The organism is Deinococcus sp. HSC-46F16 (assembly GCF_024171495.1).
In the GTDB taxonomy this organism is placed as follows: domain Bacteria; phylum Deinococcota; class Deinococci; order Deinococcales; family Deinococcaceae; genus Deinococcus.
The window spans coordinates 54135-109314 of record NZ_JALJZW010000006.1; the positions used below are offsets into that span (position 1 = coordinate 54135).

General features: G+C 71.1%; 53 protein-coding genes, 1 tRNA gene and 2 pseudogenes. 37 read left to right on the top strand and 19 right to left on the bottom strand.

The window, feature by feature from the left end:
• Positions 1 to 102 precede the first annotated feature (102 nt).
• The 4 genes from L1280_RS12670 to L1280_RS12685 all read left to right on the top strand — a co-directional run bounded on the left by L1280_RS12670 (position 103) and on the right by L1280_RS12685 (position 3802).
• Positions 103 to 1473 (top strand): HAMP domain-containing sensor histidine kinase, encoded by a 1371-nt coding sequence (locus L1280_RS12670; RefSeq protein WP_253582655.1) that lies wholly within the window; start codon positions 103 to 105, stop codon positions 1471 to 1473.
• Complete coding sequence (locus L1280_RS12675; protein WP_253582656.1) at positions 1470 to 2267, top strand: NTP transferase domain-containing protein; 798 nt, start codon at positions 1470 to 1472, stop codon at positions 2265 to 2267. The genes L1280_RS12670 and L1280_RS12675 overlap by 4 nt, the downstream gene beginning before the upstream one ends.
• Before the next feature lie 104 nt (positions 2268 to 2371).
• Complete coding sequence (locus L1280_RS12680) at positions 2372 to 2608, top strand: ferredoxin (RefSeq protein WP_104991670.1); 237 nt, start codon at positions 2372 to 2374, stop codon at positions 2606 to 2608.
• Between the two features lie 261 nt (positions 2609 to 2869).
• Complete coding sequence (locus L1280_RS12685; RefSeq protein ID WP_253582657.1) at positions 2870 to 3802, top strand: magnesium transporter CorA family protein; 933 nt, start codon at positions 2870 to 2872, stop codon at positions 3800 to 3802.
• A gap of 19 nt (positions 3803 to 3821) precedes the next feature.
• Here the strand turns inward: L1280_RS12685 and L1280_RS12690 are convergent, their stop codons facing one another.
• On the bottom strand, positions 3822 to 4007 hold the full coding sequence (locus tag L1280_RS12690) for a hypothetical protein (protein ID WP_253582658.1): 186 nt from the start codon (positions 4005 to 4007) through the stop codon (positions 3822 to 3824).
• A 29-nt stretch (positions 4008 to 4036) separates the two neighbouring features.
• Between L1280_RS12690 and L1280_RS12695 the strand changes: the two genes are divergently transcribed.
• On the top strand, positions 4037 to 4723 hold the full coding sequence (locus L1280_RS12695) for a hypothetical protein (RefSeq protein WP_253582659.1): 687 nt from the start codon (positions 4037 to 4039) through the stop codon (positions 4721 to 4723).
• Between the two features lie 70 nt (positions 4724 to 4793).
• Complete coding sequence (gene rdgB / locus L1280_RS12700) at positions 4794 to 5393, top strand: RdgB/HAM1 family non-canonical purine NTP pyrophosphatase (RefSeq protein ID WP_253582779.1); 600 nt, start codon at positions 4794 to 4796, stop codon at positions 5391 to 5393.
• A gap of 76 nt (positions 5394 to 5469) precedes the next feature.
• Here the strand turns inward: rdgB and L1280_RS12705 are convergent, their stop codons facing one another.
• Positions 5470 to 5907, bottom strand: coding sequence for a SufE family protein (locus L1280_RS12705; protein ID WP_253582660.1), 438 nt, complete (start codon positions 5905 to 5907; stop codon positions 5470 to 5472).
• Between the two features lie 108 nt (positions 5908 to 6015).
• On the opposite strand from L1280_RS12705, the gene L1280_RS12710 reads away from it, so the two are divergent.
• From L1280_RS12710 to L1280_RS12725, 4 genes are all read left to right on the top strand, one after another.
• A complete protein-coding gene (locus L1280_RS12710) occupies positions 6016 to 6876 on the top strand; it encodes a sulfurtransferase (protein ID WP_253582661.1) in 861 nt (286 codons plus the stop codon).
• A gap of 165 nt (positions 6877 to 7041) precedes the next feature.
• Positions 7042 to 7458: a hypothetical protein gene (locus L1280_RS12715; RefSeq protein WP_253582662.1), complete on the top strand. Its 417-nt coding sequence runs from the start codon at positions 7042 to 7044 to the stop codon at positions 7456 to 7458.
• A gap of 8 nt (positions 7459 to 7466) precedes the next feature.
• A complete protein-coding gene (locus tag L1280_RS12720; protein WP_256488323.1) occupies positions 7467 to 7967 on the top strand; it encodes a GNAT family N-acetyltransferase in 501 nt (166 codons plus the stop codon).
• On the top strand, positions 7964 to 8212 hold the full coding sequence (locus tag L1280_RS12725) for a hypothetical protein (protein ID WP_253582664.1): 249 nt from the start codon (positions 7964 to 7966) through the stop codon (positions 8210 to 8212). The genes L1280_RS12720 and L1280_RS12725 overlap by 4 nt, the downstream gene beginning before the upstream one ends.
• Before the next feature lie 10 nt (positions 8213 to 8222).
• Here the strand turns inward: L1280_RS12725 and L1280_RS12730 are convergent, their stop codons facing one another.
• Together L1280_RS12730 and L1280_RS12735 are read right to left on the bottom strand one after the other, a co-directional pair.
• The gene (locus L1280_RS12730; RefSeq protein WP_253582665.1) at positions 8223 to 8927 is read right to left on the bottom strand and encodes an IclR family transcriptional regulator C-terminal domain-containing protein; all 705 of its coding nucleotides are present in this window, start codon (positions 8925 to 8927) and stop codon (positions 8223 to 8225) included.
• A 49-nt stretch (positions 8928 to 8976) separates the two neighbouring features.
• The gene (locus tag L1280_RS12735) at positions 8977 to 9669 is read right to left on the bottom strand and encodes a hypothetical protein (protein ID WP_253582666.1); all 693 of its coding nucleotides are present in this window, start codon (positions 9667 to 9669) and stop codon (positions 8977 to 8979) included.
• A 30-nt stretch (positions 9670 to 9699) separates the two neighbouring features.
• Here L1280_RS12735 and L1280_RS12740 point away from each other — a divergent pair.
• Positions 9700 to 10761, top strand: a pseudogene (locus L1280_RS12740) (MFS transporter); the annotation flags it as partial.
• A gap of 338 nt (positions 10762 to 11099) precedes the next feature.
• On the opposite strand, the gene L1280_RS12745 reads toward L1280_RS12740, so the two are convergent.
• The 3 genes from L1280_RS12745 to L1280_RS12755 all read right to left on the bottom strand — a co-directional run bounded on the left by L1280_RS12745 (position 11100) and on the right by L1280_RS12755 (position 13506).
• Entirely contained in the window at positions 11100 to 12137 is a 1038-nt protein-coding gene (locus L1280_RS12745) for a sugar phosphate nucleotidyltransferase (protein ID WP_253582667.1), read from the bottom strand.
• A gap of 96 nt (positions 12138 to 12233) precedes the next feature.
• A complete protein-coding gene (locus L1280_RS12750; RefSeq protein WP_253582668.1) occupies positions 12234 to 12410 on the bottom strand; it encodes a hypothetical protein in 177 nt (58 codons plus the stop codon).
• A gap of 184 nt (positions 12411 to 12594) precedes the next feature.
• Positions 12595 to 13506 carry an alpha/beta fold hydrolase gene (locus L1280_RS12755; protein WP_253582669.1) on the bottom strand — a complete coding sequence of 304 codons (912 nt, stop codon included), beginning with the start codon at positions 13504 to 13506 and terminating at the stop codon, positions 12595 to 12597.
• A gap of 108 nt (positions 13507 to 13614) precedes the next feature.
• Here L1280_RS12755 and L1280_RS12760 point away from each other — a divergent pair, with 108 nt between their 5' ends.
• Both L1280_RS12760 and L1280_RS12765 read left to right on the top strand, forming a co-directional pair.
• The gene (locus L1280_RS12760) at positions 13615 to 13926 is read left to right on the top strand and encodes a hypothetical protein (protein ID WP_253582670.1); all 312 of its coding nucleotides are present in this window, start codon (positions 13615 to 13617) and stop codon (positions 13924 to 13926) included.
• Between the two features lie 167 nt (positions 13927 to 14093).
• Positions 14094 to 14762, top strand: coding sequence for a response regulator transcription factor (locus L1280_RS12765; RefSeq protein ID WP_104991656.1), 669 nt, complete (start codon positions 14094 to 14096; stop codon positions 14760 to 14762).
• 47 nt (positions 14763 to 14809) lie between these two features.
• Here the strand turns inward: L1280_RS12765 and L1280_RS12770 are convergent, their stop codons facing one another.
• Positions 14810 to 15493 (bottom strand): dienelactone hydrolase family protein, encoded by a 684-nt coding sequence (locus L1280_RS12770; RefSeq protein ID WP_253582671.1) that lies wholly within the window; start codon positions 15491 to 15493, stop codon positions 14810 to 14812.
• Positions 15494 to 15542: 49 nt separating this feature from the next.
• Here L1280_RS12770 and L1280_RS12775 point away from each other — a divergent pair, with 49 nt between their 5' ends.
• The gene (locus L1280_RS12775) at positions 15543 to 16454 is read left to right on the top strand and encodes a P1 family peptidase (RefSeq protein ID WP_253582672.1); all 912 of its coding nucleotides are present in this window, start codon (positions 15543 to 15545) and stop codon (positions 16452 to 16454) included.
• Here the strand turns inward: L1280_RS12775 and L1280_RS12780 are convergent.
• Entirely contained in the window at positions 16438 to 17172 is a 735-nt protein-coding gene (locus L1280_RS12780; protein ID WP_253582673.1) for a GNAT family N-acetyltransferase, read from the bottom strand. The genes L1280_RS12775 and L1280_RS12780 overlap by 17 nt on opposite strands.
• A 118-nt stretch (positions 17173 to 17290) precedes the next feature.
• On the opposite strand from L1280_RS12780, the gene L1280_RS12785 reads away from it, so the two are divergent.
• The 8 genes and pseudogenes from L1280_RS12785 (at position 17291) to L1280_RS12820 (ending at position 24574) form a co-directional block, all read left to right on the top strand.
• Positions 17291 to 17977, top strand: coding sequence for a DUF1990 family protein (locus L1280_RS12785; protein ID WP_253582674.1), 687 nt, complete (start codon positions 17291 to 17293; stop codon positions 17975 to 17977).
• 48 nt (positions 17978 to 18025) lie between these two features.
• A pseudogene (gene cobA, locus L1280_RS12790) lies at positions 18026 to 19587 on the top strand (uroporphyrinogen-III C-methyltransferase).
• Positions 19588 to 19717: 130 nt separating this feature from the next.
• On the top strand, positions 19718 to 20830 hold the full coding sequence (locus L1280_RS12795) for an HD domain-containing phosphohydrolase (RefSeq protein ID WP_253582675.1): 1113 nt from the start codon (positions 19718 to 19720) through the stop codon (positions 20828 to 20830).
• A gap of 97 nt (positions 20831 to 20927) precedes the next feature.
• Entirely contained in the window at positions 20928 to 21500 is a 573-nt protein-coding gene (locus tag L1280_RS12800) for an NAD(P)-dependent oxidoreductase (protein ID WP_253582676.1), read from the top strand.
• Entirely contained in the window at positions 21497 to 22603 is a 1107-nt protein-coding gene (hemA, locus tag L1280_RS12805) for a glutamyl-tRNA reductase (protein ID WP_253582677.1), read from the top strand. Before L1280_RS12800 ends, hemA begins: the two co-directional genes overlap by 4 nt.
• 65 nt (positions 22604 to 22668) lie before the next feature.
• Positions 22669 to 23559, top strand: coding sequence for a folate-binding protein YgfZ (locus L1280_RS12810; RefSeq protein WP_253582678.1), 891 nt, complete (start codon positions 22669 to 22671; stop codon positions 23557 to 23559).
• Complete coding sequence (locus L1280_RS12815) at positions 23552 to 23995, top strand: hypothetical protein (RefSeq protein WP_253582679.1); 444 nt, start codon at positions 23552 to 23554, stop codon at positions 23993 to 23995. Before L1280_RS12810 ends, L1280_RS12815 begins: the two co-directional genes overlap by 8 nt.
• A 51-nt stretch (positions 23996 to 24046) precedes the next feature.
• Entirely contained in the window at positions 24047 to 24574 is a 528-nt protein-coding gene (locus tag L1280_RS12820; RefSeq protein ID WP_253582680.1) for a GNAT family N-acetyltransferase, read from the top strand.
• Between the two features lie 51 nt (positions 24575 to 24625).
• Here the strand turns inward: L1280_RS12820 and L1280_RS12825 are convergent, their stop codons facing one another.
• From L1280_RS12825 to L1280_RS12835, 3 genes are all read right to left on the bottom strand, one after another.
• The gene (locus tag L1280_RS12825; protein WP_253582681.1) at positions 24626 to 25648 is read right to left on the bottom strand and encodes an ABC transporter permease; all 1023 of its coding nucleotides are present in this window, start codon (positions 25646 to 25648) and stop codon (positions 24626 to 24628) included.
• A complete protein-coding gene (locus L1280_RS12830; RefSeq protein ID WP_253582682.1) occupies positions 25648 to 26670 on the bottom strand; it encodes an ABC transporter permease in 1023 nt (340 codons plus the stop codon). The genes L1280_RS12825 and L1280_RS12830 overlap by 1 nt, the downstream gene beginning before the upstream one ends.
• 211 nt (positions 26671 to 26881) lie before the next feature.
• A complete protein-coding gene (locus tag L1280_RS12835) occupies positions 26882 to 28615 on the bottom strand; it encodes an ABC transporter substrate-binding protein (RefSeq protein WP_253582683.1) in 1734 nt (577 codons plus the stop codon).
• A 166-nt stretch (positions 28616 to 28781) separates the two neighbouring features.
• Between L1280_RS12835 and L1280_RS12840 the strand changes: the two genes are divergently transcribed.
• The 10 genes from L1280_RS12840 to L1280_RS12885 all read left to right on the top strand — a co-directional run bounded on the left by L1280_RS12840 (position 28782) and on the right by L1280_RS12885 (position 41780).
• Positions 28782 to 29801 (top strand): D-alanine--D-alanine ligase family protein, encoded by a 1020-nt coding sequence (locus L1280_RS12840; protein ID WP_253582684.1) that lies wholly within the window; start codon positions 28782 to 28784, stop codon positions 29799 to 29801.
• Between the two features lie 114 nt (positions 29802 to 29915).
• Positions 29916 to 30908, top strand: coding sequence for an extracellular solute-binding protein (locus tag L1280_RS12845; protein ID WP_253582685.1), 993 nt, complete (start codon positions 29916 to 29918; stop codon positions 30906 to 30908).
• Positions 30909 to 31001: 93 nt separating this feature from the next.
• Positions 31002 to 31490 carry a hypothetical protein gene (locus L1280_RS12850; RefSeq protein WP_253582686.1) on the top strand — a complete coding sequence of 163 codons (489 nt, stop codon included), beginning with the start codon at positions 31002 to 31004 and terminating at the stop codon, positions 31488 to 31490.
• A gap of 416 nt (positions 31491 to 31906) precedes the next feature.
• Positions 31907 to 33463: an iron ABC transporter permease gene (locus L1280_RS12855; RefSeq protein ID WP_253582687.1), complete on the top strand. Its 1557-nt coding sequence runs from the start codon at positions 31907 to 31909 to the stop codon at positions 33461 to 33463.
• Positions 33460 to 34593, top strand: a complete 1134-nt coding sequence (locus tag L1280_RS12860) for an ABC transporter ATP-binding protein (RefSeq protein WP_253582688.1) — start codon at positions 33460 to 33462, stop codon at positions 34591 to 34593. Before L1280_RS12855 ends, L1280_RS12860 begins: the two co-directional genes overlap by 4 nt.
• Before the next feature lie 77 nt (positions 34594 to 34670).
• Entirely contained in the window at positions 34671 to 35294 is a 624-nt protein-coding gene (locus L1280_RS12865; protein ID WP_253582689.1) for a TetR/AcrR family transcriptional regulator, read from the top strand.
• Between the two features lie 86 nt (positions 35295 to 35380).
• Positions 35381 to 36613: an efflux RND transporter periplasmic adaptor subunit gene (locus tag L1280_RS12870; RefSeq protein ID WP_253582690.1), complete on the top strand. Its 1233-nt coding sequence runs from the start codon at positions 35381 to 35383 to the stop codon at positions 36611 to 36613.
• Positions 36610 to 40029: an efflux RND transporter permease subunit gene (locus L1280_RS12875; protein ID WP_253582691.1), complete on the top strand. Its 3420-nt coding sequence runs from the start codon at positions 36610 to 36612 to the stop codon at positions 40027 to 40029. Before L1280_RS12870 ends, L1280_RS12875 begins: the two co-directional genes overlap by 4 nt.
• Positions 40030 to 40206: 177 nt before the next feature.
• A complete protein-coding gene (locus L1280_RS12880) occupies positions 40207 to 41070 on the top strand; it encodes a neutral zinc metallopeptidase (protein WP_253582692.1) in 864 nt (287 codons plus the stop codon).
• 8 nt (positions 41071 to 41078) lie between these two features.
• Entirely contained in the window at positions 41079 to 41780 is a 702-nt protein-coding gene (locus L1280_RS12885; protein ID WP_253582693.1) for a M48 family metallopeptidase, read from the top strand.
• Between the two features lie 52 nt (positions 41781 to 41832).
• Here the strand turns inward: L1280_RS12885 and L1280_RS12890 are convergent, their stop codons facing one another.
• On the bottom strand, positions 41833 to 42045 hold the full coding sequence (locus L1280_RS12890; protein WP_253582694.1) for a hypothetical protein: 213 nt from the start codon (positions 42043 to 42045) through the stop codon (positions 41833 to 41835).
• Positions 42046 to 42193: 148 nt separating this feature from the next.
• Between L1280_RS12890 and L1280_RS12895 the strand changes: the two genes are divergently transcribed.
• The 3 genes from L1280_RS12895 to rpoZ all read left to right on the top strand — a co-directional run bounded on the left by L1280_RS12895 (position 42194) and on the right by rpoZ (position 44488).
• Positions 42194 to 43888 carry a dynamin family protein gene (locus L1280_RS12895; protein WP_253582695.1) on the top strand — a complete coding sequence of 565 codons (1695 nt, stop codon included), beginning with the start codon at positions 42194 to 42196 and terminating at the stop codon, positions 43886 to 43888.
• A 59-nt stretch (positions 43889 to 43947) separates the two neighbouring features.
• Positions 43948 to 44022: transfer RNA gene (locus tag L1280_RS12900), tRNA-Thr, on the top strand.
• Between the two features lie 166 nt (positions 44023 to 44188).
• Positions 44189 to 44488 (top strand): DNA-directed RNA polymerase subunit omega, encoded by a 300-nt coding sequence (gene rpoZ / locus L1280_RS12905; RefSeq protein WP_104991610.1) that lies wholly within the window; start codon positions 44189 to 44191, stop codon positions 44486 to 44488.
• A 54-nt stretch (positions 44489 to 44542) separates the two neighbouring features.
• On the opposite strand, the gene L1280_RS12910 is transcribed toward rpoZ, so the two are convergent.
• Positions 44543 to 46336 carry an N-acetylmuramoyl-L-alanine amidase gene (locus tag L1280_RS12910; protein WP_253582696.1) on the bottom strand — a complete coding sequence of 598 codons (1794 nt, stop codon included), beginning with the start codon at positions 46334 to 46336 and terminating at the stop codon, positions 44543 to 44545.
• Positions 46337 to 46469: 133 nt separating this feature from the next.
• Here L1280_RS12910 and dnaE point away from each other — a divergent pair, with 133 nt between their 5' ends.
• Together dnaE and L1280_RS12920 are read left to right on the top strand one after the other, a co-directional pair.
• Entirely contained in the window at positions 46470 to 50450 is a 3981-nt protein-coding gene (dnaE, locus tag L1280_RS12915) for a DNA polymerase III subunit alpha (protein WP_253582697.1), read from the top strand.
• Positions 50451 to 50513: 63 nt separating this feature from the next.
• Positions 50514 to 51446, top strand: coding sequence for a hypothetical protein (locus tag L1280_RS12920; RefSeq protein WP_253582698.1), 933 nt, complete (start codon positions 50514 to 50516; stop codon positions 51444 to 51446).
• Positions 51447 to 51507: 61 nt separating this feature from the next.
• Here L1280_RS12920 and L1280_RS12925 read toward each other — a convergent pair whose 3' ends face one another.
• The 5 genes from L1280_RS12925 to L1280_RS12945 are packed head-to-tail and all read right to left on the bottom strand — an operon-like array spanning position 51508 to position 55156.
• A complete protein-coding gene (locus tag L1280_RS12925; protein ID WP_253582699.1) occupies positions 51508 to 52587 on the bottom strand; it encodes a PilT/PilU family type 4a pilus ATPase in 1080 nt (359 codons plus the stop codon).
• 49 nt (positions 52588 to 52636) lie between these two features.
• The gene (locus L1280_RS12930) at positions 52637 to 53101 is read right to left on the bottom strand and encodes a DUF488 family protein (protein WP_253582700.1); all 465 of its coding nucleotides are present in this window, start codon (positions 53099 to 53101) and stop codon (positions 52637 to 52639) included.
• Complete coding sequence (locus L1280_RS12935) at positions 53098 to 53682, bottom strand: DinB family protein (protein WP_253582701.1); 585 nt, start codon at positions 53680 to 53682, stop codon at positions 53098 to 53100. The genes L1280_RS12930 and L1280_RS12935 overlap by 4 nt, the downstream gene beginning before the upstream one ends.
• 4 nt (positions 53683 to 53686) lie before the next feature.
• The gene (locus tag L1280_RS12940; RefSeq protein WP_253582702.1) at positions 53687 to 54268 is read right to left on the bottom strand and encodes a 5-formyltetrahydrofolate cyclo-ligase; all 582 of its coding nucleotides are present in this window, start codon (positions 54266 to 54268) and stop codon (positions 53687 to 53689) included.
• Positions 54269 to 54277: 9 nt separating this feature from the next.
• A complete protein-coding gene (locus L1280_RS12945) occupies positions 54278 to 55156 on the bottom strand; it encodes an acyltransferase (protein WP_253582703.1) in 879 nt (292 codons plus the stop codon).
• Between the last annotated feature and the right edge of the window lie 24 nt (positions 55157 to 55180).

The following is a 55180-nucleotide window of genomic DNA, read 5'->3' on the forward strand; positions in this document are numbered from 1 at the left end:
CTCTCGCGGAGGTTTTGATCTCGCCTACCAGATTGCGGTGATGCCTGGGAATCGTCCGAGCGAAGTGAGAAGCACTCCCGTATTACCCCTCCGGGCCTGCCCATGCGCCTGACCCTCCGCGCCCGCCTCGCGCTCACCGCTGGGCTGGCGACCGCGCTCGCCGCCGTGCTGGTGGCGGTGGGCCTCTTTTTCGCGGTGAACCGGCTGCTGTGGATCTCGCAGGTGGAGGCCCTCCAGAGTGCGGCGAGCGCCGTGCAGGTGCGGGTGGAACGGGCGCTGGAGGAGTCGGCGCGGTCATTCGGGGTGGGCGTGCTGTCGGCGGGGGGGCTGGAGCGGCTCGCGGATTCGGACGCGCAGACCCGCTTTCTGGAACTCCGGCTGAGCGGTCCCGGCGGGCAGGCGCAGACGCCGCGTTTTCCCGCCGAGCTGGACACGGCCCTCCCACCGGACGTGTACACGTTGGACGGCCGCTTGCTGGCGGTGCGGTCCCTGCGCGGTGGGGCCACGCTGGCCGTGCTGTCGGACGCGCCCGTGCTCACTGAGGCGCGGCAGGCCTTCGCGAGGGCGCTGGCGTGGTTGCTGCCGCTGGTGCTCGCGCTGGCGGCGGGGCTGGGGTACGCGGTGGCCGGGCGGCTACTGGCCCCGGTGCGGCGGCTGGAGGGAGCGGCGCGGCGCATCGGGGCGGGGGGCGACCTGCGCTCGCCGCTGCCCGGCGCGGGCGAGGGCGACGAACTCGCGCGGCTGGCCCGCACGCTGGAGGGGGCCTTTGGGCGGGTGGCCGACGCCCGCGACCGCGAGCAGGACTTCGTGCGGGCCGCCGCCCACGACCTGCGCTCGCCGCTGGCCGCCCTGACCGCGCGGGTGGACGCCACCCTCGCCCACGACCGCGAGCCGGAGCGCTACCGGGCCGAGCTGCGCGAACTGGGCACCGACCTCACCCGGCTCTCGACCCTCACCAACCACCTCCTCCTGCTCGCCCGCGACCCGGCGGCCCTCTCGCGGGCGGCGGTGCCCCTGCGCGACCTTGCGGCGGAGGCGGTGGACCGTGCCCGCGAACTGGCCCCGGAGGCCGATGTGGACCTGATCGCGCCGCAGGCCCTGACCACGCACGGCGACCGGGTGCTGCTGGGGCAGGCGGTGTGGAACCTCACCGCGAACGCGCTGCTGCACGCGCCGGGTGCAGCGGTGACTGTCACGGTGCGCCCGGACGGGGCAGGTGGGGCCGAAGTGGAAGTCCGCGACGACGGCCCCGGCGTGGACGCGGCGACCCTGGCCCGGCTGGGCGAGGCCTTCTACCGTCCCGACGCCAGCCGCACCGCCGGGGGGCACGGGCTGGGGCTGGCGCTGGCCCGCCGCGCGGCGGAGGTGCATGGGGGCGAGCTGCGGCTCTCGGGTGCCCCCGGTGGGGGGTTCACGGCCACGCTGCACCTTCCGGCCCGCGCGGGGGGCGGGGTGGTACGCTCTCGCGCATGAGTCATGAGCAGGCTGCCCCCGCCCCGCAGTGGAGCGCCGTCGTGCTGGGCGGCGGTGACCCCGGCGACCCCTTCGCGGCGGCGCATGGGGTCAGCGTCAAGGGGCTGATTCCGGTGGCGGGCGAGCCGATGGCGCTGCACGTGCTGCGGGCACTGCGCGGCAGCGGGCGGGTGGGCCGGGTGGCCTACGTCGGTCCGACCACGCCCGAGATGGACGCCCTCATTGACGAGCGCGTCACCGACCACGGCACCCTGCTGAGCAATCTGGAGGCGGGTGTGGAGGCCCTGAGCGCCCGTGGCCTGGCCCCCGGCGAGCGCGTGATCGTGGCGACGGCGGATATCCCGCTGGTGACCGCCGCGCAACTTGCGGACGTGCTGGACACCGCGCCCGGCGACGCGGCCCTCGTCTACCCGGTTGTTCGGCGCACAGATTGCGAGGCGGCTTTCCCCGGTGTGCAGCGCACCTACGCCCGGCTGCGCGAGGGAAGCTTTACCGGGGGGAACGTCTTCCTGCTCGACCCCCGGCTGGTGGGCGAGTTCCTGCCCCGGCTGCGGGAGGTGCTGGGCGCCCGCAAGGCTCCCCTGCGCCTCGCCGCACTGATCGGCCCCGGCGTGCTGCTGGGGCTGCTGACCCGCCGCCTCACCGTGCCTGCGCTGGAGGGGAAGGTCAGCGCCATCCTGGGCGTCCAGGCCCGTGCCCTGATCACCGGGCACGCCGCCATCGGCACCGACGTGGACAAGGACGCGGACCTCGATCTGGCCGAGCGGCACCTGGGGGCAATCGGGCAATCCTGACGGAGACAGTCGGGTTTTTTGGCGTGCAGCTCGGGAAATTCTGAGGGGGAACTGTGGGTGTTCCCGCCTTGCGGCCCCCCGGAGGGGTGTGCATACTGTCCCGCATGCCTCACGTGATTGTCAGCCCCTGCATCGGCGTCAAGGACCAGGCCTGCACCGAGGTCTGCCCGGTGGAGTGCATCTACGACGGCGGCGACCAGTTCCTCATTCACCCCGACGAGTGCATCGACTGCGGCGCCTGTGTCCCTGCCTGCCCGGTCAGCGCCATCTTCCCGGAAGAGGACGTGCCCGCCGGGGAAACCGAGTTCATCGTCAAAAACCGCGTCTTCTTCGGCCTGTAAGCCTTCCCGACCCTCGCCAGCCCCGGTCCCGCGCCGGGGCTTTTTGCGGGCCGCGCCGCGCTGCTAGCATGTCGCCCGGTGTCCGCGCCCCGGCGCTCCCGCAGAGGAGGTGATGACGTGACTCCCGACTCCCCGACCGACCACGAGCCGCCCAGTCTCAAGCTGGCCGGTCTCGGCGGTCTTCCGCTTCGGCCTCACGTATCCCATCCCTGGAGGACGCGCCATGTTCTACCCCTCCCCTAACAGTCACGGCGGGCCTGCATGCTGACCTACTACCGCAGCATCGGCGGCAAGCTCCAGCTCGCGGACGGCTACGTCGACGGCGGCTGGATTCACGTCGTCGCGCCCACCGCCGAGGAACTCGCCCGCGTCAGCCGCGAGACGGGCCTCGACCTCGACTACCTGAATTACCCCCTCGACCCCGACGAGCGCTCGCGCTTCGAGCGCGAGGATGGCCAACTCCTGATCATCATGCAGACGAGCTACCGGCTGGGCGAGGACAGCGACATCCCCTACGACACCGTGCCGCTGGGCATCCTGCACACCGACCACTGCCTCGTGACCGTGTGCGCGACCGAGAATCCGGTGGTCAACGACGTGGTGAATGGGCTGGTGCGGCGGGTCAGCACCGCCAAGAAGAATCGCCTGACCCTGCAACTCTTCCTGCGCAATGCCCAGCGGTTCCTGATCGACGTGCGCCAGATCAACAAGCGGGTGGACGCCATCGAGGACCGCATGGAGACGGCCACCCGCAACAAGGAACTGATGGACCTGCTGAAGCTCGAAAAGAGCCTCGTGTACTTCATTACCGGCCTCAAGGCGAACGAGGCGATGATGGAGCGGGTCAAGCGCGACCGCATCTTCGAGATGTACGAGGAAGATTCCGAGCTGCTCGACGACGTGCTGATCGAGAACCTCCAGGCCATCGAGATGGCGTCCATCGCCAGCAACATCCTGACGAGCATGGCGGGCGCCTTCGCCTCCGTCATCAGCAACAACGTGCAGGAGGTCGTGAAGGTGCTCACCGTGACGACCATTCTGGTGGCGATTCCCACCCTGGTGACCAGCATCTTCGGAATGAACGTGCCGTTGCCCTTTCAGGAGAACCCGGAGGCGCTGTGGATCGTGCTGGGCATCGCCACGGCGCTCGCCGGGACGCTGGCCTTCCTGTTCTACCGCTGGCGGGTGTTTTGAGACTGGGAGCCAGATGGAGTTACAGGATTCGGCCCAGCCAATAAATGAGACCCATCGTCAGCAACAGCCCGAGGACACTGACCGTGACCATGATCTGACCGATCTCCCGCTCACCTCGGCTGGTTGGTCGTCCGGACGACACCCACAGGGCAGCGCCTATGGTCAGGAGAAGCAGCAGGGTGACCAACGCAACAGCGATGCCCATAAGTCATCCACGCCCACACGGACGTTCCTATGACTGACCCCCGCTCCGGCACCCGCTTTGCCGTCTACCTCTGTCCCCCGGCGGGCAGCCCGCTGTATGAGGCGGGCAGCGACCTGCTGGGCTACGACGTGCGGGCGGAGGAGACGCGGCCCCTGCCGGACTTCCTGCGCCCGGAAGATCAGGCGGACGCCGGACCCTACGGCTTTCACCTCACGCTGGTGGAGGGCTTTTTCACTGACCCCGCCCTTTGGCCGGACATAGAGGCCGAGGTGCGGGTGGGCGTGGCCTGCCTTTCGCCCGGCGCGGTGCTGACCCTGACGGGCGGGCGGGTGGAGGTCTGGGACGGCGGGGAAACGTGGGTGCATCGGCTGGAAGCGAACGCGCCCCTGCTGGTGCTGCACACGCTCTTGCTGGCGCGGCTCGCCCGCTTCGTGACAGCTTCTCCGTTCGCGGGCAAGGTCACGCCCGCCTCGCCCGCCTTCGAGCAGGCGCGGATGGCGCTGCTGCACACCCCGCGCGGACTGGACTCCTGGCAGCCGCACTTCACGCTGGTGCAGCCCTACGGGGGTGACGACCCGGCGGGATTGCGGGCACGGCTGGAGGCATTGACCGCGCCCCACCACGCCCAGACTTTCCGCTCGGTGGCCCTGTTTGAAAAGCGGGAGGGCGAGGAGCGGTGGCGGGTACGGGCCGAGATACCGCTGGGCGGCGATTGACGCTCTGCTGGCCTCTCCCGTCGTCTACACTCGGCGGGTGACGAGTGACGCGGCTGGGAACGGGAACGGAATGCGGGTGGTCGTGGCGACCGGGAACGCGGGAAAGGTGCGCGAGATCGGCGCGGCCTTATCTGGCCTGGGATGGACCTTGGAGGGCCTCGGCGGGCTGCCTCTGCCCGAGGAGACGGGCGCGACCTACGAGGAAAACGCGGCCCTGAAAGCCTGCGCCGCCTCAATGACCACCCGCCTCCCCGCCCTGGCCGACGACTCGGGGCTGGAGGTCGAAGCGCTGAACGGGCAGCCTGGCGTCTACAGCGCCCGCTTCGGAAACAGAAACAGCGACCTGGAGCGCAACCTCTACCTGCTGGAGCAACTGCGCCGCGCCCCCACCCGCCGGGCGAAGTTCGTCTCGGTGATCGTCCTGGCCTATCCCGACGGCCACGTCGAGAGCTACCGGGGCGAGCTGCCCGGCACCCTGTTGGAAGGTCCGCGCGGCGAGAACGGCTTCGGCTACGACCCTCTCTTCGTCCCCGACGGCGGAACCCGCACCCTGGCCGAGATGACCCTGGAGGAAAAGCAGGCGATCAGCCACCGGGGCCGGGCGCTCGCGGCCCTGCGGGAAGCGCACCGCAACGGGCCGCCGCCGCGCGAGGTGAAGGGGGCGGAATAGGGCGGACGGACGAAAAAGGAAGGTGGGCGACTGGAATTCCGTCGCCCACCTTCCTCTACACGCCACAAGCCACGCGCTATGCGCCTTCCCGCACCTCGTTCTTCAGCCGCATCAGAATCGCGCCCATGCCGCGCAGGCGCATCGGTGTGATGAGTTCGGTCAGGCCCATGTCCATGTAGAACTGGTCCGGAATATTCAGGATCGTCTCGGGCTTCTCGCCCTGAAGCGCCTCGTGCAGGATGCCCGCGTAGCCGCGCACGGTGGGGGCTTCCTCCGGCACCTTGAAGTACATGTTCACGCCGCCGTCCTCGTCACGCTCGGTCACCAGGAAAAAGGGGCTGGCGCACTCGGGCACCGGTTGGAGGAACTCGGGGTGCTCGACGTACTTCTCGGGCAGGGGCGGGAGCTTCTTGCTGTATTCCAGCAGGGCCTGGAGGCGCAGCGGCTTGGGCGCGGACTTGAACAGGCTCACGATCTGCTGGAGCTTTTCGGGAAGGGGGGCCGCGTCGGTCATGCGGCCACTGTACCCCCCCCGCCGGGCGCGGTATGGTGAAGGTCACCCAGTTGACCCTTTTGGTCAACTATGGCCGGAGTCGCTTACACTCACCCCTGGAGGTCAACGATGGACTATGCAAAAGACGTGCTGGTGAGCACCGAGTGGGTTGCCGAGCACCTGAACACCCCCGGTATCCGCCTCGTGGAAGTGGACGAGGACATCCTGCTGTACGAGACCGGGCATATTCCCGGCGCCGTGAAGATCGACTGGCAGGGCGACTTCTGGCATCCCCAGGAGCGTGAGTTTATCAGCGCCGAGGAGCTGTCGGCGTTGTTGGGTCGGCTCGGCATCCAGCCCGGCGACCAGATCGTCCTGTACGGCGACAAGAGCAACTGGTGGGCGGCCTACGCCTACTGGTTCCTGAGCTACAACGGCGTCCAGAACCTCAAGTTGATGAACGGCGGGCGCCAGAAGTGGGTCGCGGAAGGCCGCGAGCTGACGACCGACGTGTCCTCCTTCGAGCCGACCAAGTACCCTGCCCTGCGCCGCGACGAGAGCCTGCGGGCCTACCGCGACGAAGTCAAGGCCCACATCGAAGCCGTCCGCGCGGGCCAGGGCGCGATGGTGGATGTTCGCAGCCCCGACGAGTTCTCGGGCAAGGTCACCCACATGCCCAACTATCCGCAAGAAGGCGTGCTGCGCGGCGGCCACATCCCCGGCGCCCGCAACATCCCCTGGGCGCGGGCCACGAACGAGGACGGCACCTTCAAGAGCGCGGACGAGCTGCGGGCGCTGTACGAGGGCGAGGGCGTGACTCCCGACAAGGACGTGATCGCCTACTGCCGCATCGCGGAGCGAAGCAGCCACTCGTGGTTCGTGCTGCGCGAGCTGTTGGGCTACCCCAAGGTTCGCAACTACGACGGCTCGTGGACCGAGTGGGGCAACGCGGTGGGCCTGCCCATCGAGAAGACGTACTCGGAGGCGTAACCGCGCCCCCAGGTCGCCCCCGTCAGGTGAGTCGCGGCAATGCTCCACGGCTCGCCTGATCTGCGTTTTGCCCCCGCAGCATGAAGCTTCGGTGGCCCCGTCGCCGCGCCTTTCCCCTCCGGTCAGGGGAAGCGCGGACCGGGGCCAGCCCGCTAGGGTGGGGGCATGACGTTCCTGCTGTTCCTGCTCGTGGCCGTCGCCGTGGCCGCCCTGCTGCTGGCCCGGCGCTCCCGCTCTTCGGCCGCGCCCCGGCCTCCCGGCACGGCGGGCCTCGACGAGGAAGTCGCCGTCCGCCCCGAGGTGGACCCCGCCGCCGTCGCCGCCGCCCGCGCCCGCATCTCCGCCGACGTGCCCGACGAGGTGCTCTCCGACGCGCTGCTCGACGCCACCCCCAAACAGCTCGCCTCCATGCTTGCCGCCGTTCCCGCCGAGGTGATGGCGGGGGCGGTGGGGCGTCCGACCGGGGCGGGGGCGGGGACCGCGCAGCCCCAGCAGGCCAGCCGTGAGGACCTCGCCAGCCTGAAGAAGGTTAGCGAGTCGGTGGACGACCTCGAAATCTGGAGCTTCGGAGACAAGAACTGACGGTCACCCTGCGCTCCCTGCGCCCCGGTGACGAGGAAGCCGCCGTGCGCTGGGCCGCCGACGCCGAGTTCTGCCGGGCGGCGGGTTGGACGGTGGGGCTGGCCGGGCGGGTGGTGCGGCGGCACTGGCAGGGCATCATCGCGGGAACGGGACCGGATTTCCGGCGCTGGGGCGTGGAGTACGGCGGACGGCTCGTCGGCTATGTAGACCTCGCGGATCTGAGCGACACGTCGGGTGAGTTCGGCATTGCCATCGGGGAGCGGGAACTGTGGGGTCAAGGTGTAGGGACGCGAGCGGGTCAGCTCCTGCTCGCGCACGCCTTCGGTGACCTCGGCTTGCAGACCGTGACCGCCGAGGTCCACCGCCCCAACCTGCCCTCGCACGCGCTGATGCGGCGGCTGGGCTTTTCCGAAGTGGGGGAGGGCGGGCCGGACGGGTACCGGGGTGAGCGGGTGCCGACGGTGTGGTACGCGCTGGAGCGGGAAAACTGGGCTAGTCTCCGCCCATGACGAGCGAGGTCCGGCGTCCCCTGCTGAACATTCCCGGCGACGAAGCCGGGCGCGGCGTGCGGGTGGACCTCATGACCGACGGGCAGGTGCGGGTGCGCGTCCTGCCCTCCGGCCCCGACCTGTGGGCCGAGACGCTGGAGGAGGCCGCCGCCCTCGCGGGGATGCTGTCCGGCGTGAGCCCGGCCGCACTGGAGCAACTGAGCTGGGAACTGGACCTGATGGCCCTGCGCGGTGGGGACGGTTAGTCCAACCTCTCTACCCCAGTCCCTCGGCCTCGCGCACGATGCCCAGCACGCGCTCGCGGATGGACCTTTCCTCCCGCAGGTAACGCTGGGCGCTCATCTGCACGCCGATGGCGGCGACCACTTGCCCGCCGTGGTGGTAGGGCACGCCCAGGGTGCATTGCCCCGGAATCCATTCCTCGATGGAGTAGGCGTAGCCCCGGCGCCGCACCCGGCCGAGTTCGGTGCGCCACTCGTCGGGGGTGGTGATGCTGCTCTGGGTGCAGGCGGCGAACTCGCGCGGCTGCACGTCGCCGTAGGCATACAGGATCTTGCCGCTCGCGGTGGCGGTCGCTGGGAGATAGATGTCGAGCGGCAGGTCGATGTCGGCGTCGGGGTGGCGCTCACGGATGGCGCACACGACCTCCTCGCCCTCCAGGATGCACAGGAAGGCCACCGCCCGCACCTCCAGCGCCAGCCGGGTGATCAGCGCCCGCGCGTCTGGAAACCAGGGCAGCGCCGAGGTGAGGTGGGCGCCCATCTCCGCGATGTGCCACGACAGACGGTAGCGCCCCGCCGGGGTGCGGCGCAGGAACCCGGCCCCGGTCAGCCCGGCGAGGTAAGCGTGCGCCGTGGCCCGCGGCACGCCGAGGTGCGCCGCGAGCGCCCGCACCCCCCACTCGGGCTGCTCGGCGCTGAAGGCCCCCAGGATGCTGGCCGCTTTCTGAAGGGAGAGCACCCGTCCAGCTTACAGGGACGTGAGGCGTTCCGTCACGCTTGGACCCGGTTCAGCCCGGCGGCCCCAGCAGTTCCTCGCGGTCGCCGGGGTTGAGGGGCAACAGGGCCGTCTGGATCAGGTAGGGGCGCCGTCCCGCCTGCTCGGTCCCCCACCCGCTCAGTTCCTCGCGCAGGCTGTCCAGCAGACCCTGGACCCGCCGGGCCGTCGCCTCGTCCAGCCAGAGGACGCCCATGTAATCGCCGCCGACGGTGTGCTGACGCAATTGCGCGAGGGTCTGGCCCTCGGGCAGAAGGATTTCCGAATGCACCTCGCCCCGCTGGTCGCGGTAGAGGAGACGGGTCCCCAGTTCCAGCTCCGCCAGTCGCCGCGCCCCGGCCCGTGCCCGCAGCCGGTCGAAGGGCCGCCCGTGCCGCGCGATCTGCGCTTCGAGGTCCGCGAAGGGCGTGAGGTGAAAGGGAAGCCAGAATCCGGCGGGCGCCCGGTAGAGCCGGATGGGCCGCCCACCGCGCCGTTCCTGGCCCACTTCCGTCAGCAGCCCCGCCGTCACGAGTTGCCGTACCCGGTAGAGCATCCGCTCCACGCTGACGCCCGCCTCCCGCGCGGCGGCGGCGGCCCCCAGCGTCCGTCCCAGGAAGGGTTCGAGGTGCCGCAGGGCGGCGGGGTCGCTGAGGAGCCGCGCCTGCTCCGGCGTGGCGACCTTGAACCACTCGCCCCCGAAGGAACCCAAAATGGTCTGCGGCATCTTCGGCAGGGTACGCCGGACGCTGGAGCCATGACGACTGTGCCTGCTTCTGCTGCGCTGCCCCACTCCTTCTGGCGGTACTGGACCGGGTTGACCGGGGCCGCGCTGGGGGACTCGGCGGTGTCGGTGGCGCTGCCCTTTCTGGCCCTGGGGGCCGGGGAGGGGGCCGGAGCGGTCGGGCTGGTCGTGCTGTTCGGGAGCCTGCCGCGCTTCCTCGCGCCGCTGCTGGGTGGGCTGGCCGACCGCCTGCCGCCGCGCAGGGTGCTGGCCCTGAGCGCGGGGCTGCGGGCGCTGGCGGTGGGGGTGGCCGGGGCCTGGGCGCTGAGCGGCACGCTGCCGCTGGCGGGGCTGGCCGCGCTTGCCTTTCTAAACGGGCTGCTCTCGACGCTGGCGTATGCGACCGGGGCCGCGCTGGTGCCGCGCCTGGTTCCGGCCGGGCTGCTGGCCCGCGCCAACAGCCTGAACAGCGGAGCACTGATGGGGGCGCCGCTGGTGGGCTACGGGGTGGGCGGCGTCCTCGTGCATCTGGTTGGGGCAGGGGGCACGCTGCTGGTGGGCACTCCGCTGATTCTGGGGCTGGCCGCCGCTGCGCTCGCCCTGCCCTGGCTGCCGGGCGCGGCGGGCGGTCGGGTCCAGCCCGTACGGGACGCGCTGGAGGGCCTGGGGGTCATTCGCCGCTCACCGCTGCTGCTGGCCCTGCTGAGCATGAGTTTCGCCCTAAACGTCGCCCTGAACGTGATGAACGTCCGCGCCCCCGTCCACCTGGGCACCTTCGGGCGTGGTGCCCCCGACTACGCCGTCTTCGAGGCGCTGATCTCGGGCGGGGTCCTCGTCGGCATCGCGCTGGTGACGCCGCTGGCCGCCCGCCGCAGCCTCGACACGCTGATCGGCGCGGGCCGCTGGGTGCTGGTGCTGGGCACGCTGGGCTTCGCCTTCACAGGGGTGCCCGTGTGGTGGGCCTCGGCTGCCGTCTTCGGGCTGGGGCTGGGCCTGCTGGAGGTGGCGGCCACGACCCGCTCGCAACAGCTCGTGGGGGCGGAGGTCCGGGGGCGGGTGGTCGGGGCCTTGATGGGCGTGAACGCGGTCGGCTTGACACTGGGTGCGGCGCTCGCGGCCCGGCCCCTGCCCACCCCGGCCCTGATGCTGGGATTGGTCGCCCTGCTCGCGGGGCTGGCCCTGGTCTGGCCGCTGGCGCGTCGGGCGCAGGAGGGCTGGAAGCTTAATCAGCCGTCCTCGTCCTCCGGCTCGCGTTCTTCCGGGGGCTGGAAGCGGGCGTGGTCCTCGGTGGGGGTGAGGTTCCCGCGCTCGGCCTCGGCGGGGCCGGTGTCCACCCCGCTGATGACGACCTCGCCCTGGGGCTCAGGCGGGGCGGAACCGGTCGGCCGGGCAGGGGGGCGGGTCATGCCCCAGGGTACGACAGCCCTGAGTGCCTACACCCGCAGCACGCTGTGGTCCCCCAGCGCGAGCTGCACCCCGTCCCCGGTGGGGGCGGTCACGGTGGCCCGGCGGCCGATCACCGCGTGCGAGAGCGGCCGCGAGGGGTGTAGCACCCGCGCCCCCTCGTCGATCAGGGAGTCGCGCAGTGTCGCGCCCTCCAGCACCGCGTCCGGCCCCACGCTGACGTTCGGCCCCAGCACGCAGCCGCGCACCCGGGCGCCGGGGCCGATCCACACCGGCCCCGTGACGTGCGAGCCGTGGACCTCGGCGCCCGCCTCGACCACCACTGTGCCCGAGAGGGTGCTGCCCTCCACCTCGCCGTCCACACGGGGCGAGAGGCCCGCGAGGACATGCGCCCCCGCCGTCAGCAGGTCATGGGGCGTGCCCGCGTCGGCCCAGTAGCCCCCCAGCGGTACGGCCCGCACCCGCCCGCCCCCCGCCACCACCCGCGCCAGCGCCTGCGGAAACTCGATCTCGCCGCGCTCGCTGGCCGGGAGCCGCGCGACCTCGTCCAGCACGTGGGGCTGAAAGGCAAAGACCCCGCAGGCCGCCAGGTCGCTCAGCGGTTCGGCGGGCTTCTCGTGCAGCCCGGTGAGCCAGCCTTCCCGCACCGTCGCCACCCCGTAGGCGCGGGGGTCGGGCACCTGTTTGACGGCGAGCACCGCGTCGGCCCCGTCGAGCGCCGAGAGCAGCGGCGCGAGCGGGTCGGCGAAGAGGTTGTCTCCCAGGTACACCACGCCCGCCTCGCCCCCGAAAAAGTCACGGGCGGCGAGCGCCGCGTGCCCGGTGCCGCGCGGCTCATGCTGGTGCAGAAAGGTCAGCGGGCCTTCCTGGCGGGTGGCCTCGCGCAGCTCGGGCTCGTGGGCGGGGCTGGTCACCACCGCGATCTCGCCCACCCCCGCCGCCCGCAGCGCCCGCACCCCCCGCGCCAGCAGGGACACCCCCGCGATGGGCAGCGCAGGCTTGGGCCGCCCCGCACTCAGGGGCAGCAAGCGGCGACCGCGCCCGGCGGCCAGAATCACGGCTTTCATAAGGGTGCCGCCAGTCTAGCGGGTTTGCTGTGAGGAGGCGGGGAGGAGGGGAGGCCGCGCTCCCCTGAGACGGGGGATCTGGGACGTGTTCCGGGCCTACCGCCTTCCAACCTGCTTGCCCAGGCCGACAGCCACGCTGAGCACGCCGGAATAGAAAAGGATGTTGACCAGCAGGTTTCCCAGGTGGAAGGAATCGTCGGTGCCCACACTCCCCAGAACGGATACGGCAGCGTTGTCCGTGATGAACGCGGTGGGCCATCCCCAGCCGGTCACGAGGTTGATGCACTTCCCCCCGAGCTAGAGGGACGGGCCGCAGAGATTTCCGGCCAGGCTAACGTGATGGGGTGAGGCGACCACTCCCGAAGCGATGCCGAGAAGAACGGCCAGGAGGACCAATCTGACCCTTCCCACCTCCGGTTCTTCCGAGCGCGACGACAAGCCTTGCCCTCAGAGCCCCCTACCGGGTCAGCGCCTCCTCCAGCGCCTCGGCGAAGGCGTCCTCGTCGTCCAGCCAGGGGTAGTGTCCGGCGTCGAGCACCGTCACGTCGGCCCCGGCGAGGTCGGCCAGCCACTCGACCTGCTCGGGGTAGCTGGTGCGGTCGTGGACCCCGGCGATCACGAACACCGGGCGGCGGAGTTCCTGGAGGAAGGGCGGGTACTCGAACTCCCACAGGCCCTGGTTGACGAGCGCCTGCTGCACCTCCCCGCCCCCGGCAAGCTGGCCCTCGGCGTCGATGAATTCCAGCCGCATCCGGCTGGGGGCGTCGCGGAACTGCAGCGCGTTGAGCAGGTCGCGGGCGTTAACGAGCGAGAAGGCCGCCTCGATGCGGGCCGCGCCGACGGGGGGGTACTCGCCCTCCGGGGTCCGCGCCCGCACGGTGGCGGCCGGGTCGTCGAGAGGCTGGCCCCGGCGGGCGGCGGCCTCCGCGAGCAGGGTCAGCGCGAGTCCAGGGAAATGCACCCAGGGATTGACCACGACCACGCGGGCGGTGCGGACCGGAAAGCGCCGGGCGTACTCCAGCGCCACGAGCGCCCCGAAGCCGTGCCCCAGCGGCACGAGGCTCTCGAAGCCGAGGTGCTCGCGCAGCGCCTCCACGTCGGCCACGAGTGTGTCGAGGTCGAGCGTCTCGGCGCCCTGCTCGCTGTCCTCCAGCGCCCCGCTGCGCCCCGAGCCGCGCTGGTCGAGGTACACCACCCGCCGCCCCTCCAGCCGCTCCCCGAAGAGGTCCTGAAAGGAATAGCTGTTGTAGCCGGGGCCGCCGTGCAGAAAGACGAGGGGCGGGAGGTCACTGCCTTCCGGCCCCGTCACCTCGAAATACAGGTCGGCACCGTTGAGCCGCACGGAAGAGGGGTCGCCTTGCCAGGTCATGCGGGCATTGTAGGTGGGGCGCCGTCCGGCCCGCCTGGGCACGGCTCGCCTGGGCATTGTGCCGCCTGTCCCGTCGCTGGGCGGGGGCGGAGGGCTACCCTGGCGGACATGACCGATTCCCCGACCCCCGGTACGCTGCAGGACGGCCCGGTGCAGGGCATCGCGTTCACGCTGGGCGGGGTGGACGAGCTGACTTTCGCCCGCATCCTGCGCGACGTGACGCGGGACGCCGCCTTTGCCCGGCCGCTGGCGGTGCAGGCGCAGGAGCCCCGGCCCGGCCAGGAGGCCCGATTGACCCTGGTGTTCATGCCCGGCGAGCGCACGCGGGCGGTCGCGGCGATGCAGCGCCTCAAGACGGTGCTGCTGCGCCACGGGGTGCAGGTGGACTCGGTGCGGGTGCCGGGCGAGGGCGGTCCCTGACCCGGCGTTAAGGGACCGTAAACCGCCCCGGTTACCCGGCGGCCCCAGGCCCCCCCCTACGATGGCCCTTAACCAGTGGCTGTCAGAAAATGCACACCAGCAGGGCAGCCTTCCTCCCATCCCCGACCGCGCCGCGGCCCCAGACCGGAGACAAAGGGCATCCCACCATGGAACAACGCATTTTGCTGATCGAAGACAATCCCGACATCACCCGCGTCGTTCAGTACGAACTCGAGCAGGCCGGATACAAGGTGCTGACCGCCCCCGACGGGGTGACCGGCCTGACCAGCGCCCGCGAGAACAGCCCCGAACTGGTCATCCTCGACCTCGGCCTGCCCGACTTCGACGGCGCGGAGATCGCCCGGCGCCTGCGCAAGACGAGCAGCGTGCCCATCATCATCCTGACGGCGATGGACGCGGTCGACCGCAAGGTGAACCTGCTGGAAGCGGGCGCGGACGACTACATGACCAAGCCCTTTCACCCCGAAGAACTCGTCGCCCGCGTCAAGGTGCAGCTCCGGCACCAGCAGCACGGCGAGGTGATCTCCATCGGGGCACTGGAAATCCACCCTCAGAAGCGGCTGTGCCACTACAACGGCCACGAGGTGCGCCTCTCGCCCAAGGAGTTCGACCTCCTGACCTTCCTGGCCCGGCAGCCGGGGCGCGTCTATTCCCGCCAGGAAATCGAGCGCGAGGTCTGGAACGGCGAGCTGCCCAGCAACTCCAACGTGGTGGATGTCCACATGGCGAACATGCGGGCCAAACTGCGCGACCTCGACGGGTACGGGATCATCCGGACGGTGCGGGGGATCGGGTACGCGCTGAAAACGCCCTGAGCCTTCCCCAACACGAGAAACCCCGCCCGACGCGGGGTTTTGCCCATTCAGGTGGACCCGACCACGTGCTCGTCGAAAAAGGCCATCACCCGGTTCCAGGCGTCCTCGCTCGCCACCGCGTCGAAGGCCGGGCCACGGTTGGCGAAGGAGTGGCGGGTGCCGGGATAGACCTTGATGTCGTTCGGGATGCCCGCCGCGTCCAGTTCGGCCCGCAGCGCCTCCCCCTGCCGGGCCGTGGCGTCCCGCTGCGGGTAGCTGCCCACGACCGGGCACCCCCGCCGCACCGCTTCCAGCGGGCGGGGATTGAAACCGTAATAGGGGGCGATGGCCTTCAGGCGGCTGTCGGTGCAGGCGAGCGCCACGGCGAGGCTGCCCCCCATGCAAAAGCCGATGGCCCCCAGCCGCGAGGCGTCCACGCCCGGCAGTTCGCCCAGCACCGTCAGCGCCCGCCGGAGGTCGCGCACGCCCTGGTGCTCCAGCGGGTTCAGGAAGAGGCCTCCCAGCAGGTGCGTCATGCACACGGCCCGGTTCCCCGCCGAGAAGAGGTCCACCGCCAGCGCCACGTACCCCGCCCGCGCGAAGCGGTCCGCCACTCGCCGGATGTCGTCGTTCAGCCCGAAGACCTCGTGGAGGACCAGCACACCCGGCGCGTCCCCACGCGGCGCGGCGGGCCGGGCGAGGGAGGCGGTGAGGGTGCGGCCCCCCGAGTGGAAGGTCAGTTCTTCAGCCATGTCCCACCGTACTCCCCTGCCTGCCCTTCCCGCGTGATGCAATGCGGACGTGACTGCCCCCAACACGACCCTCACCGCCATTCCCGGCTTCCGCGTGGGCCACTGGACCGACCCGGTGGGCCTGACCGGCTGCACGGTGCTCCTCTGCCCCGACGCGGGCGCGGTGGCCTCCGCGTCCTTTCTCGGCCCCAGCCCCGGCACGCGGGAGGGGGTGCTGCTCTCGGCGGAGAAGAAGGTGGAGCGCGTGCATGGCCTGCTGCTGACGGGCGGCAGCGCCTTCGGCCTTGCGGCGGCCTCCGGGGTGGTTCGGGTGCTGGAGGAGCGCGGCGTGGGCCACGAGACGCCCTGGGCGCGGGTGCCGATCGTTCCGGCGGCGGTGGTGTACGACCTCGGGGTGGGGGACCCCGGAGCACGGCCCGGCGAGCGCGAGGGCGAACTCGCGGCGCGGGCGGCGTCGGCGGATCCGGTCGAGCGTGGGCGCGTCGGGGCGGGCACCGGCACGACGGCGGGCAAGTACCTCGGGGTGGGGGCGGTGCCGGGCGGCCTGGGCAGCGCCTACCTGGAGCGGCACGGGGTCGCGGTGGGGGCGCTGGCGGTCGTGAACCCCATCGGTGACGTGCTGGACGAGCGGGGCGGGGTGCTGGCCGGGCCGGGGGTGGGACCGGGCGCCACCGCCTTTGCCCCCGGCGACGTGGAGAGCACCACCCTGGTCGCGGTCGCCACCGAGCACCTGCTGACCAAGCCCGAAGCCCGCCGCCTCGCGGACGCCGCGCAGACCGCGCTGGGGCGGGTGATTCACCCCAGCCACACCCCCTGGGACGGGGACAGCGCCTTCGTGCTGAGTTCCTGCGTTCGGCCCGCCGCCGATTCCCTCCTGCTCGTCGCACTCGTTCAGGAGGCCGTGTGCGCGGCGGTGCGCGACGCGGTGCGGGTGGCGAACGGGCTTACCCCGCCCGCGTAAAGGTCAGCCGCACCCCTGCCACCCGGAACCCCGCCCGGCGCACGTTGCGTTCGCTGCCCGACCCCGGCGTCACGAACACGCTGGCGAGGTCGGCCCCCGCTTCGGCGGCGAGGTGCAGGCGAGCGGCGAGGAGGGCCGTCTGGACGCCCCGCCCCCGGAACTCCGGCCGGGTGGACGTGCCGTAGAACGCGGCCACGCCCTGCGTCACGCTCAGCGCGGCGGTTCCGGCGGGTTCCCCGTCCACCTCGGCCACCAGCCGGACGGCGCCGGGGGCGTGGGCCACAAGGCGCATGATCGCCCCCGTGCCCGGCCCGAAGCCGCGTGCGGAGAGGTCGGCCCACAGGTCGGCGTCGGGTTCCTCGCGGACCGTCAGGGCGGGAAGGGGGGGGAGGTCGGTCAGGCCGTGCGTGTAGGCGTGCAGGACAGAGGCCAGCGCATAACCTCTGGCCCTCAACAAAGGGACCACGGCGGGGGCGGTGTGCGAGAGGACGTGCAGCTTCGCAGGCTGCCCATGCTCGGCGCTGAACGCCTCGAAGCCGTCCAGATCAGCCTCCGTCGGTCCCGGCGTGCCGCCGTGCCAGGCCGCGTTCACCGCGAGGTCCGGCCCGGCGTGGACGGCCACCAGCGGACCGAAATGAGCGACAGCGCCGGATTCGCCGTAACGGGCATGGGCAGCGGCTTCCGCACGGGCCAGGCGGGGGAGGGAGTCGGGCGTCATCCCCCTATCCTGCCTCCCTTTCGGCTGCATGAACCCCGGCCGTGTCCCCGGCGGCGGCGCAGCGGCTAGCCTGCCCGCGTTCCCCGGCCCCCGCCGGAGGCTGCCCCGGAGGTTCCCCATGTCCCGACTGACCCGCCTGCTCGCCCTGCCTGCCCTCGCCGCCGCCGCCTACGCCCTCAAGGGGCCGCCCGACCCCCTGCGCCCCTCGGGGCCGGAGGACGGCGTGGGACCGCTGACCCGCCGCCGCTACTGGGTGGAACTGGAGGGCGCGGCCCGTGACCCGGAGGACATCGCCCGGCACTGGCGTGAGCACCTGCCCGACCACGCCCCCAAGTGGCTGGCGTATTTCCGGGGGCTGGACGGCCCCATTCCGCCCGTCGAGGTGGGGACCCGCCTCCAGATTCAGATGATGCTGGTGCGCCGGGGCCGGGTCGTCGTGGAACATATCGACCCCCTGGGCTTCCGCGTCCGCACCCTGCGGCTGCACCCCGACGCGGGGACCTCCGACTTCCGGGTCTATCCGCAGGAGGAGCGGGGCCACGTCATCCTCCAGATCGAGTCGCTGCTGAGGACCAACTCGCACTTCGACCGCCTCGCCTACATCTTCGGCGCCCACGCGGGGCAGCGCCGCAACTGGGAACTCACGCTCCTGAGCGTGGCCGCCTACGCGGGCGGGCGGATCGTCAACCGGGGCCACGAGTCGCTGGAGATGACCCACCTCGCGCACTCGTACACGGTGCCCACGCCCGAGGACCTCCCCGACGCCCCCGTGGGGCTGGACAAGGGCACTGCCGACCACGCCTGAGCCTCCCCACCCCATCTGTCCCGCCCCCGGCCCGCTAGCCTGTCTGCCATGACCGACGCTTCTGCCGCCCCGCCCTCCCGCGCCTTCGTCTCGCTGATCGGGGCCGGGCCGGGCGATCCGGGGCTGCTCACGCTGCGGGGGGCCGAAGCCTTGCGGGCGGCCGACGTGGTGCTGTTCGACTACCTCGCCAACCCCGAACTGCTGCGGCACTGCCCGGACGCCGAGACCATCTACGTGGGCAAAAAGGGCTTCTCCGAGTACATCTCGCAGGAGCAGATCAATGCGCTGATCGTGCAGAAGGCGCAGGAAGACGGCGGAAAGCGGGTCGCCCGGCTCAAGGGCGGCGACGTGTTCGTCTTCGGGCGCGGCGGCGAGGAGGCCGAGGCGTGCGTGGCCGCCGGGGTCCCTTTCGAGGTGATTCCCGGCGTGACGAGTGCCGTCGCCGCGCCCGCCTACGCCGGGATTCCGGTCACCCACCGCGAGCTGGCCCGGAGTTTCGCCGTGCTGACGGGCAACACGAAGGAAGGCGGCGCCCACTACGAGCGCCTCTCCGGGGTGGACACGCTGGTGCTGCTGATGGGCGTGCGGAACCTGGAGGGGATCAGCGCCGACCTGATCGCGGCGGGGCGCGACCCGCAGACCCCCGCCGCCACCGTGCAGTGGGGCACCACCGGGCGGCAGCGGGTGGCGACGGGCACCCTGGCCACCATCGCCCAGGCCGTGCGCGAGGCCGGGCTGGAGGCCCCCGCCGTCACCGTGGTGGGCGAGGTCGTGCGATTGCGCGAGTCGCTGCGCTGGTTCGAGGACTCCGACCTCTTCCGCACCTTGCAGGCAGCGGGGGAGGGGGAGGCGCAGTGACGGCTCCGGGCCGTCCCCTCGCCGGGCGCACGGTGGCCGTCACCCGCACGCGGGAGGGGGCCAGCAGCCTGTCCGACGTGCTGCGCTCGCGGGGGGCCGACGTGCTGGAGGTGCCCCTGATCCGTTTCGCGCCCACCGGGGACGAGGCCACCCTGCACGCCCGGCTGCGTGACCTGTCGGGGGTGGGCTGGCTCCTGCTGACGAGCAATCAAGCAGTCTCCGCGCTGTTTGAGCACCTGGAACGGCTGGGGCTGGGGGCCGATGTCCTCGCCGGGGTGCGGCTGGCGGCGGTCGGCCCCAGCACGGCCCGCTCGCTGGCCCAGCGGGGCCGACCCGCCGACTTCGTGCCGGGGACGCCGGGAGCGCGGCACCTGGGGGCCGAGTTGCCGACCCGGCCCGGCGACCTCGCCCTGCACCTCACCTCCCAACTGGCCGAGGCCGAATTGCAGCGGGCGCTGGAGGGGCGGGGCGTGCGCTACGACCGCGCCGAGCTGTACCGCACCGAACCTGCCCAGCCGGGCGAGGGGGCGCTGGCGCGGCTGCGCGGGGCCGATGTGGTGACCCTGGCTTCCGGCAGCGCGGCGCGGCACCTCGCGGCGCTGGCGGGCACGGAGTTCCGGGTGGTGGCGATGGGACCGCAAACGGCGGACGCGGCGCGGCAGGCCGGATTCACCCGCGTGACGGTGGCGCGGGAGGCGTCGCTGGAGGCGCTGGCCGACGCGGCGGAGGGCGCCGTGCTCGGCCCCCGCTGACGGCCCCCGCGAAAAGCCGCGTTTGCACCCGGTCCAGACTCCCCGAACAGGGGGCGGCAGGACGCGCAGGCATATGTCACCCTACGCCCATGCACCCTGCCGCGCGGACCCGGTTTTCCCAGGGGGGACCGTGAGCGTGGACGACCGGGCAGCGCTGAGGGTGATGCTGGACCTCAGCCGCTCGCTGCTGGCAGCGGCCTCGGGCGCCGAGGTGGAAGCGACCCTGACCCGCCAGAGCGTGACCCTGCTGGGCACCCGGTCGGCGGCCTTCCTGCGCTACCTGCCAGGGGCCGACGTGCTGCGCGTGACCGCCGAGGCGGGCGCCTACGCGGGCGACCTGGGCCTGACCCTGACGCGGGGGCAGGGGGCCTCGTGGCGGGCGGCCCTGGCGGAAGACCCGCTGCTGCACCTGCGGCGCGACGAGACGCCCCCCTGGATCGTGCGGGCGCCGGGGGTGCCGCCGACCCACTCGCTGTTCGCGCCGCTGCGTTCTTCCTCGGGTCGGCTGCTGGGCGTGCTGACGGTGGGCCGCGAGGACCCGCCCTTCAGTCCCCGCGACGAGGAACTGCTCGTCACCTTCGCCAACGCGGGCACGGTGACCCTTCAGCGCACCTACGAGACGGCCCGCGCCGCCGCCACCCGCGAGGGAGCGCTGCTCGCGCTGGGGCTGGCGCTCGAAGCCCGCGACTACGAAACCCAGGGCCACACCGGGCGCACGGTGGCCCTGTCCATGCGGCTGGGCCGGGCGCTGGGTCTGGACGAGTCGGCACAGGACCACCTGCGGCAGGGGGCCTACCTGCACGACATCGGCAAGCTCAGCGTGCCCGACGACATCCTGCTCAAGCCGGGGCCGCTGACCCCGGAGGAGCGCCGCCAGATGCAGCGCCACGTCCTGACCGGCGAGGCCCTGGTGCGGCGCATCCCCACCATGCCGCCCGAGGTGCTGGAGGTCGTGCGCTCGCACCACGAACGCTGGGACGGGGCCGGGTACCCCGACGGGCTGGCGGGCGAGGCGATCCCGGCCCTGGCCCGCGTCTTCTCGGTGATCGACGTCTTTGACGCCCTGACCCACCAGCGGCCCTACCGGGCGCCCCTGAGCGTGCCCGGTGCCCTGGCGCTGATCCGCGCCGAGGCGGGGCGGCAGTTCGACCCCAGGGTGGTCGGGGCCTTCCTGACCCTCTTTGCCCAGGGGACCGGGTCAGGCGCCGGGCCGGAAGCGGTGCGGGGGCAGGGGTGCCTGTAGCCGGCTTCCTCCTTCCCAAAAATCCCGTTCCCGGCGGAGTTTCTGACCGTTCGGTCGGGGACGCCCGCCCCGGCCGGACCGCGCTATGCTGCCCCGCGTGACGCTGGCCGCCTTCCTGAATCTGAGCGGTGAGGCTGCGGTGGTCGTGGGGGGTGGCCCGGTGGCGCTGCGCCGTGCCCGCACCCTGCTGGGTGCCGGACTGCGGGTGCGGGTGGTGGCCCCCGCGCTGCACCCCGACCTCGCCGCGCTTCCCGTGGGGCACGATCCCCGCCCCTATCGCCCCGGCGACGTGGCGGGGGCGCGGGTGGTCGTGGCGGCGACGGACAGCGCCGAGGTCAACGCCGCCGTGGCGGCCGAGGCCCACGCGGCGGGCGCTCTGGTCAACCACGCCGGGGACGCCGCGCAGGGCACCCTGCGCTTTCCCGCCGTGACCCGCCGGGGTGGGGTAGAGGTGGCTTTTACCACCGGGCGCGAACTGCCGCTGCTCGCGCAGGCCCTCGCCGAGCGCCTCGCCGGGCTGCTCCCGGCCCCCGAGCAGGTGGACGCCTGGGCCGAGCGCCGCGAGGCCGCGCTGACCCTGCCGGGGACCGAGCGGGAGGCCGCCATCGCCGCGCTGCGGGCCGATATCCGCGCGGCCGTGGGCCTCCCGCCCGCCGGGGTGGGCGCATGACGCTGGCCTGCCCGACGGGCCGCGCCCTGCTCGCCGGGGCGCACGTGCCCCCGCCCGCCTCGCTCGACTTCGTGGTGGTGGGCCTGAACCACCAGACCGCCCCGGTCGAGGTCCGCGAGCGGGCCGCCGTCCGCGCCGGGAACGAGGCCGCCGTGCTCTCGCACCTCTCGCCCTTTGCCCGCGAGGTCATGCTGCTGGCGACCTGCAACCGCACCGAGGTCTACCTCGCGGGGCTGCGCGGCGACCCCCGCGCCGTCTTCGGGGACGCGTGGGGCGGGGACCTGGGTGAGCACCTGTACGTCCACCGGGGCGAGGCGGCGGCCACCCACCTCTACCGGGTGGCGGCGGGGCTCGACAGCCTGGTGATCGGGGAGACGCAGATTCAGGGGCAGGTCAAGCGGGCGTGGCAGGCCTCGCGCGACCTCGGGCTATCGGGGACGGTCCTGAACAAGGTCGCGCAGGGGGCACTCGCGGCGGGCAAGCGGGTCCGCACCGAGACGGGCCTCGCCGACCGGGTGGTCAGCGTGTCGAGCGCCGCCGTCGAACTCGCGCACTCGGCGCTGGGGGGCCTCGCGGGGCGCACCGCCCTGATTCTGGGCGCGGGCGAAACCGCCGAGCTGACCCTGACCCACCTGCGGGCGGCGGGGGTGGAGGACGTGATCGTGGTCAACCGCACCGCCGAGCGGGCGCGGGCGCTCGCCGAGCGGGTGGGGGGCCGCGCCTGCGCCGCCGAACTGCTGCACGAGGCGCTGCCCCTGGCGGACGTGGTGATCGCGTCGAGCGCCGCACCCCACTACGTTCTGCATCCGGAAGGGGTGGCGGCAGCGCTGGAAGGGCGCCCGGGGCGGCCCATGTTCCTGATCGACATCAGCGTGCCGCGCATCCTCGACCCCGAGATCGGGGGCGTGGCGGGAGCACACCTCTACAACCTCGACGACCTCACCGCCATCGTCAGCCGCAACCTCCAGTCGCGCCGCGCCGCCTTGCCCCACGCCGAGGCGATCGTCCGCGAGGGCGTCTCCGACCTGACCCGCTGGAACCTCACCCGCGAGGCGCAGCGGGCCTTGCGGGCCGGGCGTGAGCTGGCGGCGGCAAGCGACTGACAGCCCCGCCTGAACCCTGCCCCCCGCCCCACATCGCCGCCCCCTTTTCCCGTAGCCTGAGCCCCATGTGGACCCGCCTTCCCTCCAGCGCCCTGCGCCTGACCGGGTCAGACCGGGTGGACTTCGCGCAGGGGCAGATGACCAATGACCTGCGGGGAGCACCCACCCCCGGCCTGGTCGCCGCCTGCTTCCTGAACGTGCGCGGGCAGATCGAGTTCTTCGCCCATGTGTACAGGCGCCCCGGCGACGTGTACCTCCACCTCGGGGCGGGGCAGGCCCCGGCGCTGGAGGGGCGGCTGCGGCGTTACATCATCTTCGATCAGGTGGAGCTGGCCGATCTGTCGGAGGACCTCCGCACCATTCACGTCTGGCGTGAAGCCGATCTCCCCGGCTGGGACCCGGCGGGCGGCGACGCGCAGGAGTTCGGGCTGGCAGGGGCCACCGTGCTGGGCGGGCGCGTGAACCGCACCGGGGCGCCGGGGGTGGACCTGCACTTCCTCGCCCGGCAGGAGGAGGCGGTGCTGGGGGCGCTGGCGGGCGCCGGGGTCGCCCTCCCCGAGCTGCACGCCGCCCGCATCCGCGCCGGGATTCCCGACGTGGACGCCGACGGCTTCGCGGGCACCCTGATTCCGGAGATCGGGCTGGACGTGGGCGGCCCCCTCCCGGCCATCAGCTACCGCAAGGGCTGCTACGTGGGCCAGGAGATCATGGCCCGGCTGGAGGCGCGGGGACAGGCCCGCTACGCCCTGGCGCGGCTGCGCGGCGAGGGCCTCCCCGAGCGGGCCGAGGTGACCCAGGGCGGGAAAGTGGTCGGGCAGTCGGGCGCCTTTGCCCAGGGCCTCAGCCTCGCCCGGCTGCGGCGCGAACTCGCGGCGGGGGACCGGGTGGAGGTGGGCGGCGTGCCCGCGACCGTCGAAACCCTGACGCCCCTTTCGGCCGCTCCTGCCGATGTTTGAAGCCTTCGTCCGCGAGGTCGGCAGCGGCCAGCCCGCCGATCTCGTGCGGGCGGCGCGGCGGGCGCAGGCGGCGGGGTTCGGGGTGCTGGCGCTGCCGGGACTGCCGCTGGGGGCGGTGTACGCCCTGAGTGGCCCTGCCCTGCTGCCCCCCCTGTGGGTCGCCGTGCTCGCGGGGCTGGGGGCGCTGCTCGCCGCGCTGGTGCTGCGGCTGGCGCACTCGGCGGCCCGTGACCCCGGCCAGCCCCCCGCCCGCGCCGTCCTGACCGCCGCCCTGCAATCGGGGGGCGCTCCCGCCGTCCCCTTCCTGCTGGGGTGCACCCTACTCGCGCAGCCCCCCGCGGTGGTCGCGCTCTGGGCGCTGGCCGGGCTGGGGTACGCCGCCGCGTGGAACCGGGTGCCGGGCTGGGTGCAGGCGGCAGGCCCGCGCCGGACCTGACCCGCCACCCGGCCGACGCCGCCTGCGGCAGGTCCGCTCTAGCCTGCGGCCATGTATGGCCGCACCTCCCGCCTCGTCCTTGTCCCCCTCACCCGCGAGGTCATCGCGGGACGGCTCGCGCAGGCCCCCTTCACGGCCACCCTTTCCACGCCAGACGGCCCCCTCACCGTGACCTACCCCCCGGCGTGGCCCGGCGACCTGCTGCCCCTTCTGCCCGCACGGCTGGCGGCCTTCGACCCTGGGCGCGAACGCTGGAGCGCCACCCTGGTCGAGCAGGCGACCGGCACGGCCATCGGCCAGATGGGCGCCAAGGGCGGCGGCGTGCCCGATGAGGCGGGTGACGTGGAGATCGGCTACGGCCTCAACCCCGACGTCTGGGGCCGGGGCTACGCGACCGAGGCGGTCGGCGTATTGGTGGCGGCCCTGCTCGCCCGCCCCGAGGTCCGGCGGGTGACCGCGTGGGCGGCCGTGGCCAACCCCGCGAGCGCCCGCGTGCTGGAGAAGCTGGGCTTCGTGTCCGTCGGCACCGCCTGGGACGAGGACGACGGCGACCTGACCGGGTGGGCGCGGGCCAGATAACGAAAACCCGCCCCCGGCGGGAGGGCCGGGGGCGGGCAGAGGCGCAGCGGTTCAGCGCGTCTTGGGGTCGTAGGCGTCGCGCAGGGCGTCGCCAAAGAGGTTAAAGGCGAGGCTGAACAGGATGATAAAGGCCGCCGGGTACACCATCACGTACCAATACTGCGGCTGCAACCACGCGCGGGCGAAGTCCACGAGCTGGCCCCACTCGGCGTAGCCGGTCGGGAAGCCCAGACCCAGGAACGACAGCGCGGCGATGCTCAGCGGGATGGTGCCCAGGTCCAGCACGGCGAGGGTGATCACGCTGGCGAGGCTGTTGGGAATGATGTGCCGCCGGATCAGCCGCCAGTCGCGGGCACCCAGGCTGCGGGCCGCGTCCACGAATTCCAGTTGCCGGGTTCGCAGCACGTCGCCGCGCACGATGCGGGCGTAGCTCGCCCAGCCGGTCACGGTGTAGGCCGCGATGATGGGAAAGGCGGGGTCGATGCCCGGATTGCTCGCCTTCAGGAAGGTGATCAGGATGATGGTGAGCACCAGGCCCGGCAGCGCGAACAGCACGTCGATAAAGCGCTGAATCAGGTTGTCGATCCAGCCGCCGTAGTAGCCGCTGATCGCGCCGATGATCACGCCCACGAGCAGGGTGATGCCCACGATGATGAAAGACAGCTTGAACATCGTGCGGGTGCCCCAGATCAGGCCGTAGAAGATGTCGTAGCCCTGGCTGGTGCCGAAGGGGGCCTCGGCGCTGGGCGGACTGGGCGTGGGCGAGAAGCTCTCGCGTTCGATGGCGTAGCAACTGTCAGGTGCGGCAAAGTGCGCCTTCCAGAACACGCCGCCCAGCGGATTGGCGATCTCCTGCGGGCTGCTGGCGCCCAGGTCACGCAGGCAGTTGGACCCGACCGACGGGCGGGCGATCAGGGGCGCGAAGAAGCCGACCAGCAAAAAGAGCAGCGCGGCAATCAGGCCGAGCATGGCGAGCTTGTTGCGCCGCAGCTTCTGAATGGGGCGCGAGGACAGGAAGTCGCGCACGGCGCTGCGCTTTTCGGGCGCGGCGGGGGCAGCGGGAACGGTCGTCATCAGTCAAACCTCACGCGGGGATCGACGACCCCGTACAGGATGTCGGTCAGGGTGCTGACCACCACCACGATAATCGCCGAAAGGAGGGCGAAGCCCAGCACCGAGGGCACGTCGAGTTGCAGCGCCGACTGCACCACCCACTGCCCGATGCCGGGGTAGGCGAAGATCGTCTCGGTGATGATCGACCCGCTCAGCAGGCCGATGATCAGGAAGCCCCCCAGCGTGATCACCGACAGCAGCGCGTTGCGCCGGGCGTGCTTGAGGTTCACGGCGCGTTCGGGCAGGCCCTTGGCGCGGGCGGTGCGCACGTAGTCGCTCGACAGGGCCTCGAGCATGTTGTTGCGCATCACCTTGAGGATGGTCGCGCCCGAGACGATGATCAGGGTCAAGGCGGGCATGATCAGGTGCCGCAACACGTCGAGGGCGATGTCAAAGCGCCCGTTGAGCAGCGCGTCCAGCCCCAGCATCCCGGTGTAGCGCCGGATGTCCCCGACGGCGAACTGGTTGACGACCTCCAGTTGCCCCGCGCCCGGCAGCCAGCCCAGGTAGCCGTACAGCACCGCCAGCAGCACGATCCCCAGCACGAAGGTCGGCAGGCTGTAGCCCAGCACGGCGAACACCCGCAGCACCTGGTCGATAAAGCGGTCCTTGTTCAGCGCACTCATCGTGCCCAGCCACACCCCGATCAGGATGATGGGAATGGCGGTCACCAGCGTCAGCTCGATGGTGTTGGGCAGCCGCTCGATGATGGTGTCGAGCACCGGCTGGCCGCTCGACTTGGAAAAGCCGAGGTCGCCCGAGAGCGTGCTTTGCAGCCACTTGCCGTACTGCACCGGGAAGGGCTGGTCGAGCCCCCGGTCGCGGATGATGCGCTCAAGCTGCGCGGCCTGCTGGTCGCTGCGGATGTACCCCGCCGCCCGCTGCGCGGGCGTGAGCAGCATCGTGAGGGCCACAATCAGCACCGACAGGGCCAGCATGACCAGCGGAATCTGAATGAGGCGGCGGACGATGAAATTGAGCATGACAACCTCTAGGAAGGTGGGAATCTCCGGAAGTCCGGGAGTCGGCGCTGATTCTCGCCCCTGGTCAGGGTTCTGTGATGAAAGCGGGTGAGGCGGGAAAGGAGCGTCAGCACTCCACCATACACGCGGGGTACCCCCCGGAACAAAGGGGCGCGGCAAAAGGGGACGGGGAAGGTCCCGAAGACCGTCCCCGTCCCGTCAAGCTGCCGCCTTACTTCTTGCTGAGTTCCTTCCAGTAGGTGCCCGTGTCGTCGAAGCTGATCATGGGGTTGTACGCGCGGGCGCTCACGCCCACGAGGTTGTCGCGGTGGGCGATGATGCCCACGCCCGCCGGGATCAGCACGAAGGGGGCCTGCTCGTAGGCCCGCTGGCCGACGAGCGAGTACAGCCGGTTGCGGGTGGCCGCGTTGGTGGTGGAGCGGGCCTGCTCCAGCCACTTGTCCACGCTGGCGTCCTTCCAGTTGTTGCGCGGGAAGTAGTAGCCGTTGCTGGAGTAGAAGGTGTACATGAAGTTGTCGGCGTCGGCGTAATCAGGCGCCCACCCGATGATGATCATGGGCTCCTTGCCCGCCTTGGAATCGTTGAGCATCGCCGACCATTCCTTGGCCTGGATGTTCACGCGGAACTTGGGGTTCAGCGCCTCGACGTTCTTCTTCAGGATTTCCATGGCGGTCTGCGAGGGCACGGCCCCGGCGCGGTAGGACACGTTCAGGGTAAAGCCGTTCTTCCAGACGTTGCCGCCCCAGGCCCGCTTGAAGTACGCCTCGGCCTGCTTGGGGTCGTACTTGTAGGTCTTGACCTTCTCGTCGTAGCCGGGGAAGGTGTCGGGAAGCAGCATGGTGCGCTGCTTGCCCTTGCCGTTTTGCACGTCGCGGATGTACTGCGCGTAGTTGAACGAGTACGCAAAGGCGCGGCGCACGTTCACGTCGCTGAAGAAGTTCGCCGGGATGCCGCGCCCGTCGAGCTTGCCGCTGCCCAGGCGGCTGGCGTCCGCGATCTTCTCGTTCATGAAGATCGCCGTGGCGCTGGTGTTGGGCAGGCCGTCCACCACGACCACGCCGGGCTTGCCCTTGAGCTGCTCTTCGATGTTGGCGCGGCCGCCGGTCTCGATGATGTCGGCGTCGCCGCGCAAGAAGGCCTGCTGGCGGGCGGCGAGCTCAGGCACCTTCTGGATCACCACGTTCTGGATCGCGGGCTTCTTGCCCCAGTAGCCGGGGAAGGCCTGCGCGAGAATCGCATTGGCGTCACGGCGCACCAGGCGGTAGGCGCCCGTGCCGCTGGGCTGCTTGTTCAGGTTGCTGCCCTGCAGGTCCTTGCCGATCCAGTTCTTCCAGTCGGCCTCGGTGCCCTTCCACTCGCCCACCTTGATGGCGTGCTGGCGGTCCACGACGCTCTGGCCCGCGTAGGCGAGCTTGGAGAGGAACGCGGGGTCGACCTTGGGCAGCGTAAAGACGAGCTGCCCGGCGCGGTTGCACTCCACGGCCTTGTCGATCTTGGCCCAGGTGATGCTCTTGTCGTCGGCGGCGTTGGAGCCGGTGCCCAGCAGGCTCTCCGAGAAGAACCAGTTGCCCGACTCGGCGGCGTTGGTGACCAGGTTGCGCTCGAAGGTGTACTCGGCGTCCGCGCAGGTCATGGTGTTGCCGGAGTGGAACTTGACGTTCTTGCGCAGGTCGAAGGTGTAGGTCTTGCCGCCGTTGCTGATGGCCCACTTGGTCGCCAGCAGGGGCTCGAGTTCGCGGATGCTCGCGCCCTTGTAGGTCACGAGGGTCTCGTAGATGTTCTCGACGATCGCGCCCGAGGCGGTGTCATAGGTGGCGGCGGGGTCCAGCGTGGGCACGTCGGCGGCCCACTGGACGACCAGCGTGTCCTTGGCGACGGCGGCCTGGGCGGTGCTGGTCACTGCAGCGGCGAGAAGCAGGGAGCTGAGCAGAGCAACTTTCTTCATGGTGCCTCCTGAGGCAGAGCGGTTTGACGCGCCGTGGGCCGGTGGGCCGGGCCGGAAACCTGTGGATGTCAGACGGCGCCAATGATAGCGCAGCCTGAGCAGGGCATGTGAGAGGTTTCAAGGGGCCTTGGGGTGAACCCCGCGCCGGGTGCCATACTGCCCCGCGATGAAGAAGCGCATCCTGCTGCTGGCGGGCGGTCAGTCCGGCGAACACGAGGTCAGCCTGATGAGTGCCCGAAGTGTCCTCTCGGCCCTGCCGCGCGACCAGTTCGACGTGACCCCGGTGGTCATCAGCCCGCAGGGGCGCTGGCTGCCGCCGACCGACACCGCCCGCGCCCTGGAAACCGGGCAGGCCGTTCCCGGCGGCGACCTCGTGCTGCACCGCGCCGCGAGCGCCGAGGGCTACGACGCCGTCTTTCCGCTGCTGCACGGCCCGATGGGGGAAGACGGCACCATCCAGGGCCTGCTGACCCTCGCGGGGATTCCCTTCGTGGGGTCGGGCGTGCTGGGGTCGGCGGTCAGCATGGACAAGGTGATGACCAAGCAGGTGCTCGCGTCGGTGGGCATTCCGCAGGTGGACTGGCGCCTCGCCGTGCGCCGCGAGTGGCAGACCCGGCCGGAGGAGGTCGAGGCCCGCGCCGCTGAACTGGGCTTCCCCCTCTTCGTGAAGCCCGCCAACCTCGGCTCCAGCGTGGGGATCAGCAAGGTGAGCCGCCCCCAGGACCTCCAGGCGGCCCTCGACCTGGCCTTTTCCCTCGACCGCCGCGTGATTCTGGAGGCGATGACGCCCATGAGGCCCCGCGAGGTGGAGGTCGGGATTCTGGGCAACGACGCGCCGATCGCCAGTCCGGTGGGGGAACTGCGCTTCGACGCCGATTTCTACGACTACGAGACGAAGTACACCGAGGGCCGCGCCGAGATGCACATCCCCGCCCCCCTTCCCGCCGAGGTGGCCGAGCGGGTCCGCAGCCTCGCCCTGACGGCCTTCCGGGCGCTCGACGGTGCGGGGCTGGCGCGGGTGGACTTCTTCTACGTGGAGGAGACGGGCGAGCTGTTCCTGAACGAGGTGAACACCATGCCCGGCTTTACCACGACCTCCATGTACCCCAAGCTGTTCGAGGCGGCGGGCCTGAGCTACAGCGAGCTGGTGACCCGGCTGATCGAGCTGGCGCTGGAGAGGCGGTGAGGGGATCGTAGATCGTAGAACGTGGATGGTGACTTCCCGGTCGCCCTGACCCCACGATCCACCCCCCCACGTTCCGAGTTGACAATTCCGAGCAGCTTACTTAGGATTCGCCCCATGAAGCGCTTCCTGCTCGCCTCCGCTGCCCTGCTGCTCTCCGGTTCCTCGCTGGCCCAGTCCCAGATCACCGTGTACTCGGGCCGCGCCAAGACCTTCGTGGACCCCATCGTGCAGCAGTTCGAGCGCTCAACGGGCATCAAGGTGAATGTCCGCTACGGCACCGACAGCCAACTGGTCGCCGCGCTGCGCGAGGAGGGGAGCCGCAGCCCCGCCGACGTGTTCTGGGGCAACTCGGTGGGGGCGCTGGGCGAACTGGCCGAGGACGGCAAGTTCCTGAAGCTGACGACCGCGATGGTGCGCGGTGTGGCGCCCGACTACGTGCCCGACGACCGCACCTGGCTGCCCACCACCGTGCGCTTCCGGGTGCTGGCCTACAACCCCAACAAGATCAAGCCGGGCGACCTGCCCGACAGCGTGCTGGACCTGCCCAAGATGACCTCCCTCAAGGGCCGCATCGGCTGGACGGTCAGCTACCCCTCCTTCCAGGATTTCCTGGCGGGCATGATCGCCAAGCACGGCGAGGCCACGACCCGGCAGTGGATCGAGGGCATGAAGGCGCTGCAACCCAAGGACTACAAGACCAGCAACGTGGGGATGCTCGAAGCGATGCGGGCGGGCGAGATCGACGTGGCGCTCACCAACCACTACTACATCCAGCGCGTCAACCGCCTGAGCTACCCGGTCGAGACCTACTTCTTCAAGAACGGCGACATCGGCAACCTGGGCAACGCGACGGGCGCGGCCATCCTGAAGACCAGCAAGAACCGTGCGGCGGCCACCCGCTTCCTGGGGGCGCTGACCGGCAAGGACGCGCAGACCTTCTTCCTGAGCGTGAACTTCGAGTACCCGGTGATCGGCAACATCATCCAGCCCACCACCATGCTGAGCTTCAGCGACGTCACCAAGCGCAGCCCGCGCGTGGACCCCGCCGTGCTCCCCAAGAACATCGAGAAGGCCCAGCGGCTGCTGCGCGAGGCGGGGCTGCTGTAAGGCCGGTGCCAGCGGCCAGCTTCCAGCCGCCAGCACAAGAGGGGAGGTCTCGCCCGTGGGCGGGGCCTCCTCCGCTTGTGGTGAAGTGAAGGCATGAGCCTGCTGGGGGGAGTGCTGGGTGCCCTGCTGACCGGCGCGGTGGTGCTGGGGCTGCTGCGGCTGCGGCCCGCCCCGGCGCGGGTGCTGGGGGTGCTGGGCTGGCCCGCGTGGGTACTCGCCGCGCTGTGGCCGGTGCTGACGTGGAAGTCGGAGCCCTCCGGGTCCATCGACCCGCTGACCGTCGGCTTCTCGAACCTGTTCCTGATCGTGGGCTTGCTGGTGGGACTGCTGTGTGCCCTGCCCCGGCGCACGCGCTGGCCGCGCGAGGCCTTCTGGGTCTCGTGGGGCGTGGGATTGCTGGCGGTGGTGGTGCTCTGGCTGGGGACCCTCAGCGTGAATGCCGCCTTCTGGCTGCCGCCTGAGCAGAGAGTGCGTCTGTTTTCCGGCTTTGTCGGTGGAGTGCTGCTGAGCCTGCTGCCTGCGCTGGCGGTGGCTGAGCTGGTCGGGCGGCGGGAGCGGAGGGCCGGGGCGGAGGGGGGATAGCCAAACCCTCAGCCGGGGCCGGGGGTGTCCTCTTGTCGGGGCGACGCGTGGGGACGCACGAAAGGCTGAGCTCAGGTGAGGATCAGCCGGTAAAGTTTGGCGGCCAACTTCAGGGCAGGGAGCAGCGCGATCAGAACCGCGAGCCACTCGGCCATCCGTTTTGGTGAAACAGCCCTTTTTCTTCTGGGAGGCTTCCTGTGGTTCAAGAGAGCACCCCCTTTCCGAGCGTCCGTGTTGAAGCCACGGGCGCTCACCTCTTTTGGACGCGTAGCCCTCTCGGTCCCCATTGTCATGCTCCCTGTCCGAAGACAGTGCGCGTGGACCGGATGGACCGCACCGGGACGCCTGCCCTCCAATCCCGACCAAGTTGCTCTGATAAATTGGCGCGGTTGGCCCCTTGCGGCCTGCCCTTTCCCATGACCCTGCGCCGCCGACTGCCCCCCACCCTGGCCCTGCCCGCCCTGCTGACCGCACTGGGGGTGCTGCTGCCCCTCGCGTACCTCGTGCTGCGGGCCTTCGGGGCTGAGGCGCAGGAATTGCGCGAGATCGTGTTCCGGGTCCGCAATCTGGAACTCTTGCGCAACACCCTGGGATTGGCACTGGGGGTCCTCGTGACCGGGACAGCGGTGGCGCTGCCGCTCGCCTACCTGGCGGCCCGAACGACCTTCCGGCCGCGCTGGGTTCTCACGCTCCTGGGAGTGCTGCCGCTGGCGATTCCGGGGTATGTGGGGGCGTACGCGCTGATCGCCGCGAGCGGGCCGGGCGGCACCATCTGGGCGGCGACCGGCCTGAGCTGGCCGGGGCCGAGCGGGTTCTGGGGGGCGCTGGGGGTGCTGACCCTCTTTACTTTCCCGTACCTCTTCCTGAACCTGCACGCCGCGCTGCGGGCACAAGACCCCGCGCTGGAGGACGCCGCCCGGCTGCTGGGCCGCACGCCGGGGCAGACCTTTCGGGAGGTCACGCTGCCGCACCTGCGCCCGGCGTGGCTGTCGGGGGGGCTGCTGGTGACCCTGCATGTGCTGGGTGACTTCGGGGTGACCAGCCTGATGCGCTATCCGACCTTCAGCGCGGCGATCTACCAGCAGTACACGGCGGCCTACGACCGGGTGTACTCGGCGTGGCTGGCGCTGATGCTGCTCGTGGTGACCGGGCTGACCCTGTGGCTGGAGGCGCGGCTGATGCGCGGCGTCTTTCTGGCACGGGTGTCGCCGGGGGGAGCGCGGCAGCCCGCCCGCGTGCCCCTGCGCGGCTGGACGCTGCCCGCCTGGGTGTTTATCGGGCTGCTGGCGGGCGCCGCGCTCGTCGTGCCGCTGGGCACGGTGGGCTACTGGCTGCGGCTGGAGCAGAACCCCTACGCGCTTGCCGGGCTGTGGGACGCGACCCGCTCGGCACTGACGGCGGCGGGGGTGGCGGCGATCACCACCACGGTCCTCGCCTTTCCGCTCGCCTACATCGGCAACCGCTACGCGGGGCGGGCGGCCCGGGTCACCGAGCGGGTGGCCTACCTGGGGTACGCGACGCCGCCGCTGGCCTTCGCGCTGGCGCTCGTCTTCTTCGTGCTCAGATCGGCGCCGGGGCTGTACCAGACTTTCGCCCTGCTGATCCTGGCCTACACGCTGCACTTCGTCGCGGAGGCGATCGGCCCCATTCGCACCTCGCTGGCGAGGGCGACGCCCCGGCTGGAGGAAGCCGCGCGGGTGCTGGGTGCCCGGCCTGCCCGGAGCCTCTGGCAGGTCACCCTGCCCCTGATGCGGCCCGGATTGCTGGCGAGCGCGGCCTTCGTGTTCCTGAGCGTCCTCAAGGAACTGCCGCTGACCCTGCTGCTGGCCCCCACCGGCTTCGACACCCTGGCCCGCAACGTCTGGACGTACACCGAGGAAGCGCAGTACGCGGCGGCGGCCCCCTACGCGCTGGTGCTGGCCCTGAGCGGGGCGCTGCTCACCGTGCTGATCCTGAGGAGAGAGAGGACATGACCCACGCCCCTTCCGGCTTCCGTGCCCGGCTGACCCGCCGGGGAGCGGGCGCGACCCTGACGCCCCCGGCTCCTGCCGCTGCTGCCGCGACCCTGGCCGACCCCGCCGCGCCGCTGCTGGAGATCGCGGCCCTGACCAAAAGTTACGCGCCGGGCCTGCCCCCCGTGCTGGAGGCGCTGGACCTGCGGGTGGTGCCCGGCGAGCTGATCACGCTGCTGGGGCCATCGGGCTGCGGCAAGACGACCACCCTGCGGCTGATCGCGGGGCTGGAGACGCCCGACAGCGGCAGCATCCGCATCGCGGGCCGCGAGATGACCGCCCCGCCCGTGCCCCCGGAGCGGCGCGGCGTCGGCCTGGTGTTTCAGGACTACGCCCTCTTCCCGCACCTCACCGTATTGGGGAATGTGCTGTTCGGCCTGTCCGGGTTGCCCCGTGCCGAGCGGTTGGCCCGCGCCCGTGAGACGCTCGCGCTCGTCGGCCTGACCGTCTTCGAGGGCCGCTACCCGCATCAACTCTCGGGCGGGCAGCAGCAGCGGGTGGCGCTGGCCCGTGCGCTGGCGCCCCGGCCCGCGCTGCTGCTGCTGGACGAGCCCTTCTCCAACCTCGACGCCCAACTGCGCCACTCCACCCGGCAGGAGGTCCGCGCCATCCTGCGCCAGAGCGGGACCACCGCCATCCTGGTGACCCACGACCAGGAGGAAGCGCTGGCCTTTTCCGACCGCCTCGTCGTGATGCGGGCGGGCAAGGTGGAACAGATCGGCCCCCCGCACGAGGTCTATGCCCACCCGCGCACCGCGTTTGTCGCCAACTTCCTGGGGCGCAGCAACCTGCTGTCGGGTACTGCCAACGGCCATCTGGCCCGCACCGCCCTGGGCGACCTGCCGCTGGAGGAATCCGCGCAGGGAGCGGTCCTCGTGAGCGTGCGCCCGGAGCATCTGGCCTTCGCGCGGCCCGGCGAGGACGGCACCCCGGTTACCATCGTGGCCCGCGAGTACAAGGGGCATGACGTGACCTACGCAGTGCGGCTGGGCGGCCAGGAATTGCTCGTCCACACCTCGGGCCAGGAGGTCTGGCCGGAGGGCGAGGAAGTCCGCGTGCGCGTGACCTGTCCGGCGCGGGCGGTGCAGTAGCCCCCGAGGAAGAGCGGCGTCCCCACTGTAGGCAAACGTACCAGCCCCCTGTCATTCCTGAGTCCATACTCAGTTACATGGCCCGGCCCCGGAGTGTCTCGGACGAACAGATTGTGGAAGCGGCCCGCGCCGTTTTTCTGGAGCGCGGCGTGGGGGCGACCACCGCCGAAATCGCGCGGCGGGCGGGCGTCGCGGAAGGCACGCTCTTTACCCGCTACGCGACCAAGGCCGACCTGTTCGAGGCGGCGGTGGGCCTGCGCGACGTGGCCCCCTGGCGCGACGGCCTGCCGGGCCGGGTGGGGACGGGCGAGGTGCGCGGGCATCTGGAACACGTCGCCCGGCGCGTGCTGGAGGACGCGGCGCGGGTGGTGCCCCGCCTCACGCTGATGCTCTCGCAGGGGCACGCCCCCGATCACAACCCGCTGCTGCGCCGAATCGGGGACCCGCTGCGCCGGGACCTGGAGGCCCTGGCCGCCTACCTCCGTGCGGAGATGGGCCTGGGCCGCGTGCGCCCGCAGGACCCGGAGATCGCCGCCCTCGCGCTGCTGGGGGCGCTGACCCAGCATGTCCACCGCGAGCTGCTCGCCGGGGCAGAGGGGGAGGACGCCCCCCCGTGCCCTGCGCCCCACTTCACGCCTGCGGACCCCGACCGCTTCGTCTCCGCGCTGCTCGACCTGTTGTGGCCCGGCCTCGCGCCCTGACCGCTCCTCACTCCTTGCCCTTCCTCGGAGGTTTCCCCTATGCCCCATCCCCAGCCCCCCGTCCCCTCGTTTCCCCGGTGGTTCGCGTGAACCGCGCCCTGTTGCCCCTGACCCTCCTGCTCGCGCTGACGGCCTGCTCGCCTGAGGGGGGAGGGGGAGAGGAGACGGCCACCCGCCTCTCCACCCCGCCGCCCAAGACGACTGCGCTCGCCGTGCGGACGGTGCGGGCCGAGGAGGGCGAGTTGACGGTGCCCCGCACCGTGGCCGCGACGCTGGAGGCGGGCCGCGACAGCAACGTGGCGGCGCAGGCGGGCGGCACGGTGGTCCGCGTGCTGGTGGGGGAAGGCGAGCGGGTGGCGAACGGGCAGGGCGTGGTGCAACTCGATGACACAGCGGCGCAGCAGGCGTTGACCTCGGCGCGGCTGGGGTTGCAGCAGGCCGAACTCAGCCTGCGGCAGGCGCGGGAGGCGGTGGAGGCAGCCCGGCCTGCGCTGGAAGCCGGGGTCCGCGCCGCCGAACTGGGCCTGCGCCGTGCCCGTCAGGAGGCGCAGGACGCCCAGGACCGCTACGACGACGACCAGATCAGCGAAGCCCAACTCCTCGCGGCCCAGGCCGGGCAGGCGCAGGCCGAGAGTGCGCTCGCGCAGGCCCGCAACGCCTTGGCGCAAAACGGGCGGGCGGGAGCAGGGAGCCCAGAGGCCCTCGAACTCAGCGTGCAGAGCGCCCGCGCCGGGGTCACCCAGGCCGAAACCGCGCAGGCCCGCACGGTCGTCCGTGCCCCCTTCGCGGGGGTCGTGGTGTCGGTCGCGGCCGAGGTGGGCGAGGCGGTGGGGCAGGGCAGCCCGGTCTTCCGGCTGGTGGAGGCCGGGAACGTCGAGGCCCGCTTCAACGTGACCCCGGCGGACGCGGCGGCCCTCGCACCTGGCACCCGGCTGAACCTCGACGCGGGCGGGCAGACCTACGTGGCCGTCGTGAACGAGGTCAGCGGGGTGGCGGGGGGTGACCGCCTCGTGCCCGTGACCGCGCGGGTGGAAGGCGGGGCCGACCTGCCGGTGGGCGGCGCGGCGCAGGTGCGCTACCGGGCGACGGTGGGCGGCGGCGTCCTCGTGCCCTCGTCGGCCCTGAGCGTGGAGGGCGGCGAGAGTGCGGTTTACGTCGTGGAGGGCGGCGTCGCGCGGCGCGTGCCTGTCCGGGTGGATGCCGAGGCGCGGGGGCAGGTCGCCGTGCGTGGGTTGGACGCCGGGGCGCGGGTGGTCACGCCCGTGCCCGGCAGCCTTCAGGATGGGGCGCGGGTGCGGGTCGCCGGAGGGAAGTCATGAGCACCCACGAACCCCCCGAATTCACCCTGCCGCGCGGAAGGTTGCCCGACGGCACCCCGGAGCCGATCGTCCACCCCGCCGTGCGCTTCAGCGTTCGCAATTACGTCTTTTCCATCGGCATCTTCGTGATGGTCGTGCTGTTCGGGCTGCTGGCGACGACCCGGCTGGGGGTGGAACTGCTGCCCAGCTTCGAGGTGCCGGTCCTCGCCGTCTCGACCGCCTACCCCGGTGCGACGCCCGACCAGGTGGACCGCGAGGTCAGCCAGCGGGTCGAGGCCGCCGTGAGCACCCTGGGCGGGGTGGTGGACATCAACACGACTTCCGTGAGCAACCAGTCGGCGGTGGTGATCACCTTCTCGGACGGCACCGACATCGACTCGGCGGCCAACAGCGTCTCGCAGGCGGTGGCGGCCATCCGCGCCACGCTGCCGAGCGGGGCGGACGCGCCGGTCGTGCAGAAGTTCGACCCCAACGCCACCCCGATCCTGACCCTGGCCCTGCTGGGCGGCTCGGCCCGCGCCCCCGACGTGGCGGCGTACGCCGAGGACACGCTGGTGCCCCGGCTGGAGCGCGTGCCCGGCGTGGCCGATGTCGCAGTGTCGGGCGGCCCGGCGCGGCAGGTGCAGGTGCTGCTCGACCCCACCCGGCTCCAGGCCTACCGCCTCACGCCGGGGCGGGTGGCGGGGGCGATTCAGGCCTCGGCGCTAGACCTCCCGGCGGGAAGCGTCACCCAGGACGGCACCACGGTGGGCTTTTCCACCCGCAACACGCCGACCAGCCTCGCGGAGGTCGAGCGGATCGTGGTGGACCCCGCCTCCGGCCTGCGGGTCGCGGACGTGGCGACCGTGCGCGACACCTCCGCCCGCGCGACGAGCTACGCCCGCGTGAACGGGCAGCCCGCCGTCCTGCTGAGCGTCCGCAAGGCCAGCGGCACGAACAGCGTGGCCGTCGCGGACGAGGTGACGGGGGCGCTGGAGGAGCAGCCCCTCCCGGACGGCTACCGCCTGACCCTCGCCAGTGACACCACGACCGCCACCCGCGCGACGGTGGAGGACACCTTCAAGGAGTTTTTGATCGCCATCGGCGCGGTCGGCGTCATCGTGCTGCTGTTCCTGGGGCGGCTGAACACGGTCTTCGCGGTCATCCTCGCCATTCCCATCTCCATCAGCGCTGCCCCGCTGCTCTACAGCCTGTTCGGGTTTTCCTTCAACATCATCTCGTTGCTGGCAATCATCGTCGCCATCGGCATCGTGGTGGACGACTCCATCGTGGTGGCCGAGAACGTGCAGCGCTACCGCGACATGGGTTACGGCCTCCTGCGCAGCGTGCTGCTGGGCGGCTCGGAGGTCTTCTCGGCGGTCACGGCGGCCTCCTTCTCGCTGCTCGCGGTGCTGATTCCGCTGTCGTTCATGCCCGGCATCCTGGGCCAGTTCTTCAGCCAGTTCGGGCTGGGGCTGGCGGCGGCGATTACGCTGAGTTGGCTGGAAAGTCTGCTGTTCCTCACCGTCCGCATGGCGTACACCCGCGACCCGCAGCCCATTGACTGGCGGCAGGTGCCGGGCGTGCTGGCGCGGCTGCCGCGCTTTTTCCGCGAGGCGCTGGCGGGGGTGCGGACCCTTTCCGGCCTGCTGCTGCTCGCGCTGGCGGGGGCGGCGCTGTGGGTGGGCCTCGACCGCTTGACGGAGCTGGAGCGGCCCGCCGTCGCCGTGCTCTCCACCCTTCTGGCGCCCGTGCTGCTCACCCTGGTCCGCTATCTCCTCAGCGTGATGCTCGCCGTGCTGGAGGCGCTGACAGGCACCCTGCACGGCTGGACCAACCGGGGCGTCACGGCGACCGCCCGCGCCTACGCCCGCAGTGTGGGCGGGGTGCTGCGGCGGCCCTGGGTGGTCATGCTGATCGCGGCGGCCTTCCTGCTGAGTGCCCCGCTGGCGCTGCGGAACATCGGGTTCGCCTTCGTTCCCCAGAGTGACAGCGGCCTCCTGACCGCTGACCTCGAACTGCCCCCCGGCACCGAACTCTCGCGCACGAACGCCCTGACTGCCCGGCTGGAGGAGAACCTGCTGGCCCGTCCGGAGGTGCGGCTGGTGCAGACCAGCGTGGGTGCGGGCGGCGTGACGGGCGGCACGAGTGCGAACACCGCCAGCCTGACCGTGACCCTGGCCCCGCGTGAGGAGCGCCCCGGCATCGAGGCCCTCACCGCCAGCTACGCCCGCGACCTCTCGGCCCTCGCCGCCGGGGTGCCGGGCGCGGAGGTGCGGGTGAGCTCGCAACAGGCGGGACCGGGAGGCAGTTCGGACCTCAGCCTCGCCCTGACCGCGCCCAATCAGGCGCTGCTGGTGGAACGCAACCGGGAGCTGGTGCGGCTGCTCGGGGCTGACCCCAACATCGCCTCGCTGGAAAGCAGCCTCTCGGCCACCCGGCAGGAGCGCACCTTCGTGCCCGACCCCGCGCGGCTGGCGGGCACCGGCCTGACCGTTTCCGACGTGGCGCAGGCCCTGCGGACCTACAACGACGGCAGCGTGGCGGGGAGACTCCGCGACGGCGACCGCAGCGTGGACATCGTGGTGCGCCTCGACCCCGCGCAGGTGCAGGGCGGCGAGAGCCTGCTCGACCAGACCGTCTTCGCGCCCGCCCTGGGGGCCAACGTGCCGCTCTCGGCCCTCGGCTCTTTCCAGACCCGGCAGGCCCCGGCCACCCTCAGCCGCCTGAACAAGGCGTATACGGCCAGCCTCGACATCGACCTCGTGCCCGGCGGTCCCAACGCCTTCGCCTACCAGCAGACGCTCCTCGACCGGGCGGAGGCGGCGGGCCTCCTGACGGACGGGGTGACGCTGGGCAACGCGTCCTCCTTCGGGACGGCGGGGCTGACGGAAGACCTCGTGTTCTATGGCCCGGTGGTGCTCCTTCTCGCGGTGCTGCTGACCTACCTCGTGCTCGGGTCGCAGTTCAACTCATTCCGCTACCCCATTTACCTGTTGCTGCCGGTGCCGCTCGCCATCGTGGGGGCACTGTGGACGCTGGCGCTGTTCGGGGTGGACCTCGACGTGATCACGGTGCTGGGCATGGTGATTCTGCTCGGGCTCTCCACCAAGAACTCGATCCTGTACCTCGAATTCGTGACCGAGCGGATGCGCTCGCTGCCGCTGCGTGAGGCGCTGATCGAGGCCGCCGAGTTGCGCTTCCGGCCCATCCTCATGACCACGCTGACGGTGCTGGTGATCAGCATTCCGCTGGTGCTGGGGCAGGGCGACGGCGCCGAGTTCCGCCGGGGCCTGGGCATCGTGATTCTGGGCGGGGTGATCACGTCCACGCTGCTCACCTTCTTCGTGGTGCCCGCCGTCTTCTACTTCTTCGAGCGCCGCCGGGCCGCGCCGCCCGCGCCCGTGCCGCTGGGCGCCGTGCCCGCCGCCGACTGAGCGCGGGGCAGGGGAGGGGGTGGAGGGGAAACAGGAGCCCTCCGCCCCTTTTCCTATGGCTTGGTCAAGACCCGCTCACGGGGGGACTCCTACAATGCCCCCTGAGCCACGAAGGAGCCGAGGACGGCCCGCATCCGGGCCGCGCTGGGGCAGCGGGCGCAGCGAAGGAGGCTGGACATGGACTGGAGAAACCTTCCCCGCAGCGGCGGCGGAGTGCAAACGGGTGGCGGTGGTTTGCCGGGCGGTGGCCTCGCGGTGGGCGGCGGGATCGGTGGCCTGATCATCGCCCTGATCGCCATGTTCTTCGGGGTCGACCCCAGCGTGATCACGGGCGGCACCCAGGCCCCGCCAGCGCAGACCCAACCCCAGACCCAGCCGGGCACGGCGGGCGAAACCGAAGAATATGAGTTCCTCGACCGGATTCTGGGCAGCACCAACGAGGTCTGGAGCGGCGTCTTCCAGCAGGCGGCGCGCACCTACACCAAGCCCATCCTGGTGTCCTTCCGGGGCTCGGTGCCCACCGCCTGCGGCCAGGGGACGAGCGCGACCGGCCCCTTCTACTGCCCCCTGGACAACAAGATCTACATCGACACCGCCTTTTTCGCGCAGATGGACCGGCAGCTTGGCGGCGGCGGCGACTTCGCCTACTCCTACGTGATCGCGCACGAGGTCGGGCACCATGTCCAGAACGAACTCGGCATCGCCGATCAGGTCACCCGGGCACAGCAGGGCGCCCGCACCGAGGCCGAGGCGAACAGCTATGGGGTGCGCCTGGAACTCCAGGCCGACTGCTTCGCCGGGGTGTGGGGCAATCAGGTGTCCAGCCTCGCCAACCTGACCCAGGAGGACGTGCGCGAGGCCGTGAACACGGCGGCGGCGATCGGAGACGACACCCTGCAGCGCCAGAGCCGGGGCTACGTGGTGCCCGACTCCTTTACCCACGGCAGCAGCCAGCAGCGGGTGAACTGGTTCATGACCGGCTTCAAGAGCGGCGATCCCAACCAGTGCGACACCTTCAACCGGGACTACAACCAGCTATAACAGAGGCCATGCCGCGCCCCCGACTTGCCCCCCCGTGGACGGTCGGGGGCGTTCCGGTGCAACTGCGCCGCAGCGCCCGCCGCCGCACGCTGGCCTTGCAGGTCCGCCCCGGCGAGGTCGTGCTGCACGCGCCCGCCCGCACACCGAAGGAAACGCTCTCCGCCTTCGTGGAGTCCCGCCGCGAGTGGGCCGAGCGGCATCTGCGGACCTTCGCGGCGCGTCAGTCCCCCCCGGCACCGTGGCAGGACGGCTCCCCCTACCCCTTCCTGGGCGAGACGCTGACCCTGCGGCTGGTGCCCGGTTTGCGTCAGGCGGAGCGGCTGGGCGACGAGTTGCGTCTGCCAGCCGGTCCGGACCTTGCCGCGAGCCTGGAGGGGTGGAGTCGCGCCGCTGCCCTTCCCCTCTTCCGCGCCTGGGTGGAGGAATACGCGGAGGCGTTGGGGGCCAGGGACCGGCTCGGACGGGTGGCCCTGAGCGGTGCCCGCACCCGCTGGGGCAGTTGCACCTCGCGCGGCGACATCCGGCTGCACTGGGCGCTCAGCCGCGCTCCCCAGGAAGTCGCCCGCTACGTCGCCCTGCACGAGGCCGCGCACCTGCTGGAACTCAACCACTCGCCCCGCTACTGGGCGCATGTCGCCTGCCGGATGCCCGAGCATGCCCAGTGGCGGCGCTGGCTGCGCGAGCAGGGGCATACATTGTTGCCCTCCTGAACAGCACGGCAAAGCCGCCGACCTGAGCAAGTCGGCGGCTCGGATGTCGGCTTCACATCGCAGGCATCGGTGTCGGGCTGGGCAGCCCCGGCGTGTCCGGATTGCCTGTCGGGTCCGGCTCGGGCATCCCCGGCAGGTCCGGGTTCATGGGGGGATCCATGATCGGACCGGTGTCGTCGCCGCCGGGCATCCGCTCGGGCAGGGGCGCAGGGGTGTCGGTGGGTTCGGTGGCGGGCATGGGCGGTCGGTCGTAGGGTCCGGTCATGGGGGCTACCTCCTGTGGGAATTGCCCCCAGTCTGCCCACCCCAGAGGAGGACCGCGCCCGAGGGGGGTGAAGGGAGCTTCACCTGGGGGCCATGACCTACAGGATTTCGCAAGACCCGCGCCCTGCGGCGGCGGGTACCCTGACGCCATGCTCGTGACCGCTGCCGTGCAAGACCTCCTCTCCCGCGAGCGGGCGCTCCTCGCTGACCTCCAGGCTTTTCTGGAGACGCAGGGAGCGCCCCCGGAGGCCGTCGAGTACGCGCGGGGCGCCGTGCGCTCGCTGGACGAGAGCTTCCTGCTGGTGGTCGTGGGCGAGTTCAACGCGGGCAAAAGCAGCTTCGTGAACGCGCTGCTGGGCGCGGCGGTGCTCCCCGAGGGCGTCACACCCACCACCGACCGCATCTACGTGCTGGTGCACGGCGACCGCCCCGGCGAGATGGAACCCACCCGCGACCCCTTCGTGAGCCGCCTGACCTACCCCCTGCCCAGCCTGGAGGGGGTAGCGCTGGTGGACACGCCCGGCACGAACGCGATCATCCGCCAGCACCAGGCCTTGACCGAGGGCTTCCTGCCCCGCGCCGACCTCGTGCTGTTCCTGACCTCCGCCGACCGGCCCTTCACCGAGTCCGAGCGGCAGTTCCTGGGCCTCGCCGCCCGCTGGGGGCGCAGCGTGGTGCTGGTCGTGAACAAGGCGGACCTGCTGGAGACGGAAGGGCAGCGCGAGCAGGTGCGGCAGTTCGTGGAAGCGGGGGCGCGGGGCGTGCTGGGCCTGACCCCGCCCGTCTTTCTGATCAGTGCGCGGGCCGAGCAGCGCGGCGGCGACGCGGGCTTCCGGGCGCTGCGGGACGCCCTCCAGGCCCGCCTCTCGGAGACCGAGCGCACCCGCCTCAAGCTGCAAAGCCCGCTCTCGACCGCCGCCGAGATCCTGAGTGGTGAGGAGACGCGGGCCGAGGCCGCCCGCAAGACCCTCACCGAGGACCTTGCCATCCTGCGCGACCTCGAAGCGCAGCGCGAGCGCCACCGGGAAACGATGCTGGGTGAACTCGACGGCCAACTCAACCGCTTGGGCCGCCTGCTGGGCGAGTTCGAGGTGCGGGCCGACCGTTTCATCGACGACAAGCTGCGCTTTTCCAACCTGCGCGGCCTGATGAACAGCCGGGAGCTGGAGGAGGGCTTCCGGCGCGAGGCGGTGGCCGACCTCCCGGAGGCCATCGACCGGCAGTTCGGCACCATGATCGACCGCTTCGTGGAAGCCAACCTGCACTTCTGGGAGGACGTGCAGGCCTTCCTGATTCGCCGCCAGCCCCAAGGCGAGGTGGCCCGCACCCGTTTCTCCTACGACCGGGGAGCGCTGCTGGAGGGCATCGCGGGGAGCGCCCGCCAGCACCTCGAGACGACCACCGAGCAGGAACTCGCCCGCCAGCTCTCACGTGACGCGGAGGACGCCCTCAAGGGGGCGGTGGGCGGCCTCGCGGGGGGCATCGGCCTCGGCGCGGGGATCGGGGCGCTCGTGGGGGCGTCGGCGCTGGACTTTACCGGGGGCATCCTCGCCGGGCTGACGCTGGGGAGCCTGGGCCTCTTCGTGCTGCCCAACAAGCGCCTGCAAGCCCACCGCCAGCTCCGTCAGAAGGTGGAGGGGTTGCGCGAAGCCCTGGGACAGATCATCCGGCGCGAGTACGAGCGCGAGCAGGAGCGGGCCGACGCCCGGCTGCGCGACGCGATCAGCCCCTACACCCGCTTTACCGCGCAGGAGCAGATCCGGCTGGAGGCCGCCCGCACCCGCGCCGCCGAATTGCGGGCACGGCTCGACACCCTCCGGACCGAGGTCAAGGCGCTGGGGTAAGGGGCGTTTGACAAGGCCGGGGCCATCGTCTACCCTTGTGCGTGCAGCATTTTTGCCGCGCCAGTGTAGCTCAGGGGTAGAGCAACTGATTCGTAATCAGTAGGTCGTCGGTTCAAATCCGACCTCTGGCTCCAGAGAGAAGTCCCGCCTTGGTGCGGGGCTTTTTGTTGATCTCCGCATTCCTCCGCTCCGGTGGGCTAGACTGAGCGGCTGAGTGACGCCAGCCCACCAGGGGCAGGCCGGATGCCCGGCTCCTCCCGCCCCCACCAGGGCGGAGGCCGGATGAAAGGGGTTTTCCACATGGCCGAGCAAGATATCGACAAGCTTCTTTCCCTCACCGACAGCAAGTACCGCCTGTCGGTCGTGACCGCTAAGCGGGCGCTGCAACTGCGCTCCGGGGCGCCCAGCGTCGTCTCGAACGAGCAGCGGGCACGCACCCGTAACCTCGTCACGCTCGCCATGCGCGAACTCGCCACCGGCAAGCTCACGGTGGGCACCGAGCTGATGGACGAGTCCCGCTTCCACCAGGATTACGTGCGCCAGCGGCAGGCCCAGCTTCAGGCCCAGCTCAACGCCGAGCGCGAGCGCGAACGCGACTGAACCGGACCAACGCGAGGGACCCCGCCAGCCGTGCGGGGTCCCTCGCGTTGGGGCCTAGTTGCCGCCGACCCGGCCGCTCGCCGAGACGCCGCCCACCAGCGCCGCGCGGATGCCCTGGGCGATGCCGAGCGCCACCCGGTCGAGGTAGTTGGTGTCCTTGAGGTTCAGGCCGTCGACCGGGTGGCTAGCGTAGCCGATCTCCACCAGGGCGGCGGGAATGCGGCTCTCGCGCAGCACGGCGAGCGAGCGGTTGCTGCGCAGGCCGCGCGAGTAGGCCCCGGTCGCCTCGACCATATGCTGTTGCAGCAGGCCCGCCAGCGAACTCGACAGCGGGTGGTTGCCGTTCCACCACGTCTCGATGCCGTAGCCGCGCAGGGCGGTGCTCGCGTCCATCGCGTTGACGTGGATGCTCACGAACAGTTGGGTGCCCGCCGCCCGGCCCACCCCGGCCCGCAGGTCGAGGTCGGTGCTCTTGGTGGGGTGCAATTCGCGGTCGCTGTCGCGGGTCAGCACCACGTCCACCCCCGCCGCCCGCAGCAGGTCGCGCACCCGCAGCGCCACGTCCAGCGTGACCTGCTTCTCGACGACCGAGCCGACCGCGCCGGGGTCCTTGCCCCCGTGCCCGGCGTCGATTACCACGCGCGGCTGCACCAGGCTGGTGCTGAGGGCCAGCAGCGCCGTGCCCCGGCTCACCGGAGTGGCGGGCACCGCCGCGACCACCTTCTCGCGCGGGGTCAGCGGCGTCAGGTTGGCGAGCGCGGGGGAGAGGTCGATCGCCAGCCGCGAGAGCGTGCTGCCTTCCAGCGGCGGCACCAGCAGCGCCCGCCAGCCGCTGCGCTCGGTGAGGGGCGTGCCGGTCAGCAGCGTCACCGTGACCCCGTTCGCGCTCGGCTCGTAGCGCCAGCCGCGCACCTCGGGGCTGACATTCTGGGCGCTCAGGGCCGCCGCCGTCACCCCGGTCAGTTCCACCCGCAGGCCCACCCCGCCGGGAATCAGGCGGTAGGTTGTGCCCGGCGGCAGGTCCAGCACGATGCGGGTCAGGCCCGGATTCTTGCCCACACGGGGGGCGCCCAGCGCCGTGCCCGCCGACGCCCCAGGGCTGACCCGGCCCGCCAGCGCACTGGGCTTGTTCGGATCGTGGCCGGGCAGGGCGGGGGGTGACGGCAGCGCCGCCCGGTTCGCGGGGGCAATCGCGTCGCCGGGCGGCAGTTGTTCGGCCAAAGCCTTGGGCACGGGGGGGGTGGCCGTCAGCGCCAGCGCGGGCGTGGCGGGCGTGGTCGCCGTGCGGACCAAGGCTTTCAGGGACGCGCTCGCCCCGCCCGAGAGGGTCGGCCCGAACTCCAGGATCAGCACCCGCGACCCGGAGGCCAGGGTCGCCTCGCTGGCCCGCCAGCCGTCCGTCAGCGAGAGCGGAAAGGGGGTGAACAGGGTCACCGAGCTGTTTCCGGCCCGGTATTCGCTCACGCTGGCCCCCAGCCGGGTGGTCACGGCGGGCATCACGCGGGCGCCCTTCACGTCCAGCCGCAGTCCCCCGAACGTGGGGTTGAGCGTATACGACACGCCCGGCGTCAGGTCGAAGACCACCCGCGTCTGCGAGCCGTCGCTGCTCGTGCGCGGGTTGCCGAAGGTTGCCTCGGTTGCTGCCGGAGCCTTTGGGGTCGCGGCAGGAGCTGCTGTCGCCGCCGGGCGGGGCGCCTCTGCGGGGGAACTTGGTCCCCCGGCGGCCCGCAGGTTGGGCAAAGACTGGGCCGGGGCCGTTCGCTGAAAGGGGTCGGTCTGCGCCCCCGCCCAGCACCCCGCCACACCGCACCACAAGACGGATGAGAGGAAGATGGTATGCGGCTTCATGTGTGCGCCTACTGTAATACTTAAGAGTGAGAAGCGCGACCTTTTCAGCTCATGAGGGTGAGCCCCGGCCGCTTCTGGCCGTCAAGGCCGGGCACCACTGACCCGCAGGAGAGGTCCGGCCTAGACTCTGGACATGACCGCCGCCGACGCTGCTCAACCGCACATTCACCTGCCGGACGGCTCCTGCTGCGGACCCAAGAAGTTCGCGCACCTGCACCAGCACACCCAGTACAGCCTGCTGGACGGCGCGGCGAAACTGAAAGACCTGCTCAAGTGGGCCAAGGAGGTCACGCCCGAGGGGTGCGAACCGGCACTCGCCATGACCGACCACGGCAACATGCACGGCGCGGTGCACTTCTACAACTACGCGACCGGCATGGGCGTCAAGCCCATCATCGGCTACGAGGCCTACGTGGTGCCGGGCCTGGGAACCCGCCGCGACCGCACGCGCGGCCAGGACGGGGAAAAGGGCATCTTCCACCTGACCCTGCTCGCCCGCGACTTCGAGGGCTACCAGAACCTCTGCCGCCTCAGCTCGCGCGGCTACACCGAGGGGTACTACTACAAGCCCCGCATCGACCACGAACTCTTGCAGGAGCACCACAAGGGGGTCATCGCCTTTTCCGGCTGCCTGGGGTCGGAGGTGCAGCAGCTTCTGCTTCAGGGGCGCGAGGACGACGCGAGACAGCGACTCTTGTGGTACCGCGACCTTTTCGGGGAGAACTACTTCATCGAGATTCAGGACCACGGCCTGCCCGAGCAGAAGAGGAACAACCCCATCCTGAGGGCCTGGGCGCAGGAACTCGGCATCGGGATGGTCGCCACGAACGACGGCCACTACGTCAAGAAGACCGACGCGACCGCCCACGAGACGCTGCTCGCCATCCAGACCAAGGCGACCCTGGCCGACGAGAACCGTTTCAAGTTCCCCTGTGACGAGTTCTACGTGAAGGGCCTCGACGAGATGCAGGCGGCCCTCCCCGTCTCCGAGTGGGGCGAGGAGCCGTTCGACAACACGGCCTATATCGCGTCCATCTGCAACGTGGACCTGCCGGTCGGCAAGAAGCGGCAGTACCAGATGCCCGCCCTGCCTATCCCGGAAGGCCGCACGATGGCCGAGGAACTGCGGGTGCAGACCTACCGGGGCACGGTCAAGCGCTACCCGGCCCACGCGACCGAGGGCCTGCTGCGCGACTACGCCCTGCGCTCGCTGGAGGCGCTGGGGCCGGAGGACCGGGCGAAAGTCCTTGACCGTGTGAAGGACTGCGACGCCACGACCTGCGACCTCGAAACGCTGTTCACCCTGCTCGCTTTCATGGGCAGCGAGTGGGAGGCGCGGGGCAAGGCGGCGGGCGAAAAGTACACCAAATACCCCGCGCTGGAGGTCATGGAAGCCGAGGCCGAGGCCGGGAAGCTGCCCCCTTACGCCCCCGAGGACTGCCGCAAGGCCCGCCAGGGGGACAGCGACACGGCCATCGAACTCGATCCCGCAGCGGACGGGGAGGAGACCACGAAGGCGCACCATACCCACGCCCTCGTCATCCTGCGCCGGGCCGAGTACGAACTCTCGGTGATCAACAACATGGGGTTCCCCGACTATTTCCTGATCGTCGCGGACTACATCAACTGGGCCAAGGACCAGGGCATCTCGGTGGGACCGGGGCGTGGGTCGGGCGCGGGGTCGCTCGTCGCCTACGCCATCCGCATCACCAACCTCGATCCCCTGGAGTTCGAGTTGTTGTTCGAGCGCTTCCTGAATCCCGACCGCATCTCCATGCCCGACTTCGACATCGACTTCAACGATGCGCGGCGCGGCGAGGTGATCGGCTACGTGCAGCAGAAGTACGGCGACGACAAGGTCGCCCAGATCGCCACCTTCGGGACGATGGCGTCCAAGGCGTGCCTCAAGGACGTGGCCCGCGTGATGGGCCTGGAATACGCCAAGGTGGACAAGGTTTCCAAGCTGATCCCCATCAAGTTCGGCAAGTCGTACTCGCTGGAGCAGGCGCGGGAGGCCGTGCCGGACATCCAGCAGATGCTCGCGGAGGACGCGCAACTGCTCGAAGCCTACGAGTTCGCGCAGAAGCTCGAAGGCCTGACCCGCCACGCCTCGGTCCACGCGGCGGGCGTGGTAATTGGCAAAACGCAATTGACCGACCTCGTGCCCGTCATGCGCGACACCTCCGGCGAGGGGATGGTCTGCCAGTACGACATGAAGGCCGTGGAGGACATCGGCCTGATTAAGATGGACTTCCTGGGGCTGCGCACGCTGTCCTTCCTCGATGAAGCCAAGCGCATCATGCGCGAGTCGAAGGGCATCGAGATCGACTTCGACGCGATTCCCTTCGACGACGCCCGGACCTACGAGCTGATGAGCCGGGGCGACACCAAGGGCGTTTTCCAGCTCGAAGGGGCGGGCATCGCGGACGCCTCGCGCCGCCTCAAGCCCCGCCGCCTCGCGGACATCATCGCGCTCTCGGCCCTGTACCGCCCCGGCCCGATGGAGAACATCCCCACCTACGTGCGGCGTCACCACGGCGTCGAGGAAGTGGATTACGTCAAGGACGGCTTTCCCAACAGCGCGAAATGGCTGGAAAAGATCCTGGCGGAAACCTACGGCATCCCCGTCTACCAGGAACAGATCATGCAGATCGCCTCCGAGGTCGCCGGGTTCTCGCTGGGTGGGGCCGACCTGCTGCGCCGGGCGATGGGCAAGAAGGACGCCGAGGAGATGAAACGCCAGCGGCAGATCTTCGTCACCGGGGCCAGGGAAAACGGCGTGCCCGAGGACGAGGGCAACCGCCTCTTCGACCTGCTGGACGCCTTTGCCAACTACGGGTTCAACAAGTCGCACTCGGCCGCCTACGGGGTCATCACCTACCAGACCGCGTGGCTGAAGGCCAACTACCCGGTCGAGTTCATGGCCGCGCTGCTGACCGTCGAGCGCCGCGACTCCGACAAGGTGGCCGAGTATGTCTCCGACGCCCGCAAGATGGACGTGCGGGTGCTGCCGCCCGACATCAACCGCTCGGCGCCCGACTTCGCGGTGCAGGGCGAGGAGATTCTGTTCGGCCTGTACGCGATCAAGGGGCTGGGCGAGGCGGCGGTACAGCGGATTCTGGAGGAACGCGAGCGGGGCGGCCCTTACAAGTCCCTCGCCGACTTCTGCTCCCGCCTGGGCAACAAGGTCTGCAACCGCAAGGCGATGGAGTCGCTGATCAAGTCGGGGGCCTTCGACCGCTTCGGGGAGCGGCGGCAGCTCTCCGAGAGCCTGGAAGAAGCGATGGCCTGGGCGCAGGGCGCGGCGGCGATGGCGAACAGCGGCATGGACGCCCTGTTCGGCATGAGCGAGACGGCGCCCGAGCCGAAGCTCAAGTCAGGCGTCGAGCCTTACACCGACCTCCAGCGCCTCGCCGTCGAGAAAGAATCGCTGGGCCTCTACATCTCCGGGCACCCGCTGGAGCAGCACGAGGGGCTGCGCGAGGCCGCGAGCTGCCGCATCTCGGACCTCGACGCCTGGTTCACCACCCAGAACGTCGCGCCGGGCAAGCGGGTCAAGGCGGTGCTCGCGGGCATGATCGAGAGCGTGGTCAAGAAGCCCACCAAGTCGGGCGGCATGATGGCCCGTTTCATCCTCGCGGACGAGTCGGGACAGACCGAGCTGGTGGCCTTTTCCCGCGCCTACGACCGCATTCAGGAGAAGCTGGTCAACGACACGCCTGCCCTGGTGATCGTGGAACTCGAGTCCGAGGACGGCGGCCTGCGGGCCATCGCGGAGGAGGTCGTGAGCATCGAGCAGCTCGCCGAGGTGCCCAAGGTCATGTACGTGACCATCGACCTGGAGACGGCCACGCCCGACGCGGTGGGCGAATTCCAGAGCGTGCTGGACGAGCACGCCGGGGCCATGCCGACCTACCTGCGGCTGGAAACGCCTGAACAGTTCGTGCTCTACCAGCTCGACCACAATATGGGCAGCCCCGACGCCATCCGGGTGCTGAACCAGACCTTCCCCTGGGCCGACGCCTACCTCGCCTACGACCAGGGCACCATCCTGGGCCGCTTCGCGCCCAAGCCGCCCGCGTGGATGAACAAGGGGCGGGGAATGCAGGCCTAGGTTGGGGGCCGCTCGGCATCCTTGCTCACGCCCCCCTCCGGGACGGTATACCCTTCTTCCACCATGACAACCCTGCTGACGCCGCGTCAGGACCTGGCCCTGCGAGTGCTGGCCGCCGCTGCCCTCGCCCTGTTCGCGGTGTGCGGCGCGTTGGTGTTCTTCCTGCTGCGGGCGTGGGCCGGAATGCCGGAGGACACGCGGGAGATTGGCATTCCCGCCCTGCACCTGGCCCGGATTCTGCCGCACCTTGCTTTTGAGATCACCCTGGGCCTGCTCGTGGGGCTGCTCGCGCTGGGGCTGCTGGGCTTCCGGGCATGGGCGGCGGGGTTACCGAATCGGGACGATGCGGCGGCACGGCGGGCCTTTATCGGCGCGACTCAGGGCTTTCGCTGGGCGCTGGGGCTGGGCGTGCTGGCCGTCGTAGGCCTGCGGCTCTGGGCGATGGGGCAGCCGCAGCCCACCATGCAACTGCTGCCCGCCGGGCTGTACGCCTTCATCACGGTGGTGCTGGCGGTCAGCCTGACCGGGCCGCTGCTGGGCCTGCTGTGGCTGGGCTTCGGGGGACTGTCGCGCTGGGCGGGCCGGGTAGGGCCGTGGCAGCGGCAGCCCGGACCCTCGGGGGCGCTGCACCGGGCCTTGCGGAACGCGACCTCGCCCCTGAAATACGCCGCCGCGCTGCTGCTGGGGCTAGGACTGTGGATGCTGCCCGCGACCCTGTTCCGGGTGACCACGGCCGAGTACTTCATCACCGACTTCGACGGCGTGGTGGCGGGCCAGCTTCAGCCCATGATCGCCGTGCTGGTGGGATTGTTGCTGGTCCTGGGCTGCACGCTGGTGCTGTGGCGCTCGCTCGCGCGGCAGGTGTGCCACGCGCTGGACGAGCAGCGCAGCCCCGTCTCCGAACTGATCTACCGCTCCCCGGTGGCGGGGGTGGACCGCACCGTCCGCGAGACGCCCGCGTCGGTGCTGCGCCGGGCGGTGCGGCCCCCCTACTGATTACCTCCATGTGAACCCGGCACGCCCTGACAGTGGGCGTGCCGGGTCTTCGTGCTGGGGCTTAGGCGAACTGCGCCTTCATCAGCATGATCTTCAGCTCGTGCGGGCTGGTGGCGGTCTGCATGGCGTCTTCCTCGGTCATCAGGCCTTCGCTGACGAGCTTGGCAAGGTGCTGGTCGAAGGTGTGCATCCCGCGTGCGCCGCCTTCCAAGAGGGCCTGTTTGATCTCGTCGGTGCGCTCGGGGTCCTTGACGCACTCGCGGACGGTAGGCGTGCCCAGCAGAATCTCCATGCCCAGCACCCGCCCGCCGCCCTTGCGCGGCAGCAGCCGCTGGCTGACCACCCCGACGAGGCTTTCGGACAGCCCCAGCCGAATCTGGTCGCGCTCATGCGGGGCGAAAAAGTCGATGATGCGGTTCACCGTGCGAATCGCGTCCTGGGTGTGCAGGGTCGAGAAGACGAGGTGCCCCGTCTGCGCCGCCGAGAGCGCGGCTTCCACCGTCTCCTTGTCGCGCATCTCGCCGATCAGGATCACGTCGGGGTCCTGGCGCATCGCGGCCCGCAGCCCTGCCGCGAAGCTCAGCGTGTCGGTGCCCAGCTCGCGCTGCGAGACGAGCGCCCGCTTGTCGCGGTGCAGCACCTCGATGGGGTCTTCGAGCGTCACGATGTTGACCGGCTGGGTGGCGTTGATGTGGTCGAGCAGCGAGGCCAGGGTGGTCGTCTTGCCTGACCCGGTCGGCCCGGTCACGAGCACCAGGCCGCGCTCGTGGCCCGCGAGTTCCTCGAAGGTGCCCACCGGCAGGCCGAGGTCCGCGAAGCCGGGAATCGGCTTGTCCTCGATCACGCGCATGATCAGGCCCACCGTGCCGCGCTGGTAGTAGGCATTGACCCGGAAGCGGGCCACGCCGGGCACCCCGTAGGCGAAGTCGGCGTCGCGGCGGGTCAGAAAGTCGTCCCACAGGCCGGGGCGCCCCATCATCTCGCGGGCAAAGGCTTCGATATGTTCGGGCAGCAGGCGGTCTTCGCCGAAGCGCACGATCTCGCCGCTGACTCGCGCGGCAGGGGCACTCCCGGCCCGCAGGTGGATGTCACTGGCCCCGGCCTTCACGATCACGCCCAACAGGGCTTGCAGCACGCTCATCGCCGCCCAGGGTAGGGGAGGGGGTCTTACAGCTTTCTACGGCGCTCCACTACGTCGGCCTGCACCCCGGAATGTCGAGGTCCACCACCTCGCCCACCAGCCCCAGCGCCTGGAGGCGGCGGGCAATCAGGGAGCGGTGACACTCGGCGGGGTCCGCCTCGTAGCACAGCAGGACCACCCGCTCCCGCGCGGCGAGGTTGCCCAGCTCCTCCAGCGCCTCCCCCTGGGTGGCGAGGTGCAGGGTGTAGGCCGCCTCCATGGCGCGGAAATCGTGGTCGAGCTTGTACGCCTTGCGCACCGGGGGCGGCGTCCCCAGCGCCTGCAGGTGGCGGTAGCCGATGCCCCGGTCCGCCAGCGCCTGCGCGAGTGCGGTCTTGCTGTAGCCCCGGCGGCGGCTCTGCGCCCGCTCACGGGTGTCGGCGAGCAGGGTCACGCCCGCCGCCTCCAGGGTGGCGAGAAAGGCGTCTGGGTCGGCCCCCTCGTAGCCGACCGTCCAGAGGGTGGGCAGGGTCACTCGCCCAGGGCCTTGGCTTCCTTGGCCCCGCGCACCCGGCGACTTTCCACGTCCGCGTGCTGGGCCAGGTAGCGCAACCAGCCCTTGGGCGTCAGCGGCCCCAGCCCGTTGTGCTCGACCGTGGTGCCCCCCTCGGGTGGCGAGGCGTTCAGGCGCCGAGCGAGGTCCACCGTCCGCGAGCGGGTCTGGGAGAGGAGGTCCTGCAACTCGCGCAGCGAGACGCCCGCGCCGGGCTTGTAGGGGTGGTGCTCGTCGCGCACGAACTCGCGCTCGCCCAGCGCCACGCGCAGCCGCTCCTGGCCCCAGCGCTCGATGCCGATGATGTGGGTCAGCACGGCCCGGTTGGCCTGGGTGTCGGCGGCGCGGCCCGCCCGCTGGAAGAGGGCGATGCCGGAGCGCTCCAGCCCCTGGGCAAGTTCGGCGTAGCTCTGGCGGGCGGCGGGGCGCTCCAGCGCCTGCGCCACGAACAGTTCCTTCACGTCGTCCTTGCGGTACCGGGCCACGTAGGCGGCCCCGGCGGCCACCCCGACCGTCGCCACGGTGACGACGGCGGGCACGAACACTTTGCTGCGCTTGGTCATGAACTCAGTCTAGAGTTTGCTGGCCCGTCTGCGCCGAAGCACCCAGCACCCTTTCCGGCATCCCGATCAGCCCCACCCGCGAGTCCGGCGGGCAGGGCAAGGTAGCCGCCAGCATCAGCGGGTGCGCCAGCGTGTACTCGGGCACGCCGAGGCCCAGGCCCCGTGCCCCCCAGCCGAAGCCCTTGCCCAGCCGCCCACCCGCGCGGTCCACGGCGACGCAGGCGAGGACGGCGGCCTGCGCCCCCTCCGGATGCAGCCTCGGCTCGCCCACGCGGGGCATGGCCCGGAGCTGCGCCCCGGCCGGGTCAGTCAGGCGCCAGTACCACCCTTCCCGCGTCTGGTGCGGGACGTAGAGGGTCAGGCCCGAGGCCAGCGCGAGCTTGCGCAGCGGGTACAGCACCCGGTCCCCGCCCACGATCAGGGCGCGGTGCCCGGCGACCTCCGGGTGCGAGAGCAGCGACCGCGCCGCCTGGGCGGCCCCGATGAAATTGGGATGGTGCCCGTGCGGCGGCAGCGGGTACGCGCAGGCCCGCTCGCGCATCAGCCGCGTCCAGACCGCCTCACGGTGGGCACCGGGCAGGGTCACGGCGCGGGCTTAGCGGTCGCCGTCTCCCGGCACGCGGGTCTGGTTGGGCGTGGGGTCGGGAAACTGCGGGTTGGCCTTGCGCCCCGCGTCGCGCGGATGGGTGCGCGAGTCCACCACGTAGGCTTCCGGCCGGGGCCGCTCCTTGAAGCGGGTCACGCGGGCGGGCAGGCCCATCGCGATGCCGTGGGGCGGAATATCGCCGCGCAGCAGGGCGTGGGTGGCGAGCATCGCGTCGTCGCTGACCACGCTGCCCGCCAGGATGGTGGAGTGGTAAGTGAGGCGTGCGCCGCGCCCGATCACGGTCCTGCGCAGGGTCACGTCGGGGCCGTCGAGGACCGAGTGCGTGTGGCTGTAGATGTTCACGTAGTCGCTCACCGAGGCGCCATCCTGCAACTCGATCCCGCCGATGTCGTCGAGCAGGACGTGCCGGTGAACGACCACGTTGTCGCCCACCTCCATGTTGTAGCCCACCGAGAACTCCACGTTCTGCCAGCATTTGAAGTCGCGCCCCACCCGCCGGAAGATGTGCCCGGCCAGAAGGCGGCGGACCGGAATCCCCAGGACCGGGTTCTGCCCCACGGGCGTGAGGTCGAGGTTCTTCCACAGCCACAGCAGCGGCTTGACGCGGGCGAACTGCCCCGCGTCGGTCGCCATGTAGTACTCGGCCTCAAAGGTCACGTTCCGCGCGTCGAGGTTCAGGGCCGCGAGGGGCGCGTCCGCGAGCAGGTGCCCGTACTCGCGCCCGTACATCGCCTGCGCGAGCACCTCGCGGGCCACCACGTTGCGGTCGGTCGCCGGGTCCGCGAGCCTGGATTCCAGATTCCGCAGAAACTCGTTATACGCGGCCTGCGCGTCTCCATCGATGCTCACCGGCTTCAGCCACGTCACGCCCGCCACTGTAGCGCGTGAACC

Bases quoted from the DNA above. Each gene is read 5' to 3' on its own strand.
- L1280_RS12765 (WP_104991656.1), top strand. From the start codon at position 14,094: ATGGAACAACGCATTTTGCTGATCGAAGACAATCCCGACATCACCCGC.
- L1280_RS12770 (WP_253582671.1), bottom strand. From the start codon at position 15,493: ATGGCTGAAGAACTGACCTTCCACTCGGGGGGCCGCACCCTCACCGCC.
- L1280_RS12705 (WP_253582660.1), bottom strand. From the start codon at position 5,907: ATGACCGACGCGGCCCCCCTTCCCGAAAAGCTCCAGCAGATCGTGAGC.
- L1280_RS12910 (WP_253582696.1), bottom strand. From the start codon at position 46,336: ATGAAGCCGCATACCATCTTCCTCTCATCCGTCTTGTGGTGCGGTGTG.
- L1280_RS12825 (WP_253582681.1), bottom strand. From the start codon at position 25,648: ATGACGACCGTTCCCGCTGCCCCCGCCGCGCCCGAAAAGCGCAGCGCC.
- L1280_RS12920 (WP_253582698.1), top strand. From the start codon at position 50,514: ATGACAACCCTGCTGACGCCGCGTCAGGACCTGGCCCTGCGAGTGCTG.
- L1280_RS12830 (WP_253582682.1), bottom strand. From the start codon at position 26,670: ATGCTCAATTTCATCGTCCGCCGCCTCATTCAGATTCCGCTGGTCATG.
- L1280_RS12755 (WP_253582669.1), bottom strand. From the start codon at position 13,506: ATGACCTGGCAAGGCGACCCCTCTTCCGTGCGGCTCAACGGTGCCGAC.
- L1280_RS12690 (WP_253582658.1), bottom strand. From the start codon at position 4,007: ATGGGCATCGCTGTTGCGTTGGTCACCCTGCTGCTTCTCCTGACCATA.
- L1280_RS12890 (WP_253582694.1), bottom strand. From the start codon at position 42,045: ATGACCGGACCCTACGACCGACCGCCCATGCCCGCCACCGAACCCACC.
- L1280_RS12780 (WP_253582673.1), bottom strand. From the start codon at position 17,172: ATGACGCCCGACTCCCTCCCCCGCCTGGCCCGTGCGGAAGCCGCTGCC.
- L1280_RS12725 (WP_253582664.1), top strand. From the start codon at position 7,964: ATGACGAGCGAGGTCCGGCGTCCCCTGCTGAACATTCCCGGCGACGAA.
- L1280_RS12865 (WP_253582689.1), top strand. From the start codon at position 34,671: ATGGCCCGGCCCCGGAGTGTCTCGGACGAACAGATTGTGGAAGCGGCC.
- L1280_RS12880 (WP_253582692.1), top strand. From the start codon at position 40,207: ATGGACTGGAGAAACCTTCCCCGCAGCGGCGGCGGAGTGCAAACGGGT.
- L1280_RS12695 (WP_253582659.1), top strand. From the start codon at position 4,037: ATGACTGACCCCCGCTCCGGCACCCGCTTTGCCGTCTACCTCTGTCCC.
- dnaE (WP_253582697.1), top strand. From the start codon at position 46,470: ATGACCGCCGCCGACGCTGCTCAACCGCACATTCACCTGCCGGACGGC.
- L1280_RS12895 (WP_253582695.1), top strand. From the start codon at position 42,194: ATGCTCGTGACCGCTGCCGTGCAAGACCTCCTCTCCCGCGAGCGGGCG.
- L1280_RS12710 (WP_253582661.1), top strand. From the start codon at position 6,016: ATGGACTATGCAAAAGACGTGCTGGTGAGCACCGAGTGGGTTGCCGAG.
- L1280_RS12925 (WP_253582699.1), bottom strand. From the start codon at position 52,587: ATGAGCGTGCTGCAAGCCCTGTTGGGCGTGATCGTGAAGGCCGGGGCC.
- L1280_RS12675 (WP_253582656.1), top strand. From the start codon at position 1,470: ATGAGTCATGAGCAGGCTGCCCCCGCCCCGCAGTGGAGCGCCGTCGTG.
- L1280_RS12935 (WP_253582701.1), bottom strand. From the start codon at position 53,682: ATGACCAAGCGCAGCAAAGTGTTCGTGCCCGCCGTCGTCACCGTGGCG.
- L1280_RS12680 (WP_104991670.1), top strand. From the start codon at position 2,372: ATGCCTCACGTGATTGTCAGCCCCTGCATCGGCGTCAAGGACCAGGCC.
- L1280_RS12785 (WP_253582674.1), top strand. From the start codon at position 17,291: ATGTCCCGACTGACCCGCCTGCTCGCCCTGCCTGCCCTCGCCGCCGCC.
- L1280_RS12760 (WP_253582670.1), top strand. From the start codon at position 13,615: ATGACCGATTCCCCGACCCCCGGTACGCTGCAGGACGGCCCGGTGCAG.
- L1280_RS12835 (WP_253582683.1), bottom strand. From the start codon at position 28,615: ATGAAGAAAGTTGCTCTGCTCAGCTCCCTGCTTCTCGCCGCTGCAGTG.
- L1280_RS12860 (WP_253582688.1), top strand. From the start codon at position 33,460: ATGACCCACGCCCCTTCCGGCTTCCGTGCCCGGCTGACCCGCCGGGGA.
- L1280_RS12845 (WP_253582685.1), top strand. From the start codon at position 29,916: ATGAAGCGCTTCCTGCTCGCCTCCGCTGCCCTGCTGCTCTCCGGTTCC.
- L1280_RS12885 (WP_253582693.1), top strand. From the start codon at position 41,079: ATGCCGCGCCCCCGACTTGCCCCCCCGTGGACGGTCGGGGGCGTTCCG.
- hemA (WP_253582677.1), top strand. From the start codon at position 21,497: ATGACGCTGGCCTGCCCGACGGGCCGCGCCCTGCTCGCCGGGGCGCAC.
- L1280_RS12840 (WP_253582684.1), top strand. From the start codon at position 28,782: ATGAAGAAGCGCATCCTGCTGCTGGCGGGCGGTCAGTCCGGCGAACAC.
- L1280_RS12820 (WP_253582680.1), top strand. From the start codon at position 24,047: ATGTATGGCCGCACCTCCCGCCTCGTCCTTGTCCCCCTCACCCGCGAG.
- L1280_RS12850 (WP_253582686.1), top strand. From the start codon at position 31,002: ATGAGCCTGCTGGGGGGAGTGCTGGGTGCCCTGCTGACCGGCGCGGTG.
- L1280_RS12715 (WP_253582662.1), top strand. From the start codon at position 7,042: ATGACGTTCCTGCTGTTCCTGCTCGTGGCCGTCGCCGTGGCCGCCCTG.
- L1280_RS12745 (WP_253582667.1), bottom strand. From the start codon at position 12,137: ATGAAAGCCGTGATTCTGGCCGCCGGGCGCGGTCGCCGCTTGCTGCCC.
- L1280_RS12810 (WP_253582678.1), top strand. From the start codon at position 22,669: ATGTGGACCCGCCTTCCCTCCAGCGCCCTGCGCCTGACCGGGTCAGAC.
- rdgB (WP_253582779.1), top strand. From the start codon at position 4,794: ATGCGGGTGGTCGTGGCGACCGGGAACGCGGGAAAGGTGCGCGAGATC.
- rpoZ (WP_104991610.1), top strand. From the start codon at position 44,189: ATGGCCGAGCAAGATATCGACAAGCTTCTTTCCCTCACCGACAGCAAG.
- L1280_RS12855 (WP_253582687.1), top strand. From the start codon at position 31,907: ATGACCCTGCGCCGCCGACTGCCCCCCACCCTGGCCCTGCCCGCCCTG.
- L1280_RS12815 (WP_253582679.1), top strand. From the start codon at position 23,552: ATGTTTGAAGCCTTCGTCCGCGAGGTCGGCAGCGGCCAGCCCGCCGAT.
- L1280_RS12685 (WP_253582657.1), top strand. From the start codon at position 2,870: ATGCTGACCTACTACCGCAGCATCGGCGGCAAGCTCCAGCTCGCGGAC.
- L1280_RS12670 (WP_253582655.1), top strand. From the start codon at position 103: ATGCGCCTGACCCTCCGCGCCCGCCTCGCGCTCACCGCTGGGCTGGCG.
- L1280_RS12735 (WP_253582666.1), bottom strand. From the start codon at position 9,669: ATGCCGCAGACCATTTTGGGTTCCTTCGGGGGCGAGTGGTTCAAGGTC.
- L1280_RS12875 (WP_253582691.1), top strand. From the start codon at position 36,610: ATGAGCACCCACGAACCCCCCGAATTCACCCTGCCGCGCGGAAGGTTG.